Origin of the sequence: Enhygromyxa salina, assembly GCF_002994635.1 — a bacterium.
Classification (GTDB): Bacteria; Myxococcota_A; Polyangia; order Nannocystales; family Nannocystaceae; genus Plesiocystis; species Plesiocystis salina_B.
In genome coordinates, this window is record NZ_PVNL01000117.1 from 1 (window position 1) to 56,379 (window position 56,379).

The following is a 56,379-nucleotide window of genomic DNA, read 5'->3' on the forward strand; positions in this document are numbered from 1 at the left end:
GCGCCACCCCCCGGGGCCGACGAGGACGCGGTCTCACCGCTGGTCCCCACCAAGCAGCGGCTCCTGCTCCAAGACGTGCCGATCGACGCCGAGCGGGTCCGGTTTCGGCCGGGCAAGGGCCTGACGCTGTCGAGCAAGGACGGCAAGTACTCGATCACGACCGGACTCCGGGTCCAGCTGCTGTACACGCTCGATCACGACAACGACGCGGCCCCCGACGTCGAGCCGGTGTCGCACACCTTTCAGCTCCGTCGCGCCCGCCTGGCGTTCGCGGGCAACGTGTTCGGCGAGCACAACAAGTACAAGCTCGAGCTGTCGTTCTCGCCCCGCGACATCGCGCTGAAGAACAGCACCGCCAGGTTCACGATCCTTCGAGATTTCTACGTGGACTTCGACTACCTGCGCAACCTGACGGTCCGGATCGGCCAGTACAAGCTGCCCTACAGCCAGCAGCGCGTGATCTCGTCGGGCAAGCTGCAGCTGGTCGACCGCTCGATCGTCGGCTCCGAGTTCGACCTCGATCGCGACATCGGGATCGACATCCGCTCGAAGGACTTCGGCGGGCTCGGCAAGCTGCGCTACTACGCGGGCGTGTACATGGGCGGCGGGCGTGACAACTACACGCTCGAGCCGGTCACCGGGCGCGGCGGCCTGGTCTACATCGCCCGCCTCGAGGTCGCGCCGATCGGCCACTTCGACGACTACACCGAGGGCGACTTCGATCGAACCAAGAAGCCGCGCCTGTCACTCGGCGTCGCGTACTCGTACATGGACGACGCGGTGTTCACCCGCGGGACCAAGGGCAGCACGCCCACCGACGGCGGCACCACCGACTATCACAACGCCAACGCCGGCCTGGTGTTCAAGCTCCTCGGTCTGTCGATCTCGGGCGAGTTGTTCTGGCGCCAGGGCCAGCGCCACGCTGGCGACGTGGAGATCGAAGACGACATGGGCGACCTGGTCCCCGCCGCGGTCGAGGCCCCGCGCAACGGGTTGGGTTGGTACGTGCAGGCCGGGTACATGATCCCCTACGTCCCGCTCGAGGTGGCCGGCCGCTACAGCGAGATCCGGGCGATCGGCGAGGCCGGGGTCGAGACCTCGATCAGCGATCGTCGCGAAGTTGGCGGCGGGCTGAGCTGGTACATCGCGGGTCACCCCTACAAGCTGCAGGCCGACTACTTTCGGATCTGGGACGACGCGATCGGCCAGGGCATCGACGAGGTCCGCGTGCAAGCGCAGATCTCGTTCTGAGCGAGCTTCGGCCCCGCCACGGTCAGGCCGAAGCTCGGCCCACGGGGTGCCACGAGATCTCTCCCGACGGCCCCACTCCGCTCGTGCGGCAACCTCGCCAGGTTCGGCGTTGCTGGGCTCAAACCGGGCCTGCGCGGCGCGAGTGCGCCATGATCGGCACCCGCGCCGCAGCGGTGAACGCGGCCGAGATCGCGTTTGTCCGGAAGATCGTGAGGAGAGTCCGCGCCGCGTTTGGGGGCCCGCGTTCCGCCCAGGCGCGCGCATCCGCTGCAAGTGTTACATCTGTGTGCCGGCCGAGAATCGGGCTTTTCCCGCGTCGAGGCTTGAGTACCTTCCCCCCCGTGATGTCCACCCAGAACCTGCTTCTCTCCCTCGCCGCCATGAGCATGCTGGCCGGCAGCGCCTGCGGCCGCGGGTCCTCCGGTCGCACGGTGATTCAGAACAAAGGGTCGGACACCTTGGTCAACGTGGCGCAAGCCTGGGCCGAAGAGTACGCCAAGGTCGATCCGAACACGGTCATCGCGGTCACGGGCGGCGGCTCGGGGACCGGCATCTCGGCGATGATCAACGGCACCGTCGACATCGCCAACTCGTCGCGGAAGATGAAGGACGAGGAGATCGCGCTGGCCAAGAAGAACGGCGTGGATCCGGTCGAGCACATCGTCGGCTACGACGCGCTCGCGGTGTTCGTGCACAAGGACAACCCCCTGCGCGAGCTCACGATCGCCCAGCTCGCCAGCATCTACGGCGAGGGTGGCGGCGTCGACAAGTGGAGTGACCTCGGCATCACCGTGCCAGGCTGCTCGAGCGACGAGATCGTGCTGGTCAGCCGCCAGAACAACTCGGGCACCTACGCCTACTTCCGCTCGGCCGTGCTCGGCAAGGAGGTCGAGTACAAGCTCGGCTCCCGCGACATGCACGGCTCGAAGGACGTCGTCGACCTGGTCGAGAAGACACCCTGTGCGATCGGCTACAGCGGGCTGGCCTACGCCACCGACGAGATCGTGATGCCGTGCGTCAAGAAGGACGACGCGGCGCCCTGCATCGCGCCGACGATCGCCACCGCCAGCGACGAGTCCTATCCGATCGCTCGCCCGCTGCTCATGTACACCTCGGGCAAGCCAAGCGGAGCCCTCGAGAAGTACCTCAATTGGGTCCTGAGCGACACTGGGCAGTGTATCATGAAGGACAAGGGCTACGCTCCCGTGAACGCGGTCAGCTGCGGGTAGCCTCGCCCAGAACGCGAGCGACTGCGATGTCCCACTACGAACGCCGACTCACCCAAGATCTCGAGGCGATCCGCGAGGCGATTAATCTCGTCGGCAAGGGTGTGGCCTCGGGGCTCGAGCGCTGTGTCCGGGCCGTTCGTACTGACGACCGCGACATGCTCTACGAGATCGCGGTCGACGACCTCGCGATCAACCGACAGATCCGCGCCATCGACGAGCTGTGTCACGCCTTCGTCGCTCGCCACCTGCCTGCGGCGAAGCACCTGCGCTTCATCTCATCGGTGCTGCGCATGACGATCGCCCTCGAGCGAGCCGGCGACTACGCGGTCACGATCAGCCGCGTGGTGCTTCAGCTCGAGACCCCGCTCGGCGACGACATGATCAAGCAGATCAGCGACATGGCCGAGATGGCGTGGGGCATGCTGGAAGCCGCCGTGCGGGCGTTCCTGGAGGCCGACGTCGAGCTCGCGCGGACGACCAAGCGGGTCGGCAAGCGGATCGATCGCCTCTACGACGAGCACTTCCAGGCGCTGATCGACGACGCGTCCCAGCGGCCGGCGCTTCAGCAGGCCTCGCTGCTCAAGATCTTCGGCAAGATCGAGCGCTTCAGCGACCAGGGCAAGAACATCTGCGACGAGGCGATGTTCGTGGCCACGGGCGAGCTCAAGGCCCCCCGTGTGTTTCGGATCTTGTTCTACGACGAGCGCAACGACCTGGCCAGCCAGCTCGCGGCCGCGCTCGCGGCCAAGCAGTTTCCCGACGCCGGGGTCTACTCCAGCGCCGGCTGGGCCCCAGCGAGCGCCCCGCACCCGGAGCTGGCCTCGGTCGCCGATCGCTTCGTGCTCACGGTCACGCGGCCACGCCTGGCCACGGAGTTCGCCGAGTCACCGGTCGAGTATCACGTCGTCGTTGCGATCAACGCCGAGCACGAGCAGCTCCCGCACATCCCCTATCACACGATCCTCCTGCGCTGGAACGACATCCCGGTCCCCGCGGCCGACACCCCGCCAGAGGCACGCGCCGCAGCGCTCGACGCCCTGGTCCGTGAACTCAACGCCCACCTGAGCTCCTTGATGGAGCGGCTGCGTGGGACCGACCCGAGCTGAACGCTCGCACTTCGCATGCAACACGAAGACGTCCGCGACTTCCACTGGTACGTGGATAAGGCGATGGCAAGCCTGGTGTTCCTGGGGGGGATCTCGGCGATCGTCTTCATCATCGGGATCTTCTTGTTCATCACCCGCGAGGGCCTGGGGTTCATCACCGATGGCCTCGACCTGCGCGAGTTCTTCTTCGACCCGGCGTGGCGACCCACCTCGGACTCGAACCCGACCTACGGCGCGTTCGCGCTGATCGCCGGGACGGCCAGCATCACCGGACTCGCGGTGTTGCTCTCGATCCCGTTCTCGATCGGCGCGGCGATCTACATCGCCGAGTTCGCGCAGGGTCGCACCCGCGAGATCCTCAAGATCCTGATCGAACTGCTCGCGGCGATCCCCTCGGTCGTCTGGGGCTTCATCGGGCTGTCGATCATGAACCCGCTGATCATCGACATGTTCGACGTGCCCGTGGGTCTCAACATCCTCAACGCCGGGGTGATCCTCGCGTTGATGGCCGCGCCGATCATGACCACGATCGCCGAAGACGCGCTCAAGGCCGTGCCCGACCGCTACCGCGAGGCCGCCGAGGCGCTCGGGGCCACGCGCTGGCAGGTGACCTTGAAGGTCGTGCTCCCGGCCGCCAAGCACGGGCTCATGGCCGCGGTGCTGCTGGGTGTGGGCCGGGGCTTCGGCGAGACCATGGCCGTGCTCATGGCCAGCGGCCACTCGATCAACGTGCCCGACAGCATCTTCGACTCGGTCCGCGCGCTCACGGCAACCATCGCCGCCGAGCTCGGCGAGACCGCGGTCGGCAGCGAGCACTACCAGGCCCTGTTCACCCTCGGCATCTTGCTGTTCGCCGTCACCTTCATCATCAACCTCACGGCCGACTTGGTCATGCGCGGCATCAAGCGATCCTGAGGAGCCCGTAGATGTTCGAACCGACTGAGCTCAACGCCCACAACTGGCGCATCGAACAGGGCATGCGCGTGCTGTTCTTGGGCATGACGCTGCTGCTGGTGCTGCCGGTCGTCATCATCCTCGCGGTCTTGGTCTACAAGGGCGGCCCGGCCCTGTCGTGGGCGTTTCTCACCGAGAACCCGACCGGCGGCATGACCACGGGCGGGATCTTTCCCGCGCTGATGGGCACCATCGCGCTGGTCCTCGTCGCGCTGATCGCCTCGATCCCGGTGGGTGTCGCGGCCGCGATCTACCTGAGCGAGTACGCCCCCGATAACTGGCTGACCCGGCTGATCAACCTGGCGATCATCAACCTCGCCGGGGTCCCGTCAATCGTCCACGCGCTGTTCGGGCTGGGCGCGTTCGTGCTGTTCTTCGGGTTTGGCACGAGCATCTTGGCGGCCAGCTTGACCCTGGCGATCATGACCTTGCCGGTCGTGATCGTGTCCACCCGCGAGTCGCTGCAGGCCGTGCCCCAGCCGTTCCGCGAGGCGTGCTGGAACATGGGCGCGACCCGCTGGCAGACGATCGCCCGGGTCGTGCTGCCCAACGCGATCAGCGGCATTCTCACCGGGATCATCCTCGAGGTGTCCCGCACGGCCGGCGAGACCGCGCCGATCATGTTCACGGGCGCCGCGTTCTTCCTCCCGTTCCTGCCCGAGAGCGTGTTCGACCAGACCATGGCGCTCTCGCTCCACCTGTTCGTGGTCGCCACCCAGGTGCCGAACGTCCCGGAGTCCCTGCCCTACGGCGTCGCGCTGGTGCTGATCGGCATGGTCTTGATCATGAACTCTGCCTCCATCGCCCTGCGGATGGTGCTGCGCAACCGCAAGAAGTGGTGATGAGCGACTCAGCCCCAGCACCCGTCAAGGAGATCGAGGCTCGCAAGCTCTCGGTCCACTACGGGCGACACACGGCGCTGTCCGGCGCCAACTTCGACGTGTATCGCAACGAGATCTTTGGGATCATCGGCCCGGCGAACAGCGGCAAGACCTCGTTCTTGCGCGTGCTCAACCGCATGGACACGTTCACGCCGGGCATGCGCTTCGAGGGCACCGTCATGTACCGCGGCAAAGATCTGCGTGACTGGCGAAACCTCTACGCGCTGCGCCGCAGCGTCGGCGTGGTGTTCCCGCTGCCCGTCGGCCTGCCGCTGTCGGTCTACGACAACGTCGCGCTCGCGCCCCGGCTGCGCGGGGTCCGGGCCAAGGCCGAGCTCGACGTGACCGTCGAGCGATGCCTACGGCGCGCGGCCCTGTGGGACGAGGTCAAGGACCGGCTGGGCGCGCTCGGCAGCCTGCTCTCGGGCGGTCAGCAGCAGCGCCTGACGATCGCGCGGGCGCTCTCGCAAGAGCCCGACCTGCTGCTGCTCGACGAGTTCTCGATCGCCGTCGATCCGGTCACGACCATGCGCATCGAAGACGTGCTCAAGCAGCTCAAGTCGGAGATGACGATCGTGCTGGTCACCAACCTGACCCAGCAGGCCCGCCGCCTGGCCGACCGCACCGCGTTCTTCTTGCAGGGCCAGTGCGTCGAGGTCGGGCCGACCAACGAGCTGTTCAACGATCCCCAGCACGACAAAACCCGAGCCTACATCGAGGGCCGTTTTGGCTGACGAATCCAAGCCGCAACCTCAGGCGCCGAAGCACGCGATCCAGACCCGCGGCCTCAACCTGTGGTACGGCGACTTTCAGGCCCTGTTCGACGTCGACTTCGACGTCCGCGCGGGGCGGGTCACGGGGCTGATCGGCCCGTCGGGCTGCGGCAAGTCCACGCTCCTGCGCAGCATCAACCGGATCGTCGAGCGGCTCGGCTACGTGCGCACGACCGGCACGATCGACGTGCTCGGCCATGACATCTTTGGCGCCAACGTCGAGCTGCTGCAGGTCCGCAAGCAGATCGGGATGGTGTTCCAGCGACCCAACCCGCTGCCCCTGTCGATCCGCGACAACGTCCTGTTTGGGCTGCGAACCCACCGCGATGGCGACCGCAAGTCCCGGCCCTCGAAGGAGGTCGAGGCGCAGATCGTCGAGGAGTCGCTGCGCACCGTGCTGCTGTGGGACAAGGTCAAAGATCGCCTGGGCGAGCCGGCGATCCGCCTGTCGCTCGAGGAGCAGCAGAAGCTGTGCATCGCCCGGCTGTTGCCGGTCAAGCCCCGCGTGCTGCTGATGGACGAGCCCTGCTCGGCCCTCGACCCCGACGGCACCGCGGCCGTCGAAGAGCTGATCTGGTCGCTGAAGGGCGACTACACGATCTTGATCGTGACCCACAACATGGCCCAGGCCCGGCGCGCCACGGAAGAGTGCGCGTTCATGCTGCACGGCAAGCTGGTCGAGCACACCGAGACCGCCAAGATGTTCGTCTCGCCCAAGAACCAATCGACGGCGGACTACATTGAAGGTCGCTACGGCTAGTTCTGACAGCGCGCCCGTGAACGCGATGAACCTTGGTGTTCGAGCGAAGTTCCTCATCGTCACGATCTTGATCGTGGTCGTCACGGATCTCGCCGCGGGCGGGTACCTTCAGTGGCGGTTTCGGGTCGCGACCGAGAGCCGGATGGAGGCCGATCTGGCCCGCTTCACTCGCGCCGCCCGCGATCTCCTCCACCACGGCGCTCCGGCCAGCTCGAGCGAGTGGACCGCCGAGCTGATCGACCCGCTCGCCGATCAGCTCGGCGCCTCGATCGAGGCCCGGGTCACCGTCGTGCGGGGCGACGGCACGGTGGTCGGCGACTCCGAGGTTCCGCTGAGCGAGCTCGCTACGGTCGAGAACCACGCAGGTCGTCCCGAGATCCTGGCCGCGGGCGCCGACACCTGCGGGCTCGCGCGGCGGCACAGCAACACGGTCAGCACCGACATGCTGTACTGCGCGATGTTGGCGACGCCGGCGGGCACCTCCAGCGCGAGCGGGCAGGGCGGGATCAACAGCGGAGCGGTGGTGCGGGTTGCGACCCCGCTCGAGACGGTGGGCGACTCGATCGCCGGGATGCGTGCGATCTTGGTGTTCGGCGGGCTGCTGTCGCTGGGTCTGGCGATCGGCGCGGGCCTGGTCGCGTCGCGCATGATGTACGGCCGGGTCCGCGAGCTCATGGAGGCAGCACGAGCGATGGCAGAGGGTGACAAAGATCGACGTTTACCAATCGCTAGCACCGACGAGTTCGGCGGACTCGCCGGCTCCATCAACCTCGTGTCCGAAGAGCTCGAGCGCACGGTCAAGGCCCTCGCCGCGGAGCGCGACCTGTTCGAGACGGTGATCCACTCGATGGACGAGGCCGTGCTCGCGGTCGATCGCAACCGGCGGATCATCTCGAGCAACCGCTCGGCCCGCGAGCTGCTCTCGCTCGACGAAGATCCACGCGGCCGCCTGCTGCTCGACGCCGTCCACATCCCGCAGCTCTCGGACGTGCTCGACCACGCGGTGCGCGGTGAGGCGCGCACGATCGACATCACGCTCGACTCCGGCGCCAGCCAGCGCCACCTCATGGTCCGGGCCACGCCTCAGGGTGAGTCGGGCGGCGCGGTGCTGGTCATGCACGACGTCACCGAGATCCGCCGGCTCGAGACCGTGCGCCGTGACTTCGTCGCCAACGTCTCGCACGAGCTGCGCACCCCCGTCAGCATCATTCAGGCCAACACCGAGACCCTGCTGTCGGGCGCGCTCGACGAGCCGGTCCTGGCCCGGCGCTTCCTCGACGCGATCAGGCGCAACTCGGAGCGACTCGGCCAGCTGATCTCGGACCTGCTCGACATCTCGCGGATCGAGGCCGGCAAGTACACGATCGAGATGCGCGCGCTGTCGATGGCCTCGGTCGCCCACGCGGTCAGCAAGTCCGTCAGCGAGTCGTGTCGGCGGCGCAGCGTGACCCTGGAGCTCGACATCGACCCCGAGCTGCGCGTGCGCGGGGACGCCAGCGCGCTCGAGCAAATCCTCGTCAACCTGGTCGAGAACGCGGTCAAGTACGGGCCCGAGCGCGGCCTCGTGGAGCTCGCGGCGTGCCAGCAAGGGGCCAGCGTGCGGATCGAGGTGCGGGATCGGGGCCCCGGCATCGCCCCCGACCAGCGCCGCCGTGTGTTCGAGCGGTTCTATCGGGTCGACCCCGGTCGCTCACGCCACATGGGCGGGACCGGGCTGGGTCTGGCGATCGTCAAGAACCTGAGCGAGGCGATGGGCGGCGACGTCGGCGTCGATCCGCGCGAGCCCAACGGCTCGTGCTTCTGGCTGCGGCTCGCCGCAGCCACGGACGACGACGACGACGACGACGACGACGAGTTCAGCTAGCGCTAGACGTGATCACCAGTCTGGCTCCGTGCCAAACCCATGGTCCGGCTCACCGAACTCGTCCGGCTCGCCAAAGTCGGGGTCGGCGTCGGCGTCGGCGTCGCTGTCTGGACCCATCACGCAGGTCTCGAACGCGGCGCAGCCGATCGACGGCGCGTCGGCGATGCACTTGCGCGCCTGCGGCCGGGTGTAGTCATTGATCATCACGCTCGTCATCGCGGTGCAGGCCCGCATCTGTCGCTGATAAGCGTCGCCCTCGGGCGGCAGCACGCCCGCGCGCTGGGCCTCGCACTGCATCTGGATCCCGCACAGCTGCCAGGCGATCTCCTGGTTCTCGGCCCGCTTGGTGGCCTTGGCCTGATCGCGGGCCTGCTGGGCCTCACTGGCTGCGCGCTGGTTGGTCACGCACGCGCTGCCGTTCCACACGCTGCCGGGCTGGCAGGTCGGGACGATCCCGTCGAGGGCGCTGAGCTCGAGCCGCAGCAGCGCGCCGCACTCGGCCGGCGGCGTGGTGTCAGTTGGCGTCGAGCCCAGGCACGCGTCCGCGTCGCCGTCGTGGTTGAGGATCTCGCGACTGGCGGTGCTGCGCGCCCCGACGCCCGCGACCTTCTCGACCTCGAGCTCGGTCCCGACCTCGGCGGCGGCGCCGGTATAGAACGCGAACGCGCCGACCTGCGCCGCGGCGACCACATGCGTCGCGCCCTCGCAGCGACCCTGCAGCTCGCTGATATCAAACCTCGCGCGCGCGGCCTCATAGTTGCCGACCAGCGCCATCGAGACGTTCAGCTCACCCGCGGTCGCGAGCTTGGCCTCGAGCGTCACCGCCGTCAGCGGCATGTTGGCGTAGAGCTCATCGGTCGTGCGGATCGTGATCTGATCGCTCTTGCGGGTGATGCCCAGGTAGTCGTAGCTGCCCGCTGGCGCCGCGCACTCGCGCAGGACCTCGACCACGCAGCCCTCGTAGCGGACCACGACCAGGCCGCGTCGCAGCCGGCTCTCGAGCGACGCCCGATCGGTCGCGGGCCACTCGATGATCAGCGGCCGCAGCATCTGCCCGGCCCCGCCGCAGCGCGCCGCGGCGAGCTCGTGGGCGGGGTCGCCGAGCATGCGCTCGGCCACGTTCTTGCGGTTGCACCCGGCCAGCGCGAGCAGCCCGGCGGCGAGGGCGATGCGTGCAGGCCACGGGGTGGACTTAGAGACCAGAGCGGACACGCGGCAAGCCTACAAGCCCGCGGGCTTCAGGTGGGCCTCAACACCCCAGCTGATAGCCGTGACCGCGCGACTTCCACGTGCGCGTGATCTTCTTGGCCGCGGCCAGCCGCTGCAGCGCCGTGCGGGCGTCGTGGGTCGTGCCGCCAACGAGCTCGCACACCTCCGACGGCGACAGCGGCTCGTCGGCGTCACGCAGGGCTTCGAGGATCCGCGCGTCGTAGGTCTCGCGCAGCCGGGCCTTGCTGTGCAGCTCGACCGCGTCCTCGTTGGCCTCGCCCTCGCAGCACTCGGCGATCGTCAAGGTCCCGAGCAAGCGCCCGGTTCGCCCGGTCTCGACCAGCGCCAGCAGCTCAGATATGGGCATGCTCGTCGAGCCACGGACAATTTTTATGAGCCCCTGCCGCTCGGCCCGGGCGAAGCGCTCAGCCAGATCGTCCACCGGTCGTCATTAACAAGCACTCGCCGGATCCTGTCAATCGCTTGTCGAACCGCAGACACACGAAGTGCGCGCAAACATCGAAGCTCCCATCGAAGCTCCCATCGAATCTCGATAGTGCGCGGAGTGCCCCGATTGGACCCCGCAATTTTGATGCAGATCGACACCCGGACTCCCGACCGCGCCCCGCGGGCCGCCTGGCGCCACCGATCAAGCGCCTCATGCGCCCCAGGCCCCTACACCCAGAAATCTTCGCCCGCTACCTGCACGCTTGACGCGGTCCGCCCAAAACGGCGTGAGAGCGGTCTCGTTGGCGATAGGCCATCCCCCCGGTGAGATCTGAGATCCATGGCCCGCGATTTGCTTCCAAGCACGCGCGGGGCGGGAACTCCGTCGCCAATTTCGGCCCCGATCGCCGAGTTCGTGGGATGTCGCACCGCTGTTTTCGTCACTCTCAGGCCGATCACACTGTCCTTGCGGTAGGATGCGCGAATCAAACCGGTGGAGCCGATTCGCGTGGGTTGCGAACCACGCCGCGAGTTCGCTCGCGCTGATGATCAAGATGATCAGGGTGATCAGGGCCTCGAGCGTGAGGCCCGCGTAGCCGTGCGTGTACGCCAGCTTCGGGCCTCGGTCCGTGGTGGCGCGTCTGCTGAGCGCCGCGCGAACGCGTCTGCTGGGCGCCGCGCGAACGCGTCTGCTGGGCGCCGCGCGAACGCGTCGACGTTACGTGCGCCGTGGTCATCGGTGTCACCCACGGCTAGCCACTATTGGTCATCATCATCGGCATCGAGCCATCGCTCGCTGTCGGCGGCCATGGCATGCCGCCGGCTACCCGCGCAACTCCCTGCGCTTTGGGACCACTCAGCACGCTCGCGCGGTGGACCTACGCCGGTTTGCGGATATACCTGCACACCGTTTCGTGTCTGGCCGGTGGCCTGCACCGGCGACTGCTTGCTTCGCAGCGAGCGACGGCGTCGCCATCGCCTGCACGAGCGAATCGATTCGATCCACCCCGGAGGGTGTTCATGAACAAGAGCCCGAGCTCCATCAAACCGCGCGCCACAACCAGTCGAGACAAGCCCCAGGCCAAGCCCCGCCTGATCGACGAGCGCGGACGGAGTGTCGACCCCGTACGCATGTATCTGCGCAAGATGGGCACGATCTCGCTGCTCACCCGCGAGGGCGAGATCGAGGTCGCCAAGCGCATCGAGACCGGTGAGAACAAGGTCATCGACATCGTCCTCAACAGCCCGATCGCCATCCCCTACGTGGTGGATCTGTGCGAGCGAGTCGAGCGCAACCTGGTCAGGGTCAAGGACGCGTTCGTGATCCCGGCCAAGACCGACGAGAAGCGCCCCGGCCAGGATGACGAGCCGACCGGCCAAGAAGCCGCGATCGAGAACATGAAGATCCAGCTCAAGCGCCTGCGCAAGCACCAGCGCGAGCTCGATCGCATCGACGAGAAGCTGCGCGAGGTCGACGCCGACAGCCCGCCCGACATCGAGAGCGAGCCCGACGCAGACGCAGACGCAGTGGCCGCGGCACCGGCAGTCGCACCGGCACCGGTCGAGGTCGAGATCGACGCCGCCACCGGCGACGACAGCAAGGACCTGGGCAAGCGCGCCGAGCAGCAAGAGGCCGCCGTGCGGTCCATGATCGACATGCGCCTCAGCCGAAAGTCGATCGAAGAGATGAGCGAGGAGCTCAGCGAGACGGTCGAGAACGTGCGGCGAGCCCTGCGCGAAGTGCAGGACTGCGAGCGCCGTGCGGGCGTCGACCTCGAGGAGCTCCGCTCGACCTTCGAGGGCGTGCGCCTGCGCGAGCAAGAAGAGTTCAAGCTGTGCCGCAAGCTCGGCCTGCACCCGTGGGAGCTGCACGAGCTGATCTCCCGCATGAAGGTCGCCAACAAGCGGATCCGTCGGGTCGAGCAGGAGCTCGGCGTCTCAGCCGACGAGCTGGTCGCGCTGTACGACGATCTGCGCCGGGCCCGGCGTGAGCGCGAGGCCGCCAAGGCCGAGCTGGTCGAGGCCAACCTCCGACTCGTCGTCTCGATCGCCAAGAAGTACACCAACCGCGGCCTGCAGTTCTTGGACCTGATCCAAGAGGGCAACATCGGCCTCATGAAGGCCGTCGACAAGTTCGAGTACCAGCGCGGCTACAAGTTCTCGACCTACGCGACCTGGTGGATCCGGCAGGCGATCACCCGGGCGATCTCGGATCAGGCCCGCACGATCCGCGTCCCGGTCCACATGATCGAGAGCATCAACAAGCTGATCCGGACCACGCGGCAGCTCGTCCAGGAGTACGGCCGCGAGCCGACCCACCAAGAGATCGCGACCAAGATGGGCATGCCCGTCGAGAAGGTCCGCAGCATCCTGCGCATCGCCAAGGAGCCGATCAGCCTCGAGACCCCGCTGGGCGAAGACGGCGACTCGAGCCTCGGCGATCTGATCGAGGACAAGAACGCGCTCGATCCCGGCTCTGGCGTGGTCGACCGCCACCTGTCCGACGAGACCCGCCGCGCGCTGGCCAGCTTGACCCCGCGTGAAGAGAAGATCCTTCGCTTGCGGTTTGGTATCGGTGAGGCTTCGGATCACACGCTCGAGGAGGTCGGTAAGGACTTCTCGGTGACCCGCGAGCGGATCCGGCAGATCGAGGCGAAGGCGCTCAGCAAGCTGCGCAAGGCCGAGCGGTCCAAGCAGCTGCGCGAGTTCGTCGAAGACTGAGCGGACCCTGGCGCCCGGTTGGTCGGCTCGGCCAACCGAGCGCTGCACCCCCCGCAATTTCGACTTGAACCAACCAGGTCGTTCGGGGACCGTAGGTGCATGCGAGTGCAGTTGCTTGGTGTGCTGACGGTGGCCCTGGCGACGAGTTCCACCGCGCTCGCGGCCCCGTCTGAGCCGACCGTCGAGCAGGACTCGCCCTCCGCGGAGCCCGCCGAGCCCGCCGAGTTCGCCGATGACGTGTCCGAGCCAGCGCTCGTGCCCGTCCAGCAGCCGGCGCCTCCGCCCGAACAGCCGCGCCTGCCCAGCTACGACGCCGAGCTCCCGACCTACGCCGACACCCCGCTCGATCCCTTCGAGCCGGTCGAGTCGCTCGAGCCCGTGCTCCCGCACCGACCTCTCCCCGACGGTCGTGGCCGCGTCGCGGTCGGAGCGATCTTGTCCGGCGGCGGACTCGTGCTCACCGGCGTCTCGATCGGCATGATCGCGATCGACGAAGACATCGCGGTGTGGATCCCGGGCGCGGTGATCGGCGGCGCGGCGATCATCGCGGGCCTCAGCGCGGCGTTAGTTGGCCGCCAGCGTCGCGACAAGTACCGCGAGTGGACGACACCCCACGGCGGCCCCGATGTCGTCCCCAAGTCTGGCATCGGCCTGGTCGCGAGCGGGGTGACCTGCATGGTGGCGGGAACCGTCGGCGTGATCGCGGGGGGAATCTCGCTCCCCATCCAGGGCAACGGCGACATGCCCTACGGCCAGGTGCTCCTGCCGGTGTCTGCGGCGTCGATCGTGACCGGCGCGGGCCTGCTCGGGGGCGGGTTGAAGCGCCACCGCAAGTTCGAGACGTGGAACGCCCAGCGCAGCTTGACCCCCGTCGTCGCCCCGCTCGGCGGTCTTGGCCGCCAGCCCTCGGGCGCCTCGTTCGGGGTCGCGGGCCGGTTCTAGAGCGCCGACGGGTTCCTCTCGCTCCTCGGGGTCTATTGTTCGCAGGCGCATGTGTGGCCCCCTGAGAGGGGGCTCTCAACCCATTTCCCCGTGTCGATGGGTCGTACGACGTGCGGACAATCTATCTAACTATTGGTCACGACGATCGATCGCACGTATCCGTTCACGATCAGCTCGCGCGATTGGGGCTCGTCGATGATCGGCGCTGGGTTGCGCTCGAGCTCGCCGAAGCGCCCCCGCAGCAGCAAGGGTGCCCCCGCCGCGCTCAGCTCCGGCCCCAGCTCGACGCGTCGATCGAATTCGTGACGCTCGACCTTGGGGTCGAGCCGCAGCGTGCGGACGTCGGGCCAGCAGTACACGTGCTCGAGGTCCGCGCCCAGGCCGTCGCCGATCCATGCGATCGCGCCGACGTCGTGATCATCGCCCGCCCGCGGAGGCGCGGCCATGATCGTGAGCTCGGGCGGCGCGACGAGCTCGGACAGGCCCGGCCGGTCCAGCACCCCAGCGAGCAGCCCGAGCACCACGACGTCACGCCCGCTGGCCAGCGCGAGCTCCCCAAGCACCCGCGCGAGCTCGTTGCGATGGGCCCGCGACGGGAGGTCGCGGCCGGCGTCGAGCTCGACGAAGAGCAGGTAGAGCGCCCGCGTGCTCGCGGCGCCCGATCGCGCGAGCGTGATCTGCAGACGCACGAACCCCTCCGGCAGGACTCGACGTCCGTTGCACACGCTGCTCGCCAGCTGGGTCGAGATCGGGTCGAGATCGCAGGGCTGGGCATCGACGGCGGCGTCGAGACACAGCAGCGCGTGGCGTCCGAGCTCGACCACCCCGAGCCCGGCCTGGCCCAGCGTCCGCCCGAGCGCCGCACGCAGCGGACCCGGGATCCCCTCGAGCACCATGAAGTCGGCGCCGGCCTCGACGACGGCCCGGGTGATCGCGTCGAGCTTGGGCTGGTGCTGCTCGGCAGACAGCCCGCCAGACAGCCCGCCAGACAGCCCCGAGAACAGGGCGCCGAGATCCCAGTGGCCAGGATCCAGAAACTCCGCGCCACCCATCCAGTCGAGCACGGTCCGCGCTGACGGCAGCTCCCGGTCGCTCGCCTCGGGGCTCGGCGGTGTCAGGCCAGTGGTCGCAAACAGGCCAAAGTCACCGCTCCCGGCCACGCCGTCGAGCAGCTCGCGCAACAGCGGGCTCGCGCCCCGCTGCGAGCCCGCGACCGTCAACAGCTTGAGGATCACGTCAGTCCGCACGCCCACGTTGTCGCGCGCGCCGCCGCAGTGATGCAGCGCGACGAGCTCCCAGCGCGCGTTGAACACCGGCGAGCCCGACGACCCGCCCTCGGTGTCCGCGAGATAATGGATCGCCGACTTGACCACCTTCGTGATGTGGTTGCCCTGGATCACGACCTGCTTGCGGCCGCCGCGAGGGTGCTGGATCAGGTTCACCCGCGCGTCGACCTCGACCCCGGTCGCCGCGTGGCGCAGCGGGATCGTGCCCCAGCGCGCGCCCGGATCGCCCTCGATCGCGACCAGCGCGAAGTCCAGGATCGGGTCGCCGAACAGGTAGCGGTCGGGCTGGGGCACGAACACCTGCGGGCTCAGCTGCCGGCCGTGCTCGTCGTCCTCGAAGTCGAAGAACACCCGAGCGCCGCGCGCGACCGCGAGGCGCGGCAGCACGTGGTGGTTGGTCATCAACAGGCTCGGGCTGACCATGAAGCCGGTTCCAAAGTAGGTCTTGCCGCCGTCGAAGATCTCGATCCGCGCGACCGAGCGGGCCCGCTCGGAGCCCACGCGCAAGAACCAGGACGGCAAGAAATTATCGCCGTCGACGGTCCGCTGCGGGGCATGGTCCTGCGCGCGCTCGCCCGGCGACGCCGACGCTGGGGCCCAGGTGTCGCGGGGCTCGGACGCGGCCGCTTCGACCAGCGCCTGGGTCCGCGGCCCCAGCTCACCGAGCCGACTCTCGTTGGGGCGAAGACCGACTATCTGGCGCGGGCCCATCCCCGGGATGGTAGCCTGTCGCGATGCACGCTTCGGCACCCACGAGTTTGCGTCCATCGTCCGACCGCCTCGGTCGGTGGGTTGGTCTCGGCCTGGGCCTCCTGCTCGCGGTCACGGCCTGCAAGAGCGCCGAGGATCGGCCCGACACCGATCCGCTCAACGACCCCTGGCTCGACGAGATCGAAGCCGAAGAGGTCGCTGTCGCTGCCACGCCAGATCCAGCCGCAGACCCGACGGAGCCGACCACCGCCGTCGCGCCCGACGACGGCGAGCCCCCGGTCGCGCCAGACGATGGCGCCGAGGTCGAGCCAGGCGAGCCTGCGGAAGCCGACTCGCCGGAAGAGCTCGCTGGCGCCAGCGTGCCCACGAGCAAGTCCGACGGCGGGTCGGCGTCCGCGTCCGCGTCCGCATCGGGATCGGTCAAGGCCGGACAGCCCGAGCCCACCCCTGGCGACCAGCCCGCGGCGGTCCCCGGTGAGCAACCTGCAGACTCGGCTGCGGCCGCACCGTCCCCCCAGCCGGCCCCCCAGCCGGCCGCCAAGCCGGAGCCCGTCGAGCCTGCCAAGCCCGCCCCGATCACGATCGCCGACTACGACGGCACCTTTCGGTTCTCGGGCGGCAGCTCCCAGCGCAAGGCCTTGGAAGAGGCGATCGAATTCGGCGCCAACCAGGTCGCCGGGATCATCCGGGGCATCGCCCGCAAGCGCCTGACGAAGACGCAGATCATCGACGACGAGATCAAGATGTCGATCTCCGGCGACAAGATCACCTTCAACTGGTCAAACGGCTCGACCATGACCTGCGTGATCGGCGGACCCAAGGTCAGCATGTCCTTCAAGGGCGACAAGTACCTCGGCCGCGTGCTCGAGAAGGGCAGCAAGATGATCGTCGTGTTCGATGCCCCCGACGCGGTCAAGACCCTGGTCTACGTGCTGTCCGCGGATCGGCAGAAGCTCACGGTCCACCACAAGCTCGACGCCGACCAGCTCAGCGAGCCGGTCACCTTCAAGCTGAGCTACACGCGCAAGTAGCCCGCCTCAGCGCGATCACAGGGGTGTGATCTTGGCAGGTAGTCAGGGCGGCGGGCGGTGCTACCGTCGCGCCGCTTCGCCATGGCCGTCCACGTCACCCTGATCACCGTGCTGGTGGCCTCCGCTCTGCTCGAGGTCCTGCTCTATGTCACCTATGTCTCGCGCTCGAGCGACGGCTACAAGATCTACCCGCTGCGCGGCAAGGATCTGCGCCGGATCGCCCGCGTGATGCTGCCCAACTCGCTGCTCTCGGGCGCGCTGATCGTGGGCCTGACCTACGGCGGACAGGGCTGGCTGCTGCACACGGGCGAGACCTCGGCGCTGGGCGTGGTCGCCGACGTCGTCGCGACCTTGGTCCTGTACGACCTGATCTACTACTGCATGCACCGCTACCTGTTTCACGGCCGGCTGCAGTGGGTCCACGTCCTCCACCACACCGTCAAGTACCCGACCGCGATCGAGAGCCTGTACGTGCACCCGATCGAGAACGCGATGGGCGTGCTGTTGTTCATCGCCTGCATCTGGATCGTCGGCCCGATCTCGCTGTGGGGCTTCGCCGTGGCCCTGGCGATCTACTCGTGGCTGAACATCGTGATCCACTCGGGCCTGGACTTTCGCCACGCGTGGCTGCGCCCGGTCGCGTACATGGTTCGCAAGCACGCCCGCCATCACTCGAGCATGCGCGCGGGCAACTACGCCTCGATCACGCCGATCCCCGACCTGGTGTTTGGCACCGCCGAGTGACCCACGCCACTCCGGTTCCGGCGACCGCCGGCTAGCGTCCCCCCGCGATGCCCGAAGGAAGCGCCCGAACCACCTCCAAGCTGCCACCCATCGAGTGCCACGATCCTGCGACCCTCGAGCGACTCGGCGAGGTCGAGGTCATGGACCGCGAGCGGGTCGAGGCGATCATCGCTCGCGCGCGAGCCGTGCAGCCGCAGTGGGCCGCGACCAGCTTCGCCAAGCGCCGCGAGGTGTTTCGTGATCTGCTGGCGTGGATCGTCGAGCACCAGGCCGACATCTGTCACCTCGCCGCGCGCGACTCGGGCAAGACGCTGATCGACGCGGCGATGGGCGAGGTGTTCCCGGTCTGCGAGAAGCTGCGCTACACGATCGCCAACGGTGAGCGGGATCTGAGCCCCGATCCACGTAGTCCCGGGTTCTTGCTGCACAAGCGCGGGCGCGTCGAGTACCTGCCGTTCGGGGTCGTCGCGGTCATCGCCCCGTGGAACTTCCCGTTTCACAACATCTTCTGCCCGCTGATCCCCGCGCTGTTCGCCGGCAACGCGGTGGTCGTCAAGGTCAGCGAGTGGACCTCGTGGTCGGCCGGCGACTACCTCGAGATCGTCCATCGGATCCTGCGCAAGCATGGCCTGCCCGCCGACCTGGTCCAGGTCGTGACTGGCTGGGGCGAATCTGGGGCCCACCTGGTCCGCGGCGGCGTCGACAAGGTGTTCTTCACCGGCTCCCCGGGCAACGGCCGCAAGGTCATGGCGACCGCCAGCGACGATCTGACCCCGGTCGTGCTCGAGCTCGGCGGCAAAGATCCGCTGATCGTGTGTGACGACGCGAACCTCGAGCAGGCCGCCGACGCGGCCATGCTCGGGGTGTTCACGGCCTGCGGGCAGATGTGCGTGGGCGCCGAGCGAATCTACGTGTTCGACGAGGTCCACGATCAGTTCGTCGAGACCATGCGGGCCCGGGTCGCCGCCCTGCGCCAGGGCCCGCCGCTGACCCACGCGATCGTCGACTGCGGAGCCACGACCATGCCCGCGCAGCTCGAGATCATCTCGGCGCTGGTCGACGACGCGCTCGAGCGCGGCGCCACGGCGCTGGTCGGCGGCCGCCGCAACCCGGCGCTCGCCGGCCAGTACTTCGAGCCCACGCTGCTCGTCGGCGTCGACCACACCATGCGCATCACCCAAGAAGAGGTGTTTGGCCCGGTCATGGTCGTGATCCGCGTGCGCGACGAGGCCGAGGCCGTGCGCCTGGCCAACGACTGCCCCTACGGACTCGGCTCGAGCGTGTTCACCTGCGACCGCGCCCGCGGCCAGCGGATCGCCCGACAGCTGCGCACGGGCATGACCGTCGTCAACGACTACGGCGTCGCGTACATGATGCAGGCGCTGCCGTTCGGCGGCGTCGGCAACTCCGGCTTTGGCCGCATCAACGGACCCGAGGGCCTGCGCGCGTGCTGCTACACCAAGGCGATCGTCGAGGACCGGGTCCCCCTCGGACGCAGCGTCAGCTTTCACCCCGTGCGTCCGTATAGCTACGAGCTCGTGCAGACCGCCGTGCGGGTCATCTACTCGCGGGGTCTCCGGGCCAAGGGCCGCGCGCTGCTCGACGCCGCCCGCATGCTGGCGAGCATGAACAGCGAGTCCAGCGACTCCGACGAGTCCAAGAAGTTTTAGACATCACAGGTGCATCGCCGCCATCAGCTTGTGCGCGCTCTCGACTCCATTCATCGGCAGCGCGCCAGGCTGCAGCACCCCTAGCTGGATCAGCAGCGTGGCCTGATCAAAGTAGAGGTGCTCGTGCGCAATCTTGTCGCGCTCGAATTCAACGATCGCCGTGACCGGCAGCACCACCGCGTTGTAGGTGGGCGCGACCCCCGGCGCCAACCACTGCATCTCGATGTCGTGGGTAAACTCGTAGATCAGCTCCTCGACGATCCGGTCAATCCCCACGGTCAACGAGATTGAGATCCGCCGCATGTCACCCGGGATCTGGGGGATGAAGCGCTCGCCGTAGAACACCGTCAGCGCGGCGTGGCCGACCCCGCCCAGGCCCGTGGGCACCATCAAGACGTGAGATTCGGAGACCATCGTCGCGAGCACGCCGTCGAGGTCCTTGGTGACAAATTCCGCGTAGGTGTGCCGTCGCCAAACGTGGACCTGCTTCTCTTGTGCGGGCGTGAGTGGTGACTGCGACATGATAGTTGTCGTAGCAGATCGCACGGTCGACGCAGCGCAAAAAACGAGCGGAGGCGCGGTGCCTCCGCTCGCTCGCGGGGGTCGAGTCAGCGCGTGTCAGCTACTCGACTTCTTGATCGACGTACAGCCCGATCGCCGCGTTGACGCCCTGCTGATCGCCCGCGCCGCTGCGCTCGTAGGTCGAGTACACCGCGTCGTCGTCGAGGTCCGCGAACGCCTGCGCGGTGAACTGGCAGCGGCCGTAACCGACGATCTCGTTGGTCGCGACGAAGTTGTAGTGGAAGTAGTGCCCCTGCTCTTGCAGGTAGTTCAAGCCGTTCCACACCGCGTTGTCGTTCCAGTCCGCGATGTCGTAGTAGCCCGCAGGACCACCGCCGGTCGCCGGGATGCAGCGACCACCGGGGCCCTGGTTGCAGTTGGTGGCCAGGGCCGGCGTGATGCTTGCCTCACCACCGGTCGGCACGCCGTCGGGGTGCGGGCAGCGGTGCGGCGCCATGTCCTCGACCGCGCCACCATCACCGATGAACGCGGTCGCGCCACGATCGGCGTGCTCGCTCTTGAAGAAGCTCGAGGCCGAGTCGTAGATCTTGGCCAGCTGGGTCTTCGCTTCCGCGGTCTTGGCCCGACGCATGTACTTTTGCAGCGCTGGGACCGCGACCACGGCGAGGATGCCGAGGATCGCGACCACGATCATGAGTTCGATGAGGGTAAAGCCCTTTGCGCTCTTGAGTTGTTTGATGTCGATCTTTTTCATTGTCCTTGCTCCGTCTGATCTCTGACCCATCTCGTTGTTGGGGTTGCGCGCAAGCGAGCGTGCTGGTGAGCGGATCTCCCTATTTCGCCTGTCGAAGAGAAGCAGCACGCGTGCCCGCGAATCGCAGGTCGACAAGTCAAAGGATTCCGTGGGCTTGAGAGCATCGGCCCCGCGCGCAATTGTCCGAGTGCCGCACAGCGTCCGACGAAGTTCGGCCGCCGACCAAAAATCGTCACCACGAACCAGACGAAACACGTGTAGCGGTGCCTACGCGGCGACGTACGGGCGTTTTCGCGTCCCCACCCGGAACCGAGGAGATCCGAGTAGACTCCCGGCGTGCGCCTCACCGCCTCGCTCTCCACGCTCCTCGCGCTCGCCGCCAGCCTCACCGCCTGCTCGGGCGACGACCCACCGCCCACCGCGAGCGAGTCTGGATCAGACAGTGGTGACGGCGACGAGACCTCGGGCGAGACCGCGGGTGAGACTTCAGGCGAGACCGCAGAACCAGGCAACCCGTTCGCCGAGGTCGTCGAGCAGGGGCTCGGCGACTACCTCGGCACCATCGAACCCTCGGAGGTCATCGAAGATGGGATCGCCACCCACTACCTGTTCGATCCCGCCGACGGCCCGATGTGCCTGCGCGGCGGCTCGTACTGGGTCTCGGCCCGCTCCGGCACCCAGGACAGCGCCGATCTCGTCATCTATCAACAAGGCGGCGGCGCGTGCTGGTCGGATCTGTGCACCGCGTTCGAGAGCGTGGGCCAGCCGGGCATCCCCGAGGCGGGCATGCTCAACCGCGCCATACCCGAGAACGTGTTCGCCGACTGGAACGCCGTCTACCTGCCCTACTGCGACGGCTCGCTGTTCACGGGTGACGTCGAGATCGACGATGACGACGACGGTGAGATCGATCGCTTCCATCACGGGCTCATCAACCTCTCGGCCGGGCTCGACGTCGCCCACGACGCGTTCCCCGACGCCAAGCGGATCGTGCTCGCGGGCAGCAGCGCGGGCAGCTACGGGGTCCACCTGTCCAACATGCTGGTTCGCACGCTGTGGCCCGACGCCGAGCTGATCATCGTCGCCGACTGTGGCGTCGGCATTGGCAAGCCCGGCGACTTCGAGTTCGTTCCCGGCTTGCTCGAAGAGTGGAACGCCCTGCGCCTGTTCCCCGACAGCTGCGACGACTGCGTCACTGATCACATCACCAACCTGCCCAGCTGGCAGCTGGACCGGGATCCCAACATGCGGTTCGCCGCGATCGCCTCGTACGACGACGCCGTGATCGGCGGCGTGTTTCTGGGCCTCGGCGCGGGCGAGTACGAGCAGGCGATGACCGCCGAGCTCGCCAAGCTGTCGAGCCAGCACCCCGATCGCTACCATCGGTTCTTGTTCGACAGCTCGCTGCACACCACGATCAGCAGCGACAGCAGCACCCCGGGGATCCCGGGCCTGACCGCCACCTACGACGCCACCTTCGTCGACGGCACCAGCGTCGCCGACTGGCTGGGCCTCCTGATCGAAGACCCGGCCGGGTTTGGCGATCGCATCGAGTGACGGGTTCGTGTAGACCCGACGGACGTCCGCCGGTGCAACCCTTCTTCTATCTCGCCATCTTGATCGTCGGCTTCTCGATCAATTTTGCGTGGGATCGCACGGTTCGGCGCCGGCGCGCCAAGCAGCTGGCCGAGGCCCGCCGCGAGGCCCGACCCCGCGCGCTGCCGGTCGCGCTCGACGAGGACGAGCGCGCGCGCCGACTGCCCGAGCCGCGGCTGCGCGGCTTCGTGGATCTCTCGCGCGCGACCTTCATCGAGCTCGACGCGCTGATCAATCACTTTGATCTGCTGCTGCTGCGGTCCCGCGATCGGGCTCGGTTTGGCGTCGTCACGATCGACGCCGAGCAGCCCCGCGCGGACGCCCTGCGGCTGCTCGAGGGCTGGGTCAACGGCTGGGCCGACGTCGATGACCAGACCCGCGAGCGCCTGCGGAGCGTTGCGCTGGGGCCCGAGACCGTCGTCGGCGTGATCGAGCGTGAGCGTGAGCGGGTCCGCTACGAATTTCGCCGCGACACCGAGCCGGTCCTGTCGCAGACCATCACGGATCTCGATCGGGCCGTGATCCACATGCAGGGGGCCGTCGCGCTGCTCGAGGCGGGCGACGACGATCCCTACCGCTGACGTCGAGCGCGCAGCGGCGTCACGGCAGCGCGGCCCGCCATGATTTTGGCAGCTGACCCGCCTCGGGCTATTTTGGAGCCCGATGCTCGTCGAGCTCACGCTCTTGGTCGCCGCTGGCCTCGGCAACCTCGCCTGGGACCTCACGGGTCGGCGGGTGTCTGCGCGTTCGCGTCGACGTGCGAGGCGCGAGCGCCGACGCGAGAGCTTGCCGCTCCCGGCCGCCGACGACCACGCCCACGACCCCTTCGACGTCGTCGCCGGCCTCGCGCCCGAGCCCTTCGTCGCGTGTACACGCGTGACCGCCGAGGAGCTCGATCGCGTCGTCGATCACTTCGATCTGGTCCTGCTGCGGGCCGAGGCCGGCGAGTCGTTGGTCGGCGACATCGTCTACATCGGCGCCGAAGCTCCGCGCGAGCGCGGGCGCGAGCTGCTCGACGCGTGGCTGCAGGCCGTCGCCGAGCTGCCGAGCAACATCGTCGACCGTCTGCGCGACCTCGGGCTCCCGGATCTGGCCCTCGCTGACACCCGCGAGCGTGAGCGCGCTCGCAACTACTGGCCCAACGCCGCCACCTCGAGCGCCCACCTCGAGGCCACCGCGACCGACTTCGAGGCCGCCGTCGTCCTGCTCGTCTCGTTCCTGCGCACGCTCACTGCCGTCAATGGCGATCCCTATCGCTGATCGCCCATCGGTACTGGTTTGCTCCGCAGATCGTGCGACCCATCTCCTCAAACCGACGACCTCCTGCACCCCGAGCAGGCGCGCTACAGGCTGCGCCAGATCAGTCGACAGGAGCCACCCGCGGCGGTACCTTCGCCACCCGATGAGCGACGTCGACCCGAAGCCATTGATCCGCGCCGAGCGCGAGCAGATTAAGCCTCACCAGGGCGCGCTGGTGTGGCTCACGGGGCTGAGTGGCTCGGGCAAGACCACGCTGGCCCGCGCGGCCGAGCGCAAGCTCCACGGCATAGGCATCCACACCTACCGGCTCGACGGCGACGTGGTCCGCGATGGCCTCAACGCCGACCTCGGATTCTCGCCCGAGGACCGGCGCGAGAACGTCCGGCGGATCGCGGAGGTTGGGCGGCTCATGGTCGACGCTGGGCTCGTCGTGCTCGTCGCCGTCATCGCTCCCTACGCCAAAGATCGCGCGACCACCCGGGCGCGCTTCAACGACGGCGACTTCTTCGAGATCTGGGTCGACACCCCGCTCGAGGTCTGTGAGCAGCGGGATCCCAAGGGCCTGTACAAGCGGGCCCGCGCGGGCGAGCTGACCGACTTCACCGGCATCTCGGCCCCCTACGAAGCCCCAGAGTCGCCCGAGCTGCGGGCGATCGGCGGCGGTGACCTCGACGAGCAGCGCGACCGCGTGATCCAGATGCTGCGTGACGCTGGCAAGCTCGGCTGAGCCCAGACCCCCGTAGATCGCCGTGGACGTCCCCGACCCCGCCGCGGACATCGACCCCCGCCGCCTCGTCGGTGCGTGGTACGTGCTGGTGTCCAACTACGGGTTCTGGCGCGGGTCCACCCACCCCCGCATCGACTACGACCTGCTCACGCCCGGCGAAGATGGCCGCGCGAGGCTGCTCGAGTCTCGGCGCTTTCGTGCGCCTGACCTGCTTGGGCGCGCGCGCGCGCGGTTGGTCGTGCAGGCTTGTCGGGCAGGGCGGCCAGGGGAGCTGTTCTCGCGCGGGACTGGGCTACGGTGGGGGTCGAGGCATCGGTCGATCGTCGTGCTGGCGGATTCGGGCTATCGGTGGACGGTGGTCTGGTACACGCGCTCGAACTTTGGCGCGAGCCAAGGGCTGTCGATTCACACGCGGGACCCGTGGATCTCGCAGGCTCTGCTCGATCGGATCCTGGCGCGGGTCCGGGCGCACCCGTTCTCGAGCGTGCGGTGTGAGGGGTTGGTTGCGCCGGAACAGCACTGGGTCCCGCCTGAGCCGTATCGGCTGGATTCAGTGTCCGTGTGAATTTGGACGTTCGCCCACACCGTCAGCGACCGACCGCGAGACCGGGGCGCGCTCAGGGGATGATCGAGTCGATCCCCTCGGGTCCGCCGATCCGCGCGAAGCTGAGGATCCCCGCGATCAAACCTGCGGCCAGCGGGGACAGGTCCAGCAGTGCCACGAATACGACCAGCACGACATTCCAGATGACCACAAGCACCGACGCCCACCGCGTGCGGCGACCGTCTTGTGCGATGTACTCATCTACGATCGCCAATGGTGGCGGGTGAGACTGTGGAGCCGACGAGAGCACGAGCGAAAGAACCGCTTGCGTCAACACGCAACAAATTTACGAACAGACAGGCCAACCGCAGCCTGCAGGATCTTCGCGCGTTGCACCTCGATGCCAGGTCTCGTTGCGCGTCGCCGGCCAGATCAACGCCAGACGGTGACCCACGCGTTGTCGCGCGCGACGTCGTTGGCGATCGTCGACGACCGCTGGCTCGCCAGCGACGCGAAGGGATTCGGCGCCGGACCAAGCACCCGCGTCACCCCAACGGCGGTCAGCAGGCGGGCCTCCGCCGCTGCCTCCCACGACCGATAGCTCGTGACGACAAAGGGCACGCCGGAGCCGCGCAGCTCGAGGATCGTCGGCTTCCAGCTCGGGTAGAGGGTCAGCCCGCAGTCGTAGCCGAGCACTAGATCCGGCCGGCCGAGCTCGCGCCAGAGGCTGCGGCGATACAGGCCAGTGTGAGCGCGGAGCGTCAGCGGTGAATCGGCGGGTTTGGACTCGGGAACGCGTGAGTCGTCGAGCATTGGGCCGACCAGCGCGAGCTCGAAGCGGGTCCCGGGGAACAGGCGAGCGAGCGTGGCCCAGAGCGCGGGTGGAAGCCGTTGCTCGCGCTCGTCCGCCGCCATCACGTGGATCGAGATGACCCCTGATCGGGCCGCCCGCGCGGGAATGTCGAGGTCGGCGAGCGCGCGCGCGAGGGTCAGCGGGCGGGTGCCCAGATCGGTCAACAGGCGCCGCCTGGCCCCGACAATGTCGGCCTCGAGGAGGTCGTCCCAGCCCGCGAGATCGTCGATCCGAGCCCGACCAATCCGATCGATCAGTGCGTCGACCAGGGACCCCCTCGCCGCGAACACAGCGTCTTGCGCGATCGTCCGAAGGTCGGCGCAGACGAGGTCGTGCCAGCGGGCGTCGACGCGCTGGTGGGCCTCGCCGCAATAGCTCACGCCGCCACACACCACGCAGGCCCGCGCCGGTCGGCTACCGCAGACGAGGCATGCGACCGCAGCGTCCGCGCCAGCGAGGCCCGGCGGCGCACGCTCCACCGTGGGCGGTGGTGGTGAGAGCCGGGCGATCTTCTCGAGTTCGGATACCTGCACGGGGTAGTCGAGCAGCGGCGCCATGGGAGCGGGAGCATAGTCCATCGAGTCACCGTCACCGGGTGACGATGGTGTGCACCGAATCGCACGAGCCGACGCTCAGTACGCGCAACCTCGCGGCTTCCTACACGTCTTGTTGCTGGCGATGCAGGAGTCGCCGCACGGCCGACCCGCACTGCAATAGCGGCAGCAGTCTCGAGGCTCGGAGCGCGCGTCGGAGTGACTCGACGAGGGAGATGAGTGCGACGACTGTGACGAACTCGACTTGCTGGTTTGCTTGGCCGCGCGCGCCGACTTGCGACGCTCGGCCTGCACTTCGCGCTGGCGTTCAGCGGCGAGCTGCTTGGTCAGCGTCGCGCGTCGACTGGCGGTCTGTGCTGGCGCCATATCCTCGGGCCAGTCGTCGGTCACCTGGTGGCGGCTGTCCACGAGTTGAATGAGGCGATCGAGCGCGGCGAGCCGATCGACGAGGCCCCGGTGCCGATCATTGACGACCGTGTGCTGCTCCGTGATCCCAGCGCCCACGGCGGCGAGCAGCTCGGCCCGGACCTCGTCATATTGGGCCTCGGTTGGCTCACGTCGCTCGATAGACCCGAGTTCCTCGCTGGCGGGGGCCAGGCGCGACTTCGCGAGCATCTGACGAACCACGGTCAGCTGCTCGAGCGTGCGCGCCTCGGCGGTGTGGCGCGGCGTCAGTCCTCGAGCCCCAGCGCCGCCGCGGCCTGCTGGTAGAGCGCCCCCGCTTGCTCGAGCGCGGCCTCGTCGTTGTTGCGCAGGCCCTCGAGATCCTTCGCAAACGCCTGACCGGCCAGCTCGCAGTAGCGTGTCCACATCTCGACCCGCTCGCGCGCGCGCTTGGGCAGGCGCTCGAGCCCCTCGAGCTCGGCCACACACTCGCGCATGGCCGGGATCGCCTGCTGCTCGAGCACGGCCAGGCGCTTGGCGACGTCGCCCGCGGACTCGTTGTAGGCGGTCTCGGCCGCGACGGCGCGATCGTACGCGCTCGACAGCGCAGCCGAAGGATCATCCCAGCGTGGCAGCGCCAGGCCACCACCCACGAGCAGCGTGACCGTGGCCGCACCCGCGATCCCGAGCGCCCGTCGACGCAGCGCCCGGAGCTCGCGCGGGGTCGAGACCGGCCGCTCGGACAGCCGCGAGATCAAGTAGCCCAGGCCGAGCCCCGCGAGCAGCCCACCCACGTGCGCGGCGACGTCGACGTACGGCACCGAGGCCTCGACGTTTGGCGCGAACTTGTCCATGGCTGGCCGCAATACGGAGATCACGGCGCTCAGGCCAATCACGATGATCGCGTTGCGCCGCACCGTGGCCACGAACTCGGGTGGCAGCACGCTGCGGCGTCGGAGCGTGAAGCCCATGAGCGCCCCGAACACCCCAAACAGCGCCCCCGAAGCGCCGACGCTGACGGCGGTGGGCTCCCACGCGACGCTGAGCAGGCTCGCGAGCAACCCACTGGCGAAGTAGATCAGCCCATACGCGGCGGGCCCGTAGATTTGCTCGCTGATCCGCCCGATCACCCACAGAAAGTAGAGGTTGAAGCCGATGTGATAGATGCCGCCGTGGACGAACGTCGCGGTGAGCAGCCGCCACCACTGGCCGTTGCTGGTGCGGACTCCGAGGTTGCCGCCGAAGTCGATCAGCATGTCGGAGCTGGGTTCGTAGGCGTCGACGCCGAGCGAGACCATCACGACCCACACCAGCAAATTGAGGCCCAGCAACACGTAGGTCACCCACGGAGTCGGGGGGGCCTGACCCGCCTGCCTGCGAGCCTGCTCGCGGGCCTGCTGACGCTGGGCCTCGGCTTCACGGGCAGCCTGGCGCGCGCGGCCATCCGCCAGAGACACGACGTCGCCGTCTCGATCTTGCTCGCTCACGCCGGGGTTATACCGCCCGTCATGGCTGCGCTTGACAGTTTCGCTCGAGCGGGCTGGCCATCACCCGCACCGGTGGCTGCCCAGCACGCGGCCGGGCGCGCACGCGCGCTCGCAACGGGGCGAGCGCGTCCCGACCCAGCTCGACCAGATAGCCGGGCAGCGCAGTCAGCTCCGCGGGCCGACGGCGCCACCGCGAACCCAGCGAGCTCAGCCGGCGCCGTGCCCAGACCCACCCGCGATACAAGGTCTGCGCGCTCATCTGGGCCGGTGTCACCACCACGTGCGCGCCGTCCCAGCGCTCGAGGTCGCGGTGGCGGACCCGGTCCGCGCGAGCGAGCTCGCGGATCAGCGCGCCGCCAGGGTCGGGCGTCCACAGGCGCAGCTCCACGTTCGCCAGCCGCTGGGCCTCGACCCACGCGACCACCCGCTCGAAGCAGCCGGCGTCATCGTGATCCTGACCGAGCGTGAAGCTCCCATGCACCCGCATGCCCTGCCGCTGCAGCCTGTGCACGAGCTGCGCGAGCTGTTCGGCGCGACCGTCATCGACGCCGCCCAGGGTGTCGAACTCGACGTGGAGCTCGGCGCAGCCCGAGGCCTGCAGCGCGCCGACGACCTCGCTCATCGAGAGCAGCGCGTCGGCCTGCACGACCGCCGCGAACGGCGTGGGCGGACGCAGGCCAGTCGTGACCGCCAGCTCGAAGCGACGCAGCCGCGCGAGTCCCCACACCTGCGAATGGCTGGCGTCGCCCCGGCTGCCCATGATCGACGCCCGCCGCCGAACGGGCCGGTCGATCGGTCGGTCGGGGTCGAAGCGAGGCGGCGTCACGGACCCTCGACGGGCGATCCTGGGCCGCTATTCCGGCGTCGACGCGGGCGGGCCGTGATAGCCTGCTGCCCTTCTCATGGATCGACATACGCGCCCCCTCGAGCTGTCTCGGAACCTGGCTCCCCTGCTCATGTGTCCGCTGCTGCTGGCCGTCGCGTGCGCCGACGACGGGCTCACCGACGGCACGACCTTCGCCGAGTTTGGCAACGCGGACGCCGACACCACCAGCACGACGGAGACCGCGGGCGACGGCGACGGCGATGGCGACACGGGTGATGGCGACGGCGACTCCGGCGATGGCGATGGCGATGGCGATGGCGATGGCGACGGCGACTCCGGTGACGGCGACTCCGGCGACGGCGACGGCGACTCCGGTGATGGCGACGGCGACTCCGGCGACGGCGACGGCGACACGGGCGACGGCGACACGGGTGATCCTTGCCTCGAGTGCATGGTGACGCTGAACTCCACCCAGTCGTCGAGCTTCGTCGCGCTCCCCGGCACCGAGTACCTCGGCTCTGCGACCTTGCAGGGCGACCAGATCATCTACGCGCTCGATGAGGTCGACAGCGGCCGGGTGATCTACACGGCCGACACCAACTTGCTCAACAACGAGATCACCGACTGCCCACTGTGGCAGTGGCTGGGGCAGACCGGCAACGACCTGCCCAAGGTGCTCAGCTTCGGTCGCAACCTGTGCGGTGGGCTCGGCAACAACCTCGCCCAGTATCCAGACCTGACCTACGCTGGCACCAATCTGCCCGCCCAGTACGTCAACAACCCCGCGCTGCTGGCCGCCGACTACGACGCGGTGATCTACTGCACGCTCGGGTCAACGCCCGCGAACGCGGCCCAGACGATCGTCGACTACGTGCAAGACCACGGCGGCGGGCTGTACCTCGCCAGCGAGTACTGGGGCTTCATCAATCAGAGCGATCTCAACGCGATCAACGCGATCGCTGTGCCGTTTGGGACCCAGTTTCAGGCCACCAACCTGGCCTGGGGTCAGGCCAACGGCGAGATCGGTTTTGCCTGCTTCCCCGATCCGCAGTGACCGGTCTTCACCGCCGGACTCCATGCTGACCGGCGTCAGCGCCTGGTCGTCGCGCTGGATGTCGAGATCATATTTGCGCTCACGCGCGCGGTGCCGGCACCGTGTGGGTGACTATAGTTAGCGAGAAGATGTACACCCGCACGACGATTCCACTATTGACGATGCTGGCCCTCGGTGCCTGCTCCACCGAGTCGACCAAGACCCCGGATCCGGCCACCGACACCGGTGAAGACCTCGCCACCCGAGCCGGCGCGCCGCTGCTCGAGGGCATGGGCGATTATCACTTTCCGATCAGCAGCAAGAGCCCCGAGGCACAACGCTACTTTGACCAGGGCATGGTCCTAGCATTTGGATTCAACCACGCCGAGGCAATTCGCAGCTTCAGAGCGGCGCAGCGCCTCGATGACAGCTGCGCGATCTGCTATTGGGGCGAGGCGCTCGCCACGGGTCCAAACATCAACGTCACTAGCAATGGCAAGGCTGTGATGTCCAAAGAAGAGCGCGTGGCTGCACGGGCTGCGCTGGAGAAAGCGATTGAACGCAAGCCCTACGCCTCTGATTTGGAGCGAGATTACATTGCTGCGCTCACCGCCCGATACAGCGCCGACCCCGACGCCGAGCGTGAGCCACAGGATCTTGCCTATGCCGCCTCCATGCGCGAGCTCGCCCGCAAGTATCCGCTCAACGACGACATCCAGGCCCTGTTCGCCGAGGCGATGATGGTCACGATGCCCTGGGACTATTGGCTGGACCCAGACCAGCCCAAGCCCGGCACCGTGGAGGTCCTCGACACGCTCGAGACCGTGATCGAGCGCAACCCCGTGCACCCGCTCGCGCTGCACCTGTATATTCACGCGATCGAGGCCTCGTCTCAGCCGGAGCGCGCCGAGCAGGCCGCCGACACCCTGGCCAACCTGGTCCCCGGCTCGGGTCATTTGGTCCACATGCCCGCCCACATCTACTGGAGGGTTGGACGTTACAACGACGCAACAAAAGCCAACGTGCGAGCCGCGGCGGTCGACGAGAAATACATCGCGCAAGCCAACGCGCAGGGTTTTTACCCGGCGATGTATTACCCCCACAACATTCACTTTCTCTGGGCCGCGTCGACCATGGAGGGGCGCAGCGCCATGGCGATCGAGGCCGCGCGCAAGGTCGCGGATAATGTACATATGGAGCAGATCGAGGAGTACCCCTCGGTCGAGTTCTTCAAGACAATTCCGCTGTTGGCGCTCGTGCAATTCGGTCGCTGGAATGAAGTCTTGGCCGAGCCGATGCCGCCCACCCAATTCGACTACTCCAACGCGATCTGGCACTACGCCCGCGGTGTGGCGTACGCCAACCTGGGAAACCTCGACGCGGCGAGGACCGAGCGCGAGGCGCTCGTGCCGTTGCGTGACTCGGTCAAGGTGCGGTTTCTCGACAGCGTGGATTACCCGGCCACGGTGCTGCTCACGATCGCCGACGAGCTGCTGCTCGGTGAGATCGCGCTGGCCAAGGGCGACAACAACGCCGCCGTCGAGCACTTCACTCGCGCCGTACAAGCGCAGGATCAGCTGCCCTACATGGAGCCGCCGTTTTGGTACTACCCAACCCGGCAATCCCTCGGTCTGGCGCTGCTGCGGGCCGGGAAGCCTGCCAAGGCCGAGGCCGTGTACCGACGTGATCTGGACCAGTATCCACACAATGGCTGGTCGATGCTGGGGCTGCTGCAGAGCCTCGAGGCTCAGCACCGCGACAAAGAAGCCGCCGCCGTACGGACGATGTTCGAGCATGTCTGGTCGCAGGCCGACATCGAGCTCAGCGCCTCCCGCATCCAGGGGACCATGTAGAAGCTCAACAACTGTCGAGGTCGAGCGGCAAGGTCTCGCTCAGGTAGCTCGCGGTTCCCTCGGACAGGGTGAAGTCCTCCCAGCAACAAGTCCGCACGCCGTCGCCAAACCAACCGTGCGCCGCTTCATGCAGGTGGGCACGCCCACACCACGATCTGCGTGCCCGCCTCGGTCGCGCCGAGGTTTATGCGGGTGTAGTCGTCGACGGCCCACGCGAGCACGTAAGCCGGCGTCGCGGTGTCGACCTGTCGCGGGTACACGGCCGTCAGCCCCTCGGGCTGACCTTTCAGCTCGAGCTGGAAGGTCAGCCCGTCCGCGGGCTGCGGGTGACAGGGAAACAGCCGACCACACCCGTCGGGCCACAGCAGCGTCGACACGTTTGCCAGCCAGCCCATGCGGGCGTCGACGTCGGGGATCACATACTCGACGCGGACGCGCTCGAGCACGGACGAGGCCGGGAGCGCCAGATGCAGGCTCGTACCGTCGCGCTCGAACGGGAGCTGGGCGTCGATGCGATCGTCGTGCGCGCCGCCGGCTCGCTCGGCGCATGTCTCGGCGCTCCGCCATTGGAGCGGGTTCAGAGGTATACTCGGCTCGTCATGCCGAAGCCCGCCGAAGAGCCCCAGCGCTTCAGCTACGCCGACGTCCTGCGTTGGCCCGAGGGTGAGCGCTGGGAGCTGCACGAGGGCGTCGCCGTGGCGATGAGCCCGGCGCCGAGCGACTCATCAGCGGGTCGTGGGCGAGCTGTACCGACAGATCGCCAACTTCTTGATTGATCGGCCCTTTAAAGTGTTCGTTGGGCCCTTCGACGTGCGCCTGGGCCCGAGCGGCGCGGCGCCGGATCAGGTCGACACGGTGGTCCAGCCCGATCTCGCGGTCATCTGTGATCGAGCGGGCCTCGACGAGCATGGGTTTCAGGGTGGTCCGGACTGGGTGATCGAGGTGCTCAGCCCTTCGACGGCGGCGCGCGATCAGGTCACCAAGCTGCGCTACTACGAAACCCACGGGGTCAAGCACTACTGGCTGGTCCATCCGATCGAGCACGTGGTCACGGTCTACTCGCGCCCTGATTCGACCGCTCGGTTTGGGCGGCCGCAGGTCAGCGAGACCAAGGGTCAGCTCGCCTCGGGGATGTTCGACGGGCTCAGCATCGACTGGGAGCTGCTCCCCGCCTAGCGCACCTAGAACATGGGACAGGGGGTGTTCGAGCACTCGGGACCGCCGACGCCGCCGCAGATCTCCACGATCCCAGGCTCGGTCGCCGACTCCAGCGCGAGCACGTCGGCCCACGGCAACGACGCGTTATTGCGGACCACCAGCTTCGACAGCTCCGTGAGCGCCTCGAGCCCGTCGAGGCTGGTCAGGCTGCCGATCCACTCGAGCTCGAGCACGTTGACGCTCGCCAGGCTCGTGGCCTGACTGAGGTCGACCAAGCTCGCCTGCGCGTTTTGCTGGCAGTGGTCGTACTTCACCGCGAGGGTCTGGACGTCGATCAGGTTCTCGAGGCCGTCGAGGCTCGCGAGGTTGAGGTTGTCGTACAAGCGCAGGCTCTCGAGCCGCAAGAAGCCCTCGAGCCCGTCGAGGTCCGTCAGCGCTTGGTTGCCGTCGATCAACACCGAGGCGTGCTGCGAGGCGCAACAGTCCGAGAGCCCGCTCAGATCCACGAGCGACGAGTTGTCCTCGATCTCGATCGCTATCGCGTTGCCGGTGGTTGGCAGCGAAAACAGCGGCAGCCCGTCGAGGCTCGGCAACAGATCATTGTCGGCGACCTCGAGCGCGGTCGGGGCGATGTGATCCGGCAGGCCAGCGAGGCTGGTCATCCCGGCGTTCTTGCTGATCGTGATGTGGTCGACCGTGGCGAGCGACTCGAGACCGTGGAGGTCACCGAGGTTGTCGTTGCGTCGAACGTGCAGCCAGTCCACGCGCTCGAGCTGCTCGAGCCCCTCGAGGCTGGTCAGCGAGAAGTTGCCGGACACGTAGATCGTGCCACCGACCTCGCGCAAGTTGGCGAGCATGTCCAGGCTGATCAGCTGCGTGGTGGGGCCGATCGTCAGGTCGCCGAGCACCTGCTCGACGCAGTCGACCGACTGCGGAGCGGTGTCGTCGGAGATCATCAGGTCGCTGACGACCGACACGCAGGGGGCGGAACCAGTGTCGACGATGTTGCCGTCGTCATCGCTGTCGGGCTCGCCGTCCCCGTCACCCGAGTCGGGATCGCCGTCACCGTCGCCGAGCTCGTCTTCGCCGAACCCGATCCCATCGTCCTGCGGCGGCAATGTTCGGCCCTCGCAGCTAGCGAACAAGAGCACGAGCGGCCCCATCAGCAAGGTCCGCGCGCGCCGGGAGGTCGGCAGACCGGCCACGACGGCCCAACATAGCATGTCCACACACCGACTGGCCCTTCACCAAAGTCTTTTATGGGTGGTCCGCGCTCACCTTCATGTCGGTTGATCCCCCACTCGCCCGCCCGTGAACCAACGTGGAAACACGCCTGCGCGCCCGAATACCTGATAGATTCGCGGTGGAGCGTCGCCATGAAGCACATCATCTGGTCATCAACCTTCCTGATCGCGTGCCTGCTCGGGGCCTGCTCGTCCGAGAAAGACGTCACGTGCGACGTCACCTGGAAGGCCCAGGACGACAGCGAGCTCGGCCGCGGCGAGATTGTCTATGAGGGCCTCGACGACGTGGATGCGGGCCTCGAGATGTGCAAGGAGGACGAGATGGACCACGAGGATCGGCCCACCGACTCGGTCAGCTTCGCCTGTAGCTGCAGCACCTGAGCTGGGAGCTCAGTCGTTGGTGTCTAGCAGCCCCAGCGTGCGGGCTGTGTTGGAGGTCTCGACCTCGCCATGATCTGGGAGGGTGCCCAGCACCACGTCGCCGAGGTGCCGGGTGACCCCCATCCAATAGCGCTCATTCTTGAAATGGTGCAGCCGATGCAGCCGCCACTGCCGCTCGTAGACGCGGCCCTTGGGGCGGTAGCTGGTATGGGTCAAAAAGTGGATCCACTCGTAATAGGTAGCGATCCCGGCCGTGGCGATCATGGTCGTGGCCCACACGCCAGCGGTGGGCGCGAGCAGCCAGAACACCCCAGCCCCCAGCGCCAGCCCGAGCACCATGATCGGCAGCGGCATCAGCACGAAGCGCAGATCCCAGGGATCGCGATGGTGGAGCCGATGCATGCGGGCCGCGTGGTAGTCCCAGCGCATCCCCAGCAGCTGGCGCGGCCGGTGATGCAAGATGAACACGTGGATGATCCACTCCGCGAACGGGTGCAGCGCGAGCAACAGCGCGACCGGAACGAGGTCCCACCAGCCCCAGTCGCCGTGGCCGAGTAGGTACATTCGGTAGCCAACCCACGCGAGCAAGTGCAGGAGCAAGAACTTGGGCTGGAGCTCGCGCAGCCAGATGTTCAGGGCCTGCGCGAGGGTCAGATCGCGCGCCCTGGCATACATGGGCTGGTTCTTTACCCCCAGTCGAACGCGGCGCTTTTTCTCAGTCATGCTTTTGGTGCTCCAGACTGCAATTGGGCGAACAGGTCGATCGCGGCCAAGACCCCTTCGCTGCCGCGCTCGACGATCGACCCGGCGCAGGTGTGGGCGCGGGCGCCGTCTCGAGCTGCGACCGCGTCGACCAGTTGGGCGCAGGCGTGGACCTGGCGCAGCTCGTTGGCCAGCGCGATGACGAGGGCCCCGCGGATCTGCTCGTAGGTGTGGCGCAGCGTGTTGAAGGCCAGGCGATAGGCGATGTTGTCGGCGCCGGTGACCAGCTGCTCCCACAGCTCGAGCGACAGGCCCTGCAGCCGCTCGAGATCCTCGGGCTCGGCTGCCTCGCGCATACTCTGGACGACTGCGCGCAGCTGGGTGATCTGGTCGGGCGTGGCCCGCTGGGCGCAGAGCCGGGCGATGTCCGGGGCGAGCGCCGCGCGCATCTCCATGATCGCGCGCGCGACTTTTAGATCTGGCTGGCCGTCTGGGGAGAACAGCAACCGGGTGAGCAGATCGAGGCCACCGCTGCGCCGATAGTCGAGCACCACCGTGCCCCCGCCGTGGCGCTGCTCGATCAGCCCGGCCTGGACCAGCCGCTTGAGCGCCTCGCGCAGGGCGCCGCGGTTGACCCCGAGCGCCTTGCACAGATCCCGCTCCGACGGGAGCGGCTGGCCGGGCTCGATCCGACGGGCGAGGATCTGCGCGGCGAGTTGGTCGAAAACGGCGTCACACAGCGAACTGCGTACAACCGGCTCCAGCCCGAAGGTCATGTCACCGGCCCCTGCCCGAAGGTCATGTCACCTGATATCACCTGATGGAATGGTGGTCAACTGGTAAGACCAGTTGGTGCGCGCGCAGGCTTTTGTCACTCCGAGCTGCTAAAAGCTAATGTGGTCGAGGTCAGACAGCTGCAGCCGAAGAACTGGCTGCCCCTGGCGCTGCGGCATCGGCTCCGCCGGCTCGAGGCCAAGCTCCGCGGTGAGCCAGCGGTGCTGGTCTACACCCAGGGCTACCAGCACGAGATCCCGGGTGTCCCGATCGACGGACTCCGCGGCGAGCGGATCCTGGCGGCGCTCGTCCGCGAGGGTGTAGTCGGCCGCGAGGCGGTGGTGATCCCCGAGATCGCCCCGCTGACCAAGCTCGAGCGCGTGCATGCGCCGGACTACGTCGACAGCCTGACCACGCCCGAGGTGATCGAGGCGACCTTCGGCCTGTCGGTGCCGCCCGGGGTCGCCGCGCGGATCATCGAGCTACAGCGGCGCATGACCGGCGGCACCCTGCTCGCCGCGTGGGCCGCTCGGCGCCAGCACACGCTGGCGATCAACCTTGGCGGCGGGCTCCACCACGCCCACCGCGATCGCGGTCGGGGCTTTTGCCTGATCAACGACGTCGCCGTCGCGATCGCCGAGCTGCGCAGCCGCGGGATGCATGAGCCGATCGCGGTGATCGACCTGGACATTCACGACGGTGACGGCACCCGGGCGCTGTTCGCCGAGGATCCATCGGTGTGGACCTTCTCGATCCACAACGCCCACTGGGGCCCGACCGAAGCCGTGAGCTCGACGGCGATCGCCCTCGGCGACGGGGTCGGCGACGACCTCTACCTGGCCACCCTGCGCGCGGAGCTGGGCCCGGTGCTGGACCGCCACCGCCCGCACCTGGTGTTCTACCTGGCCGGCTGCGATCCCGCCCACGACGACGGCCTCGGCAACTGGAACATCAGCGACGCTGGCATGCTCGCGCGCGATCAGTATGTGATCACCCAGCTGCACAGGCGCGGCATCCATTCAATCGTGTGGCTGTTGGCGGGCGGCTACGGCAGCGACGCGTGGCGCCACAGCGCGGGCGGGCTGATCGCCGCGCTCGGCGGCCCGAGCCAGCCGCGGCTGCCCTCGACCCAGACGATCACCCTCGAGCGCTACCGTCACCTGGCCCAGGTCATCGATCCCCGCGAGCTCTCCGGCGTCGCGCCGGGCGAGCTGCAATTCGACGAGTCGGATCTGTTCGGTGCGGCCGCCGACAACGGGCTCTCGGGTCCCGGCAAGGTGCTGGGCTACTACACCCCGGCTGGGATCGAGCTTGCGCTCGAGCGCTACGGCCTGCTGCCGCGCCTGCGCAAGCTGGACTTCGAGCCCCGCATCGAGATCGCGCGGGATCCCGAGGCTGGCGACACCGTGCGGGTGTTTGGCGACGCCAGCGATGAGCTGCTGCTGATCGAGGTCCGGGTGTCCCGCGATCGCCTGACGATCCCCGGCATGGAGCTGCTGCGGATCGAGTGGATCTTGCTGCAGAACCCCCGCGCGAGCTGGTCGGCCGGCCGCGCACCGCTCCCCGGTCAGCGCCACCCCGGCCTGCGGATGTTCGACGACGTCGCGCTCTTGATGCTGGTCGTGTGCGAGCGCCTGAAGCTCGACGGGATCGTGGTCGTGCCCTCGCACTACCACGTGGCCGCGCACTATCACGGGCGCATGAAGTTCCTCGACCCCGTCGCCGAAGGTCGGTTTCGGGCGCTCCTCGAGCTGCTCGCTGGGCTCCCGCTCGCCGACGCCAGCAACGCCGTCGAGCATGGTCGCGTGCGCAACCCGGACGCCAGCGACCAGCGCGGCTACGAGCCCGCGCCGCTGATCCTGCCGTCGAGTCCAGCCCTGCGCCGACGGTTTGACAGCAGCTGGCAGCAGGCCGCGAGCAAGGCCGAGGCCGCCGCGCGCTTCGAGCTTGGTCCGCTCTAACGGTACTCGCCGGCTCGCTTGACGTACGCGCGCCACGAGAACGCGATCATCTCGCGATCCTTGTCGGTGCACTGTCGCAGCACCCGCATCGGGTTACCCGCGACGACGGTGCCAGCCTTGATGATCTTGCGAGGTGGCACCAGCGTGCCCGCGGCGACCAGCGCCCCCGACTCGACCACGGCGTTGTCGAGCAGCACCGCGCCCATGCCGATCAGGACGTCGTCGTGGATCGTGCAGCCGTGCAGCACGGCCATGTGACCCACCGTCACGCGATCGCCCACGCTGGTGTGCGACAGGCCCTCGGTGCAGTGGATCACGCTGTTGTCCTGGATCGAGGTCTGGCTGCCGATCAGGATCGGACCGTCGTCACCCCGCAAGGTCACGTTGGGCCAGATGCTCGACTCGGCGCCGACCTCGACGTCGCCGATCAACACGGCGGCCGCGTGAACGAACGCGCTCGGGTGAATCTGGGGGTGCTTGCCAGCGAAGGGCTCGATCATGGACAGCTCACGCTCACAGGCCCGGGATCAGCTTCAGGTACCAGGCCGCCGCCGCGCCGCCACCGGCGAGCAGCAGCACGATCATCACCCAGATCCCCGCGTTGCTCGAGGTCTCGCGCGGGGCCGGGCTGGGCAGCCGAGTCGCGGCGATCTGCGGCTCTTCGATCGCGGGCGGGTCCTCGGGCTCGGGCCGGGCCGGAGCCGCGCCTGCGCCCGAACCAGAACCAGAACCACCGGTTCGGATCGGCAGCGGTGACCGGCCAGCGCCGGATCCCAACATGGGCCCGACGCCCGCCGCGGGCAGCGGAGATGAAGACACGGACGACGAACCCAGCGGGGTCGAAGCGTCGGGTCCCATCAGCTCATCGAGCCCGTCGACCAGCGGCGCCGACGAGTCGAAGTCGTCTTCGAGCAGCGCGCGCGAGCCCGTGGCCTCGCCGGCCTCGCCCTCGCCGCTGTCCTCGTCGATCGAGCGGAAGTTGGCCAGCTCCTCGGCCATCAGCTGCTCGATCAGGTTGAGATCGGTCTTGGCCTTGACCTTGTCTTCGGCTTCCTTGCGCTCGCGCAGGTCGCCCATCAAGGTCGAGAGATCGCGGGCCGAGACCTTGAGCCGGTTCTCGAACAGGTACCCGAGCAGGGCGTCGGCGAAGTCCGCGGCGTTGCGGTAGCGATCGTTGACGTCGCGGGTCAGCGACTTGAGGATGATCCGCTCGAGCTCGGGCGAGACATCGGGGTTCTGCGCGCGAATACTGGGGATCTCTGCGGCGCGGACGGCCTCGACGGTCTGGTAGTCGGTGTCGCCCAGGAACAGCCGACGCATGGTCAGCATCTCGTAGGCGAGGATGCCGACCGCGAACACGTCGGTGCGTCCGTCGACCGGCTGGCCGTGCGCGGCCTCGGGCGACAGGTAGCTGAACTTGCCCTTGACCACGCCCGCGTCGGTCGACTCGAGCTGCGAGGTCGCCTTGGCCAGACCAAAGTCTGTCAGCTTGACCTCGCCGTTCCACGAGATCAGCAAGTTGGGCGGCGAGATGTCGCGGTGGACGACGTGCAGCGGCTCACCGGTGTCGGGATCGTTGAGATCGTGGGCGTACTGCAGGCCCTTGAGGGTCTCGTTGAGGATCCAGATGACCAGCGGCAGCGGGACCTTCTTGCCGCGCTCTTGCAGGTGCTCGAGCACCTGCTTGAGGGTCGTGCCCTCGACGTACTCCATCACGATGAAGTAGGTCTCGTCCGACTTACCGAGGTCGAAGACCGTGACGACGTTGGCGTGGTTGAAGTGCAGGCTCAGCCGCGCCTCGTCCAGGAACATGCGGACGAAGCGATCGTCCTTGAGCAGCCCCGGAAGGATGCGCTTGATCGCTACCTTCTTCTTGAACCCCGCGACCGAGACCGACTGGGCAACCCAGACCTCGGCCATGCCGCCAGCCGCGAGCCTGTAGAGTGGTTTGTAGTTCTGCGCCATGGGGCCGTCGCCGGCGGATTGTAACGTCGAAGCTCGCCCAACGCGGAATCGTTGGCGTTTTTACGCCCCGCCTCCGCGACAGACCCGGTCATGGGTTCAGTCCGGGCGCGGGCTGGGGCCGTGCCCTGCATGCCCTGCATGCCCTGCGCTGGGTGGGTCGTAGCGGTTGAGCACCAACTTGAGCACGCCCAGCCACATATCGGTCTCGATCGCCAGGAGCAGGCGCCGCTCGTCGTGTGTGACATACGCGCGAAAGCTGTACTTGCGCAGATCCTCGCGTACGGCCCCGTAGCGGTCGACCCACGACAAGGTGCCCTCGAGCAGGTGGATGTCGTCGGGCCCCACCCCGAGCCCCTGCGCGACGCTGGGCATCGGATCGAGCTTGGCCTTGCCGCGACCAATGACCTCGACCTTGAGCAGGACCTTGCCGTCCATCGCGTGGGCCGAGACCATCTCGCCCTCTGCGAGGTCCAGCGAGCGAACCCAGGCCATCGCCGAGAGCGGGTCAAAGGTGTCGCGCGGGACCTGGCGCGTCATCTTGGTGGTCTTCTCGTCCTTGGCGTCGGTGATCCGGATGCTGCCGCGGCCCTCGTACTCGATCTCCGTGACGCGCCGCCTGTAGCCCTTGCCGACCCCGAGCCCGCTGCGGTCGAGGATGTTGACACTGGAGATCACCGCGCCGTTGCCGGCATCGATCCAGGTGATCATCCGATCTTCCATGGACGCGAGCAGCGAGACCACGCCCGAAGTGACCGCCTGGCCCTCGAGTCGGTACTTTCCGCTTCCTTGCGGGGCATCACCCCGCGGATCTGCCTGATACTCGACGACCCCAGCTTCAGCGAGGCCCGCGGGATTGCCGGCGAAGTACACGTCGAACACGAACCGCTCGCCGACCCGGATCGCGGGGATGTATCCGGCGGGCACGGGCGCGGCTGGCAAGCGGCGGCGGCGATCGTCGAACTCGGGCTGACCGAGCGCCGACGACCAGCCGACCACCGGCTCGCGGCTGGGCTTGGGCTTGGCGTGGACCATGGGGCTATGCATGCGCGGGAGCCGGCTCGCGTCGCCCCGAGTCGAGCGACGCGGCTCGCTCCCGTCGATCGACCCGTTCTGCTCCGCCCGCGCGCGCGCTTCTTCTTGCGCTTGCCGGGCGATCTGGGTTTGGTCCCGCTTGGTCGGCGCCGCGGCCGATGCCGGCGCCCCCAGCGAGAGCGTGACGAGGACCGCGAGGGCAGCCGTGATCGCGCGCGTCGAGAACATCCCGGCAATGTTAGGATGTCCACCCGCTCGACGCTAAGCCGAGCGATCGACGCCTGTGATTCGGCTCGTCATCACTCAAGGGGACCCGGCGGGCATCGGCCCGGAGCTACTCCTGCGCACGGCCGACGCCGGGCTGTTGCGTGAACACGACACGGTCGTGGCCTGCCATGCGCAGCTGCGCGAGCTCGCGGCCGCGCTGGGTACGAGCTGGGCGCGGACGGGGCTGGCTCGGCTCGAGCCGCTGCTGGATCCACTAGGATCCCGCCCCGGCGCTCGGCTGGGTCAATTCGCGGCGCTCGAGCGGGGGGTCGATCTCGTGCTCGCCAAGTCCGACGACGACGACGACGGCGGGCGAGCGCGGCGTCCGGCGCTGGTGACCGCGCCGATCGACAAGGCGATCGCCAGCACCGAAGGGCTGCGCCACCCCGGCCACACCGAGTACCTGGCCGAGCGAGCGGGGACCGGCGAGTTCGCCATGCTCATGGCTGGGTCCACGATCAAGGTCGTGCTCGCCACGATCCACCTGCCGCTGCGCGACGTCGCCGCCCGGCTCGACGCGGCCGCGGTGATCCGCGCGGCCTCGCTGCTGGCCCGCGCGCTCACCCAGGACTTCGCCGTCGCCCAGCCGCGCGTGGGCGTGCTCGGGCTCAACCCTCACGCCGGCGAGCGCGGCCTACTTGGCGACGAGGAGCAGCGCGTGATCACGCCTGCGATCGAGGCGCTGCGCGAGTGGGCCAGCGGCGCTGGGATCCCCGCCAGCTTCGTCGGTCCGCTCCCGGCCGACACGGCGTTTCACCAGCACCAGGTCGGCCAGCTCGACGGCCTCGTGGCGATGTACCACGACCAGGGCCTGGGCCCGTTCAAGCTCGCGCACTTCCACGACGGCGTGAACGTGACCCTGGGCCTGCCGTTCGTGCGGACCTCGCCGGATCACGGGACCGCGAAGGACATCGCCGGGCGCGGGGTCGCCAACTTCACCAGCATGGCCGCGGCGATCGAGCTGGCCCGCGCGATGGCCAGCGGGCGCGAGGGGTCGCGGGCGGGCTCGTGAGCGTCCGTGATCATCTGCCGGCCGCCCCGCGATCGATCCGCATTCGTGGCGCCCGCACCCACAACCTGCGCGACGTCGACGTCGAGCTGCCCCGCGACGCGCTGATCGTGATCACCGGCCCCTCGGGCTCGGGCAAGAGCAGCCTCGCGTTCGACACGATCTTCGCCGAGGGCCAGCGCCGCTACGTCGAGAGCCTCAGCGCTTCTGCCCGGCAATTTCTGGCCCAGCTGCCCAAGCCCGACGTGGATCTGATCGAAGGCCTGAGCCCCACGATCGCGCTGCAGCAAGAGAACCGCGGCCGCAACCCACGCTCGACGGTCGGAACTACGACCGAGATCTACGACTTCTTGCGCCTGTTGTTCGCGCGGATCGGCGAGGTCTACAGCTGGCGCAGCGGCGAGCCGATGCGCCGTCACAGCGTCGAGGAGATGGTCGACGCGATCGAGGCGCTGCCGCCACGCAGCAAATTCTCCGTGATCGCTCCGGTCGCGCGCCGGGCTCCGGGGGATCATTGCGAGCTGCTCGAAGATCTGCGCCGCCAGGGGTTCGTGCGGGTTGCGATCGACGATCAGCTGCGCGATCTCGATGACGACATCACGCTCGATCCACTGGTCCGCCACGACATCGACGTCTACGTGGATCGCCTGGTGCTCAAGCCGGGGATCCGCTCGCGGCTGTCGGACTCGATCGAGGTCGCGCTGCGGCTGGCCGACGGCCGCGTGGAGATCCTCCCGCTCGACGGCGAGCCGCTGGTGTTCTGCGAGCACTTCACCGACTTCGAGCATGGTCTGAGCTACCCGCCGATCACCCCGGGGCTGTTCTCGTTCAACAGCCCCGACGGCGCGTGCCCGACCTGCGGCGGGCTCGGGCGCCGACGGATCTTCGACCCGCGTCGGCTGATCCCGGATCCGCACAAGAGCATCAAGGAGGGCGCGATCGCGGCCTTGGATCTGCGCGGGCACGCGGCGCTCGGCAAGCAGCTGGCCGCGGTCGCGGCCCACTACGAGATCGATCTGTACGCGCCGTGGGCCGAGCTCGACGAGCTGCATCAGATCACGCTGCTGCAGGGCAGCGGCGACCAGGTCATCCCCGCGCTCGCGACCCCGTCCAAGCGAGACAAACAAAAGTCCGGCCGCCCGCGGACCAAGCAAGCCGGCGGCGAGCCGTTTCCCGGCTTGATCCCCGTGCTCGAGCAGCGCCTGCGCGAGGCCGAGTCGCGGGCCGACGCCGATCCCGAGGCGGGGACCTTGGCCGAGCTCGAGCCGTTCATGAGCGAGGTTCGGTGTACGGACTGTGAGGGTCAGCGGCTGCGGATCGAGGCCCGCCACGTCAAGATCGGCGGGCGCAACATTCATGAGCTCGCGTCGATGCCGATCGACGCGCTGCACCGCTGCTTGACCGCGCTCGTCGAGCTCGACGTCGCCCACTCCGGCGAACAGACCGGCGACGCCCGGCAGGCCGAGCACGCCGAGATCGCCGCTGCGATCCTGGCTCAGGCGCTCGCGCGGCTGTCGGCGATGATCGAGCTGGGCCTGGCGTACCTGGACTGTGATCGCGCGACGATGACCCTGTCGGGCGGCGAGGCTCAGCGGATCCGGCTGGCCACCCAGATCGGCTCGGCGCTGGTCGGCGTCACCTACGTGCTCGATGAGCCCAGCATCGGTCTGCACCAACGCGACAACGCGCGCCTGATCGCAATGCTCGAGCGGCTGCGGGATCTCGGCAACACGGTGATCGTCGTCGAGCACGACGCTGACACGATCCGCGCGGCCGAGTACGTCGTCGACATGGGCCCGGGCGCGGGGGTGCTCGGCGGCGAGGTGGTGTTCGCGGGTGACGTCCCGGCGCTGCTCGAGGATCGCAAGTCGCGGACGGCGGCGTATCTGTCGGGGCGGGCCCGGATCGAGCGGCCGGCACCCCGCGAGGCGCCCGATGGGTGGATCGAGATCATCGGGGCCCGCGGGCACAACCTGCGCGACGTCAGCGTTAAAATTCCGCTGGGGCACATGACCTGCGTGACAGGGGTCAGCGGCTCGGGAAAGTCCAGCTTGATCGTCGACACGCTGCTGCCCGAGGCCCTGCGCCGGCTCAACCGCGCGAACACGTGGGGGCTCGAGCATGACGCGATTCGCAACCTCGAGCGCTGTGATCGGGTCGTCGCTGTCGATCAGTCGCCGATCGGCCGATCACCGCGCAGCAACCCTGCCACCTATACCGGCGTGTTCACGGAGCTGCGCAACCTCTATGCCCAGACCAACGAGGCGCGGGTGCGAGGGTTTACCGCCTCGCGGTTCTCGTTCAACGTGAAGGGCGGCCGCTGCGAGCACTGCCACGGCGAGGGCCTGCGCCGGATCGAGATGCACTTCTTGGCCGACGTGTGGGTGACCTGCCGGGTCTGCGAGGGGCGCCGCTATGAACGTGAGACGCTGTCGATCACGTATCGGGGCAAGAACATCGCGCAGGCGCTGGACATGCCGATCGCCGAGGCCGCCGAGTTCTTCGCCAATCATGCTGGGCTGCGCAGCAAGCTCGAGGTCCTGCGCGACGTCGGGCTCGGGTACATGACGCTCGGGCAGCCCGCGACGACGTTGTCGGGTGGTGAGGCGCAGCGCATCAAGCTCGCGCGGGAGCTCGCTCGGCGCCGGAGTGGGCGGCTCGCTGGCGGGGGCGCGCCGAGTTCTCTGTATATCCTCGATGAGCCGACGACTGGGCTGCACTTTGATGATGTTCGCAAGCTGCTTGAGGTGCTCGAGCGGTTGGTCGACGAGGGGAATACCGTGGTCGTGATTGAGCACGATCTGGACGTGATCAAGTGTGCGGACTGGGTGATCGACGTGGGGCCGGAGGGCGGTGATCAGGGCGGGCGCGTGATCGCGAGCGGGCCGCCTGAGCTGATCGCGAAGCACAAAGACAGCGTCACCGGGCGATGGCTGGCCGCTAGGGAGTGATGCACACGCCGACGTGCTCGTAGCCGGGTGGGGCCATGTCGTCCTCGAAGAACGGGACGCAGCTGGTGCCGGGGAGTGCGTCGCACTCGGCGTCGCCGAACAGGTCACAGTAGGGCGTGCAGCAGTTGGGTCCGTCGCAGCTCGGGAGCACCGTTGCGTCCGCGCACAGTAGGCCGGGCTCGCAGTCGTTGAGGAAGCCGCACGCGCCACCGATCGGGATGTCTTGGGTCGTGAACACGCACATGAACTCGGCGCCGGCCCAGTAGCAGCCGTGTTCGTCCGCGCAGTCTTGTAGCAGGGGATCGCAGGTCCATATGCACAGCGCGATCGTCCCGTCGGAGGTCAACGGGCAGGTGGTGCCCTCGGGGCACATCGGGTGCTCGGGGTCGCCCTCGCAAAACCAGTGGCAGACGCCGGTCCACTCGCCGTCGGCTTGTTCGAGCTGCCAGCAGGCGGTGTTGGTGTCGCAGTCGTCGGTTGCCTCGACGGGGCCGTCGTAGGTGCACGGCTCGCCGGCTGCTTGGTCGCCCTGGACGGGCACGCACTTGTGGTCGTCCCACCAACGACCGGTGCTGGCGTAGGGGACACATTTTTCGCCCTCGGGGCAGTCTTGGGCGAAGGGGTCGCAGTCGTTGCTCCACCAGCCGTCTTCGCCGCTGTCGACGAACAGGTTGTCGCTGGTGGTCGTGGTGGTTTCTGTGTCGGCGCTGGTTGCTTCGGTCGATGAGATGGTGGTCGGCGCGGTGCTCGTGTCGGCGTTGGTTGTGGTTTCGCTTGGGCCTTCGGCCTCGCTGTTGAGGCCGGGCGGGCCGCACGCGATGGGGGTCAGCGTGAGGAGGAGGAGGACGATCAGTGGCGAGCGGACGTGCATGATGCCGGACCGACGTGCGGTGGACCAATACTACTTATTCTTTGATAAATTATATAACTAATCCTCATGGCTGAACAAAAAAGTAGGTACAGGACCTTCGGGCAGGGCACCTGCTCGGGTCGAACTACCTGAGCAAAAAAGCAGGTACACGACCTTCGGGCAGGGTACCTGCGCAGAAGATTAGGTACAGGACCTTCGGGCAGGGCACCCGTGAACATTAAAGCAGGTACACAACCTTCGGGCAGGGGTCACGTTGGCTATGGTGCAAACCATAGCTGAGCCGCACACCGACCCGCCTGGCACACACATCCGCCGTTGCAGTCCATCGTCCCCGCCCGGCAATCCATCGTGCAAGTGCTCGCCGAACAGTCCGGCGCATCAACCAGCGCGACGCAAGTCGTCGGATGGCAACACGACGACGCGACGCAGTCGGCATCGCTCTGACAAGCAACGTCCGTCTCCACGATCTTCGTCGTCCCAGGCTCGCCGCCCTCCAACCCCGACTCGGACCCCCCCGCCGAATCCTCGCCAGGCACCGGCGACGGCGTCGCCCCGGGCTCTTCCACGACGACCGTCGGCCCGCCGGGCTCAGCCGCCGGCTGCCGATCTTTCTCGCACGCAGCCAAGCCCAAGCTCAGCCCGAGCGCGAGCATGACCGCGCCAAGCTGCTTCATTGCACGGCTGCGGGCGCGGCCGCTTCGGGCTTGACGTCGCCGGTCGAGACGATGACGTACACGATTCCGAACCCGGCAACGACGAGCAGCAGCACCATCGCCAAGATCGGGTTGGGGTTGAGCTCGATGGTGGGGTCGAACTTCACGGACATTGCCGGCGAGTGTAACGAAGGCACGAGAAAGCAAAAGTCCCCGCCAGCTCACGCGCTGGGGAGATACCGCGGGATCAGCACAGCACAGGATCCCGTGGTCCCCAACACCACCCGCGAGCCCAGAAAAAATAGTCGACAAAACTCTGCAAATCACGCCCGGCGCCGGCCGACATCCCCCAGGCATGAGCCGCTGTATGACCGACCGCCTGCCCCGCGAGACTGATCCCCACCTGCGCCTGGCCCTCGAGTTCGACGACGGTCGCACGCGATCGCTGCCGCACAGCGAACCGCTGCTGATCGGCTCGGCCGAGGACTGCCAGGTGCGCATCAGCGATCGCTTCGCCAGCTTCCGCCACGCGCGGATCGTCCACACCCCGAAGGGCTACCTCATCGAGGATCTGGGCTCCACCAACGGCACCCTGGTCGACGGCGTGCCGATCACCAGCGCGATCCTCGAGCCAGGCATGAGCGTCGAGATCGGGCGGGTCCGCCTGGCGATCACACGCATCGACAAGCCCGTCGACGAAGCCCGTCCTCGCCGCGCGCGGGGCGGTCCACGCGGCGGGCTGACCACCGCGCCGATCGTGCCGATCCACCCCGACAAGCCCACGCACCGGCTGATCGGCCGCTCGCAGGCCATGAAGACGTTGCGCCGCGAGCTGGAAAAGCTCGCGCTGCTGCCCTTACCCGTGCTGCTGCGCGGTGAGACCGGGACTGGCAAAGAGCTGGCCGCGCGCACCCTCCACGACTTCGGCACCCTCCCCGACACGCCCTTCGTCGCGATCAACTGTGGCGCGATCCCAAGCGGCCTGTTCGAGTCGGAGCTGTTTGGCCACCAACGCGGGGCGTTCACCGGGGCGCACCGTGACCACGCCGGGGTGTTTGTCCGCGCTGGCCACGGCACGGTGTTCCTCGACGAGGTCGCCGAGCTCCCCGCTCACGCGCAGGCCAAGCTGTTGCGCGTGCTCGAGACCCGCCGCCTCACACCGGTCGGCGCAGAGCACGAGATCGAGATCGACTGCCACATCATCGCCGCGACCCATCGGGATCTCGCTGCGATGGTCGCCGACGGCGAGTTTCGCGAGGATCTCTACCACCGCCTCGGCGTCGTGCAGCTCGAGCTGCCCCCGCTCCGACGTCGACGCGCCGACATCCCCGTGCTGCTCGAGCACTTCATCGACCTGGCCTCGGCCGAGCTCGGCCAGGAGGTCGTGGTCTCGCAAGCCGCCGTCGCCGAAGCGCTGGTTCACACCTGGCCGGGCAATGTCCGAGCCCTGCGCAACGCGGTGCTGCGCGCGGCCGCCCTGAGCGAGGGTCCGATCACCGCCGCCGAGCTGATCCCGCGGATCGACGTGCCGAGGGCTCGCGGTGATCAGATCTCGCTGCCCCGGGGCACCTACGCGCACATGCACGCGGCGCTGCTCCAGAAGGTCGTCGCCGAAGAGGGCAGCATCCGCAGGGCCGCGCGCATTCTCGACGTCCCGCGCAGCACCCTCAGCGCATGGATGCGCCGGCTCGACCCCGGGGAGCCGCTCCAGTGTCAGTCGGCGTGAGTCCGACCACGGCGAGCCGCTCCCTCGCGCCCGCAGCTTGCGAATGGTGTGCTAGTAGCCGCCAATGGATTGACCATGTGACGACGCAAGAACGGCGCGCTTGATCCGCGTCGCTGTGGGGGCAATAGTCCGACACGAGCTTCCAACACGAGATCCAACACCACCAAGAGGATGCCCAGATGCCGTTCGAACTACCCCAACTCCCCTATGCAAAAGATGCGCTCGCCCCTCACATGAGCGAGGAGACCCTCAACTACCACTACGGCAAGCACCACGCCGGGTACGTCGCCAAGCTCAACGCCGCGATCGAAGGCACCGCGTGGGCCGACAAGTCGCTCGAAGAGATCATCCGCGGCTCCGACGGCGGCGTGTTCAACAACGCCGCTCAGGTCTGGAACCACACCTTCTTCTGGAACTGCCTGTCGCCCAACGGCGGCGGCAAGCCATCCGGCGAGCTCGCCAAGGCGATCGACAGCGCGTTCGGCTCCTACGACGACTTCAAGGCCAAGTTCAGCGCCGCGTGTGCGGGCCAGTTCGGCTCGGGCTGGGGCTGGCTGGTCAAGGGCGGCAAGGGGCTCGAGATCATGACGACCGGCAACGCCGACACCCCGATCAAGCACGGCCAGACCGCGCTGTTGACCATCGACGTGTGGGAGCACGCCTACTACATCGACTACCGCAACGATCGCGCCAAGTTCATCGGCGTGGTCATGGACAACCTGGTCAACTGGGACTTCGTCTCCCGCAACTTCGGCTGAGCTTCGTCGCTGTAGCCACGCAAGCAAGGGGACCCTCGCGGGTCCCTTTTGCGTGTCTGGCGTGCGTGTCTGGCTTGGGCGTCCGCGAGCAGGGCCGCAGCCTTGCTATCATGTCGCCGATGATCGAGCTCACCGAGGCTCAGCGTGCTCACATCGCGGCCGATCTGCGTCGCCGACTTCGCAGCTGCGTACCGTGGAACCGCAAGCTGGTGTGGGCGCCCGAGCTCAACATCCAGGCCCACACCTACCCGACCGTCAACCTGTTCGCGGAGGTCAAGCCATCCTCGCGCGGGGTCGAGGAGCTGCGCGAGGGCGAGTACGTCGACTCGGAGGGCGGCCGGTTTCGCTACGCCGTTCGGCTTCACCGTCGGGGCGCGCCGCTCGAGACCTGGTGGGGCCGCAAGACCGGCACGGTGGTGTTCGACGGTGACATCGAGATCCCGATCCTGTTCGAGCGCCAGGGGCCGGGGCTGCCGTTTCGAACATTCCCGTGGATGAGCCTGACCCCCGCCGAGATGTTGACGCTGCGCCCGGGCACCAAGCTCGCCAAGGGCAAGGTCGTGATCGCCGGGCTCGGGCTCGCGCACCAGTTGATCGAGGTCAGCAAGCGCCGCGCGGTCACGGAGATCACCGTCGTGGAGCGCTCGCGCGAGCTGGTCGAGCTGATCATGCCCCGGGCCATGGCCGTGCTCGCCGAGCAAGGCCGCGAGCAAGTCCGGGTCACCGGCGGCGACGCGTTCGCGCTGCTCCCCACGCTGCAGGCCGACGTCGCGCTGGTGGACGTGTTTCCGGCCTACGGCGACAACCGCGTGGCCATGGCTGATCTGCGCAAGCGGTGTACCGGCATCACCCGAATGTGGGACTGGGGCGCCTCAGATCTTTTATAGACCCCCACAGAGACTTTGGCACTTCGCCGACTGCAGCCGCTGGCGCGTCTGGTCGCTTCGCTCCTCGGGGCCGCTTGTTCGCATCCGCATGTGTGGCCCCCTGGAAGGGGGCTTGGTATGACCCCCACAGGCGGCTTCGCACTTCGCGGTCACTCGCTTCGCTCGCTCCCATCGGGCTGACTGTTTGCGACCGCATGTGTGGCCCCCTGGAAGGGGGCTCGGCTCGTCTTCGACCTACACATACGCTTCGCCGGGTCCCTGGAAGGGGGCTCGGCTCGTCTTCGACCCACAGATACGCTTCGCCCGGGCCCCTTTCCGGGGGCTCGTCTTCGACCCACAGATACGCTTCGCCGGGCCCCCTTGTCGGGGGCTCTCGACGCAGTTGCGGTGGTGGGATCAGGTGCGCTTCTTGTTGTTGACGGTGAACGTGGGGTCGTGGAACAGGCCCGGGATCTGAACGGTGATGTTGACATCCGTCTTGGTGCCGAGCGCTGGCATCGCCAGCGACGACGACGCCCAGTTGGGCGTACCCGTCTGCTGCGTCCAGGTCAGCCCTTGATCGGAGGTCACACCGATGATGGTCGTGCCGCTCGCGGGCGAGAGGGTGATGATCACGTCGCTGGTGGCTGGCTGGTCGAAGTAGGTGACGTCTGGAGGCGTCAGGGCTTGGGTCGAAGCGTCGTAGGTGGTGGAGGCCTGCTGTGTGGCTTGGACGTAGACTGCTTGTAGTTTGGACATGTCTGCTCGCTGGTTGTGTGGGTAACCGTCGACCCGTGGCCGATTGTAATCAAATGGCGCTCCAGTACCCGGAGGTGCCTGCAAGCGGATCAGAAGCCTGACCCGAGCTGCAAACTCTCGAGCCAGTCGGTCACCACACCGACATCCTCGGTCTGCCCGAGCGCCTCATACTCGTCGCGGGCGACCTGGGCGAGCGCGCGTGCGCGTTCGCTGTCACGCGCCCCCAGAGCGCGCGCGAGCGCGAAGCGGGTCGCGGCTTGCTCGAGCGGCTCTTGCCCATGACGCTCGTGGATGTCGAGCGCACGCTCGAGCAGCGGGGCCGCGTCGTCGGGGGTCCCGGCCTCGAGCAGCGCGAGCCCGCGACCCTTGAGCGGCAACGCGAGCTGGGGACGCGACTGCTCGCCATCACCCCAGGACAGCGGCTCGAGGATCTTCAGCGCGCGCGCGAACGACTCCGAGGCTTCGAGCGAGCGACCGAGCGCGAGCTGGGACTCGCCGATGTTGCTGTGTAGCTGCCCGACCTCCTCGTGGTGCTCGCCCAGACTCCGCGAGGTGATCACCAACGCCCGCTGATACGCCTCGAGCGAGCCCTGGTAGTCACCCTCGAAGAAGCGAAACACCCCCAGCGCGTTGAGCAAGCGTCCGGTCTCTTGGTGGTTCGGCCCCAGCGTCCGCAGATAGATCGGCTCGATCGCCTCGCACAGCGCTCGGCCGCGGCCGAGCTCGCCCTGCTGCAGCGCCAGCTTGGCCACCGCGAAGTCGACATCGGCGACGGCCCGCGATTGCTCGCCCCAGATCGCCACGCTGAGCCCCCGCGCTCGCTCGAGGTGCGCCGTGGCACGCTCGGTCTCACCGGTGTCGAGCGCCAGCAGCCCGCGATTGAACTCGATTTTCGCGCTGTCGGGTCCATCCTCGCCCCACCGCCCGATCACATGCGCGGCCGCCTGGTCATACACTTGCCCGGCGCGTTGGTCATCGCCAGCCTTGCGCAGGGTGTTGGCCAGCCCGATCAGGATCTGAGTGAGATCGGGCTCGCCCGCGGTCTCGGCCAGGTCGAGGGCGCGCTCATAGGCGAGGATCGCCTCGTCGTAGTGGCCCTGCGCGTCGCTGACAGAGGCGCGCGCGCTCTCGATCTCGATCCAGCGCTGATCCTGTGGCGCACCGACCCGTCGCAGCGCGAGCGCGGCCTCGTCGACGAGCAGCTGCTCGGCCTCGGGCACGGTCCAGGCGCCCGCGAGCTGGTGCGCCAGCTCGACGCGCAGATCGGCCTCGATGTCCGTGAGCCCCAGCTCTGCCGCACGACCGATCGCCGCCTGCAGCCGCTTCGCCACCGCTTTGGGCTCGCCGGCCAGCGCCTCGTTCTGCGCGAGCAGTGCCTCGACCCCGAGCGCGAGCGGAGCGTGCTGGGCCGCGGCCGGGCTGACCTCGAGCTCGGCGCAGATCTCCAGCGCCCCCTCGCGGTCGCCCGAGATCAACCGCACCCGCGCGTCGGCGAGCCGCTCGAACCCAGCGAGCACGGCCGCCGCCGCGTCGGGATCGCTCGGCAGCGCGGCCGCGTCGTCGAGGTGCGCGAGATCGCAGCGCCCGAGATCAGGCAGCTGCCCGAGCAGCGCGGTCGCGTCGGCGACGGCCGCCTCGGCGGTGATGAAGCGCTGAACGACGGCGTTGAACTCACGACGTTGCCGCTCGAGGCACCCGCTGCGCCGATCCAGCAGCTCACCCGACTGCACTCCCCGGACGTGGGTCGCCTCGCACGCGTCACGCTGGGCGGCCACAAACCGCTCGCCCCACCGGTCGAACTCGGCGCTCACGACCTTCGCTGTCGCGTCTGCGCTCGCCAGCTTGCTGGCCCCCAGCGCCGCGCGGAGCTGCTCGCGGCGCCCGTCGTCCCAGCTGCCCGCCAGCGCGTCGGCGTTGATCGAGCACCGCGCGGGCGCGTCTGTGTCTGCGACCGTGACCCCGAGCGCGACCCCGAGCCCCAGCACCACCACGGCGACCGAGCCCCACGCCCACCCACGCTGCGGCGTCGCGGCCGTGTGCAGCTGCTCGAGCAGCGCCGACATGCTCGGCCAGCGCTGGGCGGGATCCACCGTCAGCCCGCGCAACAGGGCATCCGACACGCGGCGCGGGACCTTCGTGTCGCGCGGGATCGGGCGGATCTCGCCGGCCAGGATCGCCCGCGACAGCGCGCCGAGGGTCTTGCCGCTGAACGGGCGCTGGCCAAACAGGCACTCGAAGGCGGTCACACAAAACGAGAACTGATCGCTGAGCACGTCGGCGCGCTGGCCCTCGTGCTGCTCGGGTGCCATGTACGCGGGCGTGCCGAGCAGGCTGCCCTGCACGGTCACCGAGCGATCCAGCATCCCGCGGGTGTCGCTCGAGCCCGAGCCCCACGTGACCTCTTCCTCGTCGTTGCTGAGCTCGATGCTGCTGAGCGGGCTGGCCCCGATCCCGCGCGCGAGCCCAAAGTCGAGCACGCGCGGGCGCGCGTCGGGGCCGATCATCACGTTGGCGGGCTTGAAGTCGCGGTGGACGAGGCCGGCTCGGTGCGCGGCCTCGAGCCCGCGACCGCACTCGATCAACACCGCGAGCACCGCTCGCCAGTCTGGCGCGCTCGGGTACCACTCCCGCAGCGTCACGCCCTCGACGTACTCCATCGCCAGCCACAGGCGGCCGGCCCCACCACCGGTCTCGACGCCGGCTTCACCCCCGGTGTCGACGCCGGCCTCATAGATCGGCACGACGTTCGGGTGCGAGACGCGGGCCTGCGCCTGGGCCTCGCGCAGCAGCCGAACGTGGGCCTTCTCGCTGGCGTTGCGCAGCAGCTTGAGGGCCACCCGACGGGCCAGCTGCTCGTCCCACGCGGCGTAGACCTGGCCCATCCCGCCCGCGCCGATCTGCTCGAGCAACACGAAGCGATCGACGTGGACCCCAGGCTCCTCGGAGCCGAACATCCGCGACCGCAAGCGGCGACGCACCAGCTCGCGCTCGAGGGTGTCTTGGGGCACCTCGGGGACCTGCTCGGCGATCGACTCCGGGTTGGTCGTCATGTGTTGCCGCCGAGTCCGGACCCGCGCCGCCGAGGACTTGACGACGCAGGTCATGGTCTCATCCAACAAGTCATCATCAAACAGCCCGGCGACGCGATCGGTCGCGTCCGCCCGCGATCGCTCGGGGCTCGAAGCCTCATGAATGGATCCTCGCTGTGGCATGCACCCCGTCGACGGGTAGTGCCGCGCGGCCGCCGAGACGACACAAATACCCCGTAGAACGCTGATATCCGAGCAATTCGTGGTCCCGAGCGAGCGAGCCGCGGGCGGTTTTGGTATCGTGCGCCCGTGCACACGGACGCCGAGCTCCTCGCAGCGTGGGCAGCCGGTGACACGCTGTCCGGCAGCCGGCTGTTCGATCGTCACTACAGCTCGGTCTATCGGTTCTTCGCGAACAAGCTCCCGGGTCCGTCCGAGATCGAAGACCTCGTGCAGCAGACCTTCATGGCCTGCATCGAGTCTCGCGCGCGCTACCGCGGGGATGCCAGCTTCCGCACCTTCTTGTTCGGCATCGCCCGCAACATCCTGCTCCGCTACCTTCGCGACGCTCGCAAGCACAGCGTCGACGTGGCCTCGACCTCGCTCGCCGACTGTGGGCTCGGAGTCACCTCGGTCTTGCACCTGCGCCGCGAGCAGCAGCTACTGTTGACGGCTCTTCGCCACATCCCGATCGACTCGCAGGTCGTGCTCGAGATGAGCTACTGGGAGCAGATGCCAGCGCGTGAGATCGGTGAGGCGCTCAACGAGAGTGAGGCCGCGATCCGAGGGCGGCTGCGCAAGGCCAAGCTCGAGCTGCGCGGCGCCGTAGAGGGCCTGGCCCGCACCCGCTCGGAGCTCGACTCGACCCTCGACGGGCTCGAGCAGTGGGCCGAGGGCGTCCGCGCGTTCTGGGACGCGAGGTGATCACGGGTCATGCTGGTCATCGCTCGCACGCTCTAAATGTTGATGTCGAACACGCCCGCGAAGCCGTCCTCGTGCGGCTCGAGGCAGATCGTGCGCGCCGGCTCGGCCCATGGATCTTCCTCGAGGTAGGGGTCGCCCTGAAAGTACAGCTGGGTGGTGAGCTGCTCGGCGCCGTCGCGCCAGATCTTCAGGTGAATGTGGGCAGGCCGCAGCGTGCCCGCGTTGGGGTAGCGACCGGGGATCAGGGTGGTGAAGGCGTAGCGACCGTCGGCGTCGCTCCGGACCCAGCCGCGGTAGTTGTGGGTCGCGCTGTTGTCGTAGGCGCCCGAGGGATCGGCGTGCCAGATCTCGATGATCACGCTGGCGAGGGGTGCACACGCCGCGTCGCTGACCAGGCCCGAGAGCGCCAGCGCGACGCCGGCTTCGCCGAGCGTGTCGAGGTTGCTGCGCTCGGGTGAGTCCGGCAGGTAGAACGGGCCCTCGATGTCGGCCGGCGTGAGCTCGCAGCCGCCGCCGGGGCTGGGCGGCGCGCAGGTCTGGCCGAGGATCGGATCGACTGGACCGCCGTGGTCGCCCGAGTCGACCCGCGCCGCGGGCACGCCGGTCTCACCGCAGGCGAACGCGGCGGCGCCGAGCGTGGTCAGCCCAACGAAGGCGCGCCGGGACATTCCGGGAGGTGTCGGGCTCGGCTCGGCGCTCATGCGATCCCCAGGGTACCGCTATCCGCGGCTCGCAACGTCGACGGCTTGGCGATAAGCTGCCGCCCCATGGACACCGACGACGAGACCCGCACCCAGATCGAGGCTGCCGTGTTCCGTCGCCTCGTCGCGCACCTGCAAGAGCGCAACGACGTGCAGAACATCGACATCATGAACCTCGTCGGCTTCTGCCGAAACTGCCTGGCTAAGTGGTACCGGGCCGCGGCCGAGGACGCCGGCCTCCCGCTCGATCTCGAGCAGGCCCGCGAGCAGGTCTACGGCATGCCCTACGAGGACTGGAAGGCGCAGCACCAGGTTGGGCCCAAGCTCCCGCACCCGCCCTCGTCCAAGCAGGGCTGATTCATGCCGACCTGGGCGCAGACGATCACGATCGCCAGCTCGGGCCGGGCGACCCACGATATTACCGCCCGAGTCCAGCGCGCGGTCGGCATGTCGGGGATCCGCTTCGGCCTGTGTAACGTGTTCATTCACCACACCTCGGCCTCGCTGATCGTGTGCGAGAACGCCGACCCCGAGGTCCGCAACGATCTCGAGCGCTTCATGGCCAAGCTCGCGCCCGACGGCGACCCCATGTTCGCGCATGTCGACGAGGGCGAGGACGACATGCCAGCCCACGTCCGCAGCGTGCTGACCCAGACCGCGATCACCTTCCCCGTGA

General features: G+C 68.2%; 53 protein-coding genes and 1 pseudogene (1 of these 54 only partly in view). 32 read left to right on the forward strand and 22 right to left on the reverse strand.

Annotation, left to right across the window (positions count from 1 at the left end; genetic code table 11):
* The 8 genes from ENSA7_RS28775 to ENSA7_RS28810 all read left to right on the forward strand — a co-directional run.
* Positions 1-1,251, forward strand: a 1,251-nt coding sequence (locus ENSA7_RS28775) for a porin (protein WP_106092583.1), incomplete at its 5' end; no start/stop codon positions are given.
* 344 nt (positions 1,252-1,595) lie between these two features.
* Positions 1,596-2,480 carry a phosphate ABC transporter substrate-binding protein gene (locus ENSA7_RS28780; protein ID WP_106092584.1) on the forward strand — a complete coding sequence of 295 codons (885 nt, stop codon included), beginning with the start codon at positions 1,596-1,598 and terminating at the stop codon, positions 2,478-2,480.
* 26 nt (positions 2,481-2,506) lie between these two features.
* On the forward strand, positions 2,507-3,586 hold the full coding sequence (gene phoU / locus ENSA7_RS28785) for a phosphate signaling complex protein PhoU (protein WP_106092585.1): 1,080 nt from the start codon (positions 2,507-2,509) through the stop codon (positions 3,584-3,586).
* A 15-nt stretch (positions 3,587-3,601) separates the two neighbouring features.
* The gene (gene pstC, locus ENSA7_RS28790) at positions 3,602-4,501 is read left to right on the forward strand and encodes a phosphate ABC transporter permease subunit PstC (RefSeq protein WP_106092586.1); all 900 of its coding nucleotides are present in this window, start codon (positions 3,602-3,604) and stop codon (positions 4,499-4,501) included.
* Positions 4,502-4,512: 11 nt separating this feature from the next.
* Positions 4,513-5,382 (forward strand): phosphate ABC transporter permease PstA, encoded by an 870-nt coding sequence (gene pstA, locus ENSA7_RS28795; protein ID WP_106092587.1) that lies wholly within the window; start codon positions 4,513-4,515, stop codon positions 5,380-5,382.
* Positions 5,382-6,155, forward strand: a complete 774-nt coding sequence (locus ENSA7_RS28800) for a phosphate ABC transporter ATP-binding protein (protein ID WP_106092757.1) — start codon at positions 5,382-5,384, stop codon at positions 6,153-6,155. Before pstA ends, ENSA7_RS28800 begins: the two co-directional genes overlap by 1 nt.
* Positions 6,148-6,954: a phosphate ABC transporter ATP-binding protein gene (locus ENSA7_RS28805; RefSeq protein ID WP_106092588.1), complete on the forward strand. Its 807-nt coding sequence runs from the start codon at positions 6,148-6,150 to the stop codon at positions 6,952-6,954. The genes ENSA7_RS28800 and ENSA7_RS28805 overlap by 8 nt, the downstream gene beginning before the upstream one ends.
* Before the next feature lie 25 nt (positions 6,955-6,979).
* A complete protein-coding gene (locus tag ENSA7_RS28810; protein ID WP_244923952.1) occupies positions 6,980-8,818 on the forward strand; it encodes a sensor histidine kinase in 1,839 nt (612 codons plus the stop codon).
* 12 nt (positions 8,819-8,830) lie between these two features.
* Here the strand turns inward: ENSA7_RS28810 and ENSA7_RS28815 are convergent, their stop codons facing one another.
* Entirely contained in the window at positions 8,831-10,030 is a 1,200-nt protein-coding gene (locus tag ENSA7_RS28815) for a hypothetical protein (protein WP_146158245.1), read from the reverse strand.
* A gap of 37 nt (positions 10,031-10,067) precedes the next feature.
* Complete coding sequence (locus ENSA7_RS28820) at positions 10,068-10,469, reverse strand: hypothetical protein (RefSeq protein WP_146158246.1); 402 nt, start codon at positions 10,467-10,469, stop codon at positions 10,068-10,070.
* Positions 10,470-11,581: 1,112 nt separating this feature from the next.
* On the opposite strand from ENSA7_RS28820, the pseudogene rpoD reads away from it, so the two are divergent.
* Together rpoD and ENSA7_RS28830 are read left to right on the forward strand one after the other, a co-directional pair.
* Positions 11,582-13,195, forward strand: a pseudogene (gene rpoD / locus ENSA7_RS28825) (RNA polymerase sigma factor RpoD); the annotation flags it as partial.
* 99 nt (positions 13,196-13,294) lie between these two features.
* Positions 13,295-14,137 (forward strand): hypothetical protein, encoded by an 843-nt coding sequence (locus ENSA7_RS28830; protein ID WP_146158247.1) that lies wholly within the window; start codon positions 13,295-13,297, stop codon positions 14,135-14,137.
* 125 nt (positions 14,138-14,262) lie between these two features.
* On the opposite strand, the gene ENSA7_RS28835 is transcribed toward ENSA7_RS28830, so the two are convergent.
* Entirely contained in the window at positions 14,263-16,134 is a 1,872-nt protein-coding gene (locus tag ENSA7_RS28835; protein ID WP_181234214.1) for a trypsin-like serine peptidase, read from the reverse strand.
* Between the two features lie 23 nt (positions 16,135-16,157).
* On the opposite strand from ENSA7_RS28835, the gene ENSA7_RS28840 reads away from it, so the two are divergent.
* The 3 genes from ENSA7_RS28840 to ENSA7_RS28850 all read left to right on the forward strand — a co-directional run bounded on the left by ENSA7_RS28840 (position 16,158) and on the right by ENSA7_RS28850 (position 19,579).
* On the forward strand, positions 16,158-17,165 hold the full coding sequence (locus ENSA7_RS28840) for a prolipoprotein diacylglyceryl transferase (protein ID WP_146158248.1): 1,008 nt from the start codon (positions 16,158-16,160) through the stop codon (positions 17,163-17,165).
* A gap of 81 nt (positions 17,166-17,246) precedes the next feature.
* The gene (locus ENSA7_RS28845; RefSeq protein ID WP_106092596.1) at positions 17,247-17,909 is read left to right on the forward strand and encodes a sterol desaturase family protein; all 663 of its coding nucleotides are present in this window, start codon (positions 17,247-17,249) and stop codon (positions 17,907-17,909) included.
* Positions 17,910-17,956: 47 nt separating this feature from the next.
* Positions 17,957-19,579, forward strand: a complete 1,623-nt coding sequence (locus tag ENSA7_RS28850; protein WP_106092597.1) for an aldehyde dehydrogenase family protein — start codon at positions 17,957-17,959, stop codon at positions 19,577-19,579.
* Between the two features lie 3 nt (positions 19,580-19,582).
* Here the strand turns inward: ENSA7_RS28850 and ENSA7_RS28855 are convergent, their stop codons facing one another.
* Positions 19,583-20,101 (reverse strand): nuclear transport factor 2 family protein, encoded by a 519-nt coding sequence (locus ENSA7_RS28855; RefSeq protein WP_106092598.1) that lies wholly within the window; start codon positions 20,099-20,101, stop codon positions 19,583-19,585.
* Between the two features lie 100 nt (positions 20,102-20,201).
* Entirely contained in the window at positions 20,202-20,855 is a 654-nt protein-coding gene (locus ENSA7_RS45870; RefSeq protein WP_106092599.1) for a prepilin-type N-terminal cleavage/methylation domain-containing protein, read from the reverse strand.
* Between the two features lie 336 nt (positions 20,856-21,191).
* On the opposite strand from ENSA7_RS45870, the gene ENSA7_RS28865 reads away from it, so the two are divergent.
* From ENSA7_RS28865 to ENSA7_RS28885, 5 genes are all read left to right on the forward strand, one after another.
* The gene (locus ENSA7_RS28865) at positions 21,192-22,412 is read left to right on the forward strand and encodes a pectin acetylesterase-family hydrolase (protein WP_106092600.1); all 1,221 of its coding nucleotides are present in this window, start codon (positions 21,192-21,194) and stop codon (positions 22,410-22,412) included.
* 32 nt (positions 22,413-22,444) lie between these two features.
* Entirely contained in the window at positions 22,445-23,032 is a 588-nt protein-coding gene (locus ENSA7_RS28870) for a hypothetical protein (protein WP_106092601.1), read from the forward strand.
* 82 nt (positions 23,033-23,114) lie between these two features.
* Entirely contained in the window at positions 23,115-23,711 is a 597-nt protein-coding gene (locus tag ENSA7_RS28875) for a hypothetical protein (protein WP_106092602.1), read from the forward strand.
* 142 nt (positions 23,712-23,853) lie between these two features.
* Entirely contained in the window at positions 23,854-24,438 is a 585-nt protein-coding gene (gene cysC / locus ENSA7_RS28880) for an adenylyl-sulfate kinase (RefSeq protein ID WP_106092603.1), read from the forward strand.
* 22 nt (positions 24,439-24,460) lie between these two features.
* On the forward strand, positions 24,461-25,003 hold the full coding sequence (locus ENSA7_RS28885; RefSeq protein WP_106092604.1) for a hypothetical protein: 543 nt from the start codon (positions 24,461-24,463) through the stop codon (positions 25,001-25,003).
* A gap of 52 nt (positions 25,004-25,055) precedes the next feature.
* Here the strand turns inward: ENSA7_RS28885 and ENSA7_RS44305 are convergent, their stop codons facing one another.
* Positions 25,056-25,199 carry a hypothetical protein gene (locus ENSA7_RS44305; RefSeq protein ID WP_181234215.1) on the reverse strand — a complete coding sequence of 48 codons (144 nt, stop codon included), beginning with the start codon at positions 25,197-25,199 and terminating at the stop codon, positions 25,056-25,058.
* A gap of 215 nt (positions 25,200-25,414) precedes the next feature.
* Positions 25,415-26,392, reverse strand: coding sequence for a zinc finger MYND domain-containing protein (locus tag ENSA7_RS28895; protein WP_181234216.1), 978 nt, complete (start codon positions 26,390-26,392; stop codon positions 25,415-25,417).
* Positions 26,393-26,641: 249 nt separating this feature from the next.
* Here ENSA7_RS28895 and ENSA7_RS28900 point away from each other — a divergent pair, with 249 nt between their 5' ends.
* A complete protein-coding gene (locus ENSA7_RS28900; RefSeq protein WP_106092607.1) occupies positions 26,642-27,100 on the forward strand; it encodes a hypothetical protein in 459 nt (152 codons plus the stop codon).
* On the opposite strand, the gene ENSA7_RS28905 is transcribed toward ENSA7_RS28900, so the two are convergent.
* Together ENSA7_RS28905 and ENSA7_RS28910 are read right to left on the reverse strand one after the other, a co-directional pair.
* On the reverse strand, positions 27,061-28,260 hold the full coding sequence (locus ENSA7_RS28905) for a rhomboid family intramembrane serine protease (protein ID WP_106092608.1): 1,200 nt from the start codon (positions 28,258-28,260) through the stop codon (positions 27,061-27,063). The two genes, ENSA7_RS28900 and ENSA7_RS28905, sit on opposite strands and share 40 nt — an antisense overlap.
* A gap of 19 nt (positions 28,261-28,279) precedes the next feature.
* Complete coding sequence (locus tag ENSA7_RS28910; RefSeq protein ID WP_106092609.1) at positions 28,280-29,086, reverse strand: hypothetical protein; 807 nt, start codon at positions 29,084-29,086, stop codon at positions 28,280-28,282.
* A 76-nt stretch (positions 29,087-29,162) separates the two neighbouring features.
* Between ENSA7_RS28910 and ENSA7_RS44310 the strand changes: the two genes are divergently transcribed.
* Positions 29,163-30,140: a hypothetical protein gene (locus ENSA7_RS44310; RefSeq protein WP_181234217.1), complete on the forward strand. Its 978-nt coding sequence runs from the start codon at positions 29,163-29,165 to the stop codon at positions 30,138-30,140.
* A 128-nt stretch (positions 30,141-30,268) separates the two neighbouring features.
* Positions 30,269-31,972: a hypothetical protein gene (locus ENSA7_RS28920; RefSeq protein ID WP_106092610.1), complete on the forward strand. Its 1,704-nt coding sequence runs from the start codon at positions 30,269-30,271 to the stop codon at positions 31,970-31,972.
* 4 nt (positions 31,973-31,976) lie between these two features.
* On the opposite strand, the gene ENSA7_RS42605 is transcribed toward ENSA7_RS28920, so the two are convergent.
* Both ENSA7_RS42605 and ENSA7_RS28925 read right to left on the reverse strand, forming a co-directional pair.
* Positions 31,977-32,069 (reverse strand): hypothetical protein, encoded by a 93-nt coding sequence (locus tag ENSA7_RS42605; RefSeq protein WP_181234218.1) that lies wholly within the window; start codon positions 32,067-32,069, stop codon positions 31,977-31,979.
* A gap of 28 nt (positions 32,070-32,097) precedes the next feature.
* Positions 32,098-32,418: a gluzincin family metallopeptidase gene (locus ENSA7_RS28925; RefSeq protein WP_106092611.1), complete on the reverse strand. Its 321-nt coding sequence runs from the start codon at positions 32,416-32,418 to the stop codon at positions 32,098-32,100.
* Between the two features lie 289 nt (positions 32,419-32,707).
* On the opposite strand from ENSA7_RS28925, the gene ENSA7_RS28930 reads away from it, so the two are divergent.
* Positions 32,708-33,148 carry a Uma2 family endonuclease gene (locus tag ENSA7_RS28930; RefSeq protein ID WP_219908075.1) on the forward strand — a complete coding sequence of 147 codons (441 nt, stop codon included), beginning with the start codon at positions 32,708-32,710 and terminating at the stop codon, positions 33,146-33,148.
* 5 nt (positions 33,149-33,153) lie between these two features.
* Here ENSA7_RS28930 and ENSA7_RS28935 read toward each other — a convergent pair whose 3' ends face one another.
* Positions 33,154-34,335 carry a hypothetical protein gene (locus ENSA7_RS28935; protein ID WP_181234219.1) on the reverse strand — a complete coding sequence of 394 codons (1,182 nt, stop codon included), beginning with the start codon at positions 34,333-34,335 and terminating at the stop codon, positions 33,154-33,156.
* A 171-nt stretch (positions 34,336-34,506) separates the two neighbouring features.
* Here ENSA7_RS28935 and ENSA7_RS28945 point away from each other — a divergent pair, with 171 nt between their 5' ends.
* Entirely contained in the window at positions 34,507-34,755 is a 249-nt protein-coding gene (locus ENSA7_RS28945) for a hypothetical protein (RefSeq protein WP_106092614.1), read from the forward strand.
* 9 nt (positions 34,756-34,764) lie between these two features.
* Here ENSA7_RS28945 and ENSA7_RS28950 read toward each other — a convergent pair whose 3' ends face one another.
* Together ENSA7_RS28950 and ENSA7_RS28955 are read right to left on the reverse strand one after the other, a co-directional pair.
* A complete protein-coding gene (locus ENSA7_RS28950; RefSeq protein ID WP_181234220.1) occupies positions 34,765-35,430 on the reverse strand; it encodes a sterol desaturase family protein in 666 nt (221 codons plus the stop codon).
* 44 nt (positions 35,431-35,474) lie between these two features.
* A complete protein-coding gene (locus ENSA7_RS28955; protein ID WP_106092616.1) occupies positions 35,475-36,233 on the reverse strand; it encodes a FadR/GntR family transcriptional regulator in 759 nt (252 codons plus the stop codon).
* A 120-nt stretch (positions 36,234-36,353) separates the two neighbouring features.
* On the opposite strand from ENSA7_RS28955, the gene ENSA7_RS28960 reads away from it, so the two are divergent.
* The gene (locus ENSA7_RS28960) at positions 36,354-38,192 is read left to right on the forward strand and encodes a histone deacetylase family protein (protein ID WP_181234221.1); all 1,839 of its coding nucleotides are present in this window, start codon (positions 36,354-36,356) and stop codon (positions 38,190-38,192) included.
* Here the strand turns inward: ENSA7_RS28960 and ENSA7_RS28965 are convergent.
* From ENSA7_RS28965 to ENSA7_RS28975, 3 genes are all read right to left on the reverse strand, one after another.
* A complete protein-coding gene (locus tag ENSA7_RS28965; RefSeq protein WP_106092618.1) occupies positions 38,189-38,692 on the reverse strand; it encodes a gamma carbonic anhydrase family protein in 504 nt (167 codons plus the stop codon). The two genes, ENSA7_RS28960 and ENSA7_RS28965, sit on opposite strands and share 4 nt — an antisense overlap.
* A gap of 13 nt (positions 38,693-38,705) precedes the next feature.
* On the reverse strand, positions 38,706-40,157 hold the full coding sequence (locus ENSA7_RS28970; RefSeq protein ID WP_106092619.1) for a serine/threonine protein kinase: 1,452 nt from the start codon (positions 40,155-40,157) through the stop codon (positions 38,706-38,708).
* A 96-nt stretch (positions 40,158-40,253) separates the two neighbouring features.
* On the reverse strand, positions 40,254-41,417 hold the full coding sequence (locus ENSA7_RS28975; protein WP_106092620.1) for a DUF3108 domain-containing protein: 1,164 nt from the start codon (positions 41,415-41,417) through the stop codon (positions 40,254-40,256).
* Between the two features lie 55 nt (positions 41,418-41,472).
* Between ENSA7_RS28975 and pdxA the strand changes: the two genes are divergently transcribed.
* Positions 41,473-42,468, forward strand: coding sequence for a 4-hydroxythreonine-4-phosphate dehydrogenase PdxA (gene pdxA, locus ENSA7_RS28980; protein ID WP_106092621.1), 996 nt, complete (start codon positions 41,473-41,475; stop codon positions 42,466-42,468).
* The gene (uvrA, locus tag ENSA7_RS28985; RefSeq protein WP_106092622.1) at positions 42,465-45,416 is read left to right on the forward strand and encodes an excinuclease ABC subunit UvrA; all 2,952 of its coding nucleotides are present in this window, start codon (positions 42,465-42,467) and stop codon (positions 45,414-45,416) included. The genes pdxA and uvrA overlap by 4 nt, the downstream gene beginning before the upstream one ends.
* Here uvrA and ENSA7_RS28990 read toward each other — a convergent pair.
* Both ENSA7_RS28990 and ENSA7_RS44315 read right to left on the reverse strand, forming a co-directional pair.
* Positions 45,406-46,287 (reverse strand): hypothetical protein, encoded by an 882-nt coding sequence (locus tag ENSA7_RS28990; RefSeq protein ID WP_244923941.1) that lies wholly within the window; start codon positions 46,285-46,287, stop codon positions 45,406-45,408. The two genes, uvrA and ENSA7_RS28990, sit on opposite strands and share 11 nt — an antisense overlap.
* Positions 46,288-46,957: 670 nt before the next feature.
* Positions 46,958-47,113, reverse strand: a complete 156-nt coding sequence (locus tag ENSA7_RS44315; RefSeq protein ID WP_181234222.1) for a hypothetical protein — start codon at positions 47,111-47,113, stop codon at positions 46,958-46,960.
* A 194-nt stretch (positions 47,114-47,307) separates the two neighbouring features.
* Between ENSA7_RS44315 and ENSA7_RS29000 the strand changes: the two genes are divergently transcribed.
* From ENSA7_RS29000 to ENSA7_RS29010, 3 genes are all read left to right on the forward strand, one after another.
* Positions 47,308-48,666, forward strand: a complete 1,359-nt coding sequence (locus ENSA7_RS29000) for an FHA and sigma-54 interaction domain-containing protein (RefSeq protein WP_181234223.1) — start codon at positions 47,308-47,310, stop codon at positions 48,664-48,666.
* Between the two features lie 179 nt (positions 48,667-48,845).
* Entirely contained in the window at positions 48,846-49,424 is a 579-nt protein-coding gene (locus ENSA7_RS29005) for a superoxide dismutase (protein ID WP_106092625.1), read from the forward strand.
* A 119-nt stretch (positions 49,425-49,543) separates the two neighbouring features.
* The gene (locus ENSA7_RS29010; RefSeq protein ID WP_146158251.1) at positions 49,544-50,311 is read left to right on the forward strand and encodes a polyamine aminopropyltransferase; all 768 of its coding nucleotides are present in this window, start codon (positions 49,544-49,546) and stop codon (positions 50,309-50,311) included.
* Positions 50,312-50,707: 396 nt separating this feature from the next.
* Here ENSA7_RS29010 and ENSA7_RS29015 read toward each other — a convergent pair whose 3' ends face one another.
* Positions 50,708-51,049 (reverse strand): hypothetical protein, encoded by a 342-nt coding sequence (locus ENSA7_RS29015; RefSeq protein WP_106092627.1) that lies wholly within the window; start codon positions 51,047-51,049, stop codon positions 50,708-50,710.
* Positions 51,050-51,138: 89 nt separating this feature from the next.
* Positions 51,139-54,261, reverse strand: coding sequence for a serine/threonine-protein kinase (locus ENSA7_RS29020; protein ID WP_106092628.1), 3,123 nt, complete (start codon positions 54,259-54,261; stop codon positions 51,139-51,141).
* 126 nt (positions 54,262-54,387) lie between these two features.
* Here ENSA7_RS29020 and ENSA7_RS29025 point away from each other — a divergent pair, with 126 nt between their 5' ends.
* On the forward strand, positions 54,388-55,002 hold the full coding sequence (locus ENSA7_RS29025) for an RNA polymerase sigma factor (RefSeq protein WP_106092629.1): 615 nt from the start codon (positions 54,388-54,390) through the stop codon (positions 55,000-55,002).
* A 32-nt stretch (positions 55,003-55,034) separates the two neighbouring features.
* On the opposite strand, the gene ENSA7_RS29030 is transcribed toward ENSA7_RS29025, so the two are convergent.
* The gene (locus ENSA7_RS29030; protein WP_181234224.1) at positions 55,035-55,670 is read right to left on the reverse strand and encodes a dioxygenase family protein; all 636 of its coding nucleotides are present in this window, start codon (positions 55,668-55,670) and stop codon (positions 55,035-55,037) included.
* Positions 55,671-55,769: 99 nt separating this feature from the next.
* Here ENSA7_RS29030 and ENSA7_RS29035 point away from each other — a divergent pair, with 99 nt between their 5' ends.
* A complete protein-coding gene (locus ENSA7_RS29035) occupies positions 55,770-56,060 on the forward strand; it encodes a DUF1244 domain-containing protein (RefSeq protein WP_106092631.1) in 291 nt (96 codons plus the stop codon).
* A gap of 3 nt (positions 56,061-56,063) precedes the next feature.
* Positions 56,064-56,379: the 5' portion of a secondary thiamine-phosphate synthase enzyme YjbQ gene (locus ENSA7_RS29040; protein WP_106092632.1), read on the forward strand. It continues 128 nt past the right edge of the window; 316 of the gene's 444 nt are visible here — the first part of the coding sequence; it begins with the start codon at positions 56,064-56,066; its stop codon lies off the right edge, out of view.

Bases quoted from the DNA above. Each gene is read 5' to 3' on its own strand.
- ENSA7_RS28780 (WP_106092584.1), top strand. From the start codon at position 1,596: ATGTCCACCCAGAACCTGCTTCTCTCCCTCGCCGCCATGAGCATGCTG.
- phoU (WP_106092585.1), top strand. From the start codon at position 2,507: ATGTCCCACTACGAACGCCGACTCACCCAAGATCTCGAGGCGATCCGC.
- pstC (WP_106092586.1), top strand. From the start codon at position 3,602: ATGCAACACGAAGACGTCCGCGACTTCCACTGGTACGTGGATAAGGCG.
- pstA (WP_106092587.1), top strand. From the start codon at position 4,513: ATGTTCGAACCGACTGAGCTCAACGCCCACAACTGGCGCATCGAACAG.
- ENSA7_RS28800 (WP_106092757.1), top strand. From the start codon at position 5,382: ATGAGCGACTCAGCCCCAGCACCCGTCAAGGAGATCGAGGCTCGCAAG.
- ENSA7_RS28810 (WP_244923952.1), top strand. From the start codon at position 6,980: ATGAACCTTGGTGTTCGAGCGAAGTTCCTCATCGTCACGATCTTGATC.
- ENSA7_RS28830 (WP_146158247.1), top strand. From the start codon at position 13,295: ATGCGAGTGCAGTTGCTTGGTGTGCTGACGGTGGCCCTGGCGACGAGT.
- ENSA7_RS28835 (WP_181234214.1), bottom strand. From the start codon at position 16,134: ATGGGCCCGCGCCAGATAGTCGGTCTTCGCCCCAACGAGAGTCGGCTC.
- ENSA7_RS28840 (WP_146158248.1), top strand. From the start codon at position 16,158: ATGCACGCTTCGGCACCCACGAGTTTGCGTCCATCGTCCGACCGCCTC.
- ENSA7_RS28845 (WP_106092596.1), top strand. From the start codon at position 17,247: ATGGCCGTCCACGTCACCCTGATCACCGTGCTGGTGGCCTCCGCTCTG.
- ENSA7_RS28850 (WP_106092597.1), top strand. From the start codon at position 17,957: ATGCCCGAAGGAAGCGCCCGAACCACCTCCAAGCTGCCACCCATCGAG.
- ENSA7_RS28855 (WP_106092598.1), bottom strand. From the start codon at position 20,101: ATGTCGCAGTCACCACTCACGCCCGCACAAGAGAAGCAGGTCCACGTT.
- ENSA7_RS45870 (WP_106092599.1), bottom strand. From the start codon at position 20,855: ATGAAAAAGATCGACATCAAACAACTCAAGAGCGCAAAGGGCTTTACC.
- ENSA7_RS28875 (WP_106092602.1), top strand. From the start codon at position 23,115: ATGCTCGTCGAGCTCACGCTCTTGGTCGCCGCTGGCCTCGGCAACCTC.
- cysC (WP_106092603.1), top strand. From the start codon at position 23,854: ATGAGCGACGTCGACCCGAAGCCATTGATCCGCGCCGAGCGCGAGCAG.
- ENSA7_RS28895 (WP_181234216.1), bottom strand. From the start codon at position 26,392: ATGGCGCCGCTGCTCGACTACCCCGTGCAGGTATCCGAACTCGAGAAG.
- ENSA7_RS44310 (WP_181234217.1), top strand. From the start codon at position 29,163: ATGGATCGACATACGCGCCCCCTCGAGCTGTCTCGGAACCTGGCTCCC.
- ENSA7_RS28920 (WP_106092610.1), top strand. From the start codon at position 30,269: ATGTACACCCGCACGACGATTCCACTATTGACGATGCTGGCCCTCGGT.
- ENSA7_RS28945 (WP_106092614.1), top strand. From the start codon at position 34,507: ATGAAGCACATCATCTGGTCATCAACCTTCCTGATCGCGTGCCTGCTC.
- ENSA7_RS28950 (WP_181234220.1), bottom strand. From the start codon at position 35,430: ATGTATGCCAGGGCGCGCGATCTGACCCTCGCGCAGGCCCTGAACATC.
- ENSA7_RS28955 (WP_106092616.1), bottom strand. From the start codon at position 36,233: ATGACCTTCGGGCTGGAGCCGGTTGTACGCAGTTCGCTGTGTGACGCC.
- ENSA7_RS28965 (WP_106092618.1), bottom strand. From the start codon at position 38,692: ATGATCGAGCCCTTCGCTGGCAAGCACCCCCAGATTCACCCGAGCGCG.
- ENSA7_RS28970 (WP_106092619.1), bottom strand. From the start codon at position 40,157: ATGGCGCAGAACTACAAACCACTCTACAGGCTCGCGGCTGGCGGCATG.
- ENSA7_RS28975 (WP_106092620.1), bottom strand. From the start codon at position 41,417: ATGTTCTCGACGCGCGCGATCACGGCTGCCCTCGCGGTCCTCGTCACG.
- ENSA7_RS28990 (WP_244923941.1), bottom strand. From the start codon at position 46,287: ATGCACGTCCGCTCGCCACTGATCGTCCTCCTCCTCCTCACGCTGACC.
- ENSA7_RS44315 (WP_181234222.1), bottom strand. From the start codon at position 47,113: ATGTCCGTGAAGTTCGACCCCACCATCGAGCTCAACCCCAACCCGATC.
- ENSA7_RS29000 (WP_181234223.1), top strand. From the start codon at position 47,308: ATGACCGACCGCCTGCCCCGCGAGACTGATCCCCACCTGCGCCTGGCC.
- ENSA7_RS29005 (WP_106092625.1), top strand. From the start codon at position 48,846: ATGCCGTTCGAACTACCCCAACTCCCCTATGCAAAAGATGCGCTCGCC.
- ENSA7_RS29010 (WP_146158251.1), top strand. From the start codon at position 49,544: ATGATCGAGCTCACCGAGGCTCAGCGTGCTCACATCGCGGCCGATCTG.
- ENSA7_RS29015 (WP_106092627.1), bottom strand. From the start codon at position 51,049: ATGTCCAAACTACAAGCAGTCTACGTCCAAGCCACACAGCAGGCCTCC.
- ENSA7_RS29020 (WP_106092628.1), bottom strand. From the start codon at position 54,261: ATGCCACAGCGAGGATCCATTCATGAGGCTTCGAGCCCCGAGCGATCG.
- ENSA7_RS29030 (WP_181234224.1), bottom strand. From the start codon at position 55,670: ATGTCCCGGCGCGCCTTCGTTGGGCTGACCACGCTCGGCGCCGCCGCG.
- ENSA7_RS29035 (WP_106092631.1), top strand. From the start codon at position 55,770: ATGGACACCGACGACGAGACCCGCACCCAGATCGAGGCTGCCGTGTTC.